The sequence below is a fragment of the Acidobacteriota bacterium genome (assembly GCA_029861955.1).
Classification (GTDB): Bacteria; Acidobacteriota; Polarisedimenticolia; order Polarisedimenticolales; family Polarisedimenticolaceae; genus JAOTYK01.
Map to the genome: position 1 here is coordinate 1 of JAOTYK010000018.1, position 57,671 is coordinate 57,671.

Below are 57,671 nucleotides of genomic sequence, written 5' to 3' on the forward strand. Positions count from 1 at the left end.
CACCCCCGAAACGACTCCACAGGAAGCACCGGTCGTCGAACCGAAGGTGGTTGAGCCGAAGGTCGTCGCCGAGGGGGAGCCCCCCGCCAAGGCGAATGCTCCGGTTGAGGCGCAAGCCCCGGCCGAGAAGGCCGCTCCGGCCAAGCCGAAGGTGTCGGCGGCCCAGGCGTCACTCTACCGCGCATTGCGCTCCTCTCGTCCGATGCGAGGTCAGGTCGAGAAGGTCATCAAGGGTGGCTTCGAGATTCGGATCGGCAAGACCCGCGGGTTCTGCCCCCGATCGCAGATGGACCTTCAACCGATCACCGATGCCGAGTCGTACGTCGGTAAGGATCTCCCGTTCCGCATTACTCAGGTGCGTCGAGGGGGAGACGACGTGGTGGTCTCCCGCAGGGCCATTCTTCAGGCGGAGCAAGTCGAGGAGGCCAAGGCCGTACGTGGCGCTCTACTGGACGGTCAGATCGTCCAGGGTCGTGTGATCTCGATCGCCGCGTTCGGTGCGTTCGTTGATCTGGGTGCCGGTGTGCAGGGGCTGATCCATCTGTCCGAACTCAGCCATCAGCGAGTCTCGCGAGTCGAAGATGCAACCAAGGTGGGGGAGACCGTCTCCGTGAAGATCCTCAAGATCGAGGAGTCGGGGAAACGCATATCTCTCAGTATGCGTCAGGCTGTGGCCGACCCGTGGGATAGTGTCGGCGAGCGGTTTCCCGCAGGAACTCGGCATTCCGGTACGGTTCGTCGTGTAGCCGACTTCGGCGCGTTCGTCGAACTGGCCGACGGAGTCGAGGCGTTGGCACCGGCCAGCGAATTCCCACCCTCGCGTCTGGCCTGGGAAACCCAAGCCCCGGTCGGAGAGGCGAAGGACTGGTGGGTTCTCTCTGTCGATCCCGGTCGTCGGCGAATCTCCGTAACACTGGCAACCGACGAAGGTCAGGTCCACGAGAAACTCGAGGTCGGTCAGGAGATCAGCGGGAAGGTGCAGCGTCTCGAGCGTTTTGGCGTATTCGTCTGGCTCGGACCCGGTCGCGTGGCGTTGATGCCGTCGATGTGGACCGGGACCGCAAGGGGCGCCGACCTCAGCCGCAACTTCACCGGCGGGGATTCCATCGATGTGACGGTTGTCGAGATTGCCGATGATGGGAAACGGATCCGCGTCGCCCGCAAGGGTGTCTCGACCGAAACGCCTCAGCACGAGCCCCGTACCAAACGACGTGAACGACGCGAGCCGCGGTCCCAGGAACGTGTCGAGATGCCGCCGCCTTCGCCGGACGACGGTTCGTTCGGATCCCTTCTGGCGGACAAGCTAAAGGCTGCGCTCGACAGCTAGCTTGAGGGCGTCGTCCACCAGTCGTTCTTGCTCTCTTGTGTGTCGCCGGTTGGAGCCGGTCGCCGTGCTGGCACTGGCGGCGCGGCCCACATAGCGCAAGCGGATACCGGCGTCTGCCAGCTCCGTGTCCAGCGCCTCCCGCAGGAAGCTCCAGGCACCCATGTTGCGCGGTTCCTCCTGAACCCAGATCCAGTCCGTCGCCGCAGGAAAACTCAGTAGCCAGTCGCGAATGCCGTCGATGTCGAGGGGGAAGAACTGTTCGAGACGGCCGACGGCGATCCCGTCCAGTCGGTCCGGATCGGACGTCAGGTCGTAGTAGACCTTTCCGCTGCAGAGAATCGCTCGATGGACGCCGGCAGGATCGACGTCGGGTCGCAGCAGCGGCTGGAACTCTCCGCTGACGAGATCGTCGGCCGTGGAGACACACGCGGGGAGCCGGAGAAGGCTCTTGGGCGTCATCACCACCAGCGGCCGGCGTTCGGTGTCGTGGGCCTGGCGTCGCAGGAGATGGAAGTACTGGGCGGGTGTGCTGGGGTAGGCGACGCGAATATTCCGGTCGGCCGCCAACTGCAGAAACCGTTCCAGACGCGCACTGGAGTGTTCCGGCCCCTGTCCCTCGTAACCGTGGGGCAAGAGCAGCGTCACCGCGCTCTCCTGACCCCACTTGTCATGGGCCGATGAAACGAACTGGTCGATCACGACCTGGGCGCCGTTGGCGAAGTCGCCGAACTGCGCCTCCCACATCACGAGGGCGTTCGGTCGATCGACGCTGTAGCCATACTCGAATCCGAGGACCGCGAATTCCGACAACAGGCTGTCGAATACCTGGAACGTCGCCTGATCCGGAGAGATGTGTGACAGCGGCGAGTAAGGCCTGGATGTCGAGTGGTCGTAGAGGATCGCGTGTCGTTGGCTGAACGTCCCTCGACCGCAGTCCTCGCCACTCAGGCGGACGTTGATCCCCTGCAGCACCAGAGAGCCGAAGGCCAACGACTCGGCCTGTCCCCAGTCGATGGTCCCGTTCTCGTAGCGCTGTCGTCGCTGCTGGAGTTGGCGTTCCAGTTTGGGGTGCAGATCGAAGTCGGCCGGAACCCGACTCAGGGCGTCGAGACTCTTCTCGAGACTTTCGCGAAGATCGACCTCTGCGATCTCCCGCCGTTCCTCTGCCACAGGGCAGTCGGCGACGGGTGAGTCGTCGTCAGGGGATCCCAGGACCTCGTCGTGCACCTCGCGCAAACGCTTGCGGAAATCCTCCAGCGCCTTCTCGGTGGTCTCGGGGTCGAAGTCGCCACTCCGCAGGAGCATCTCGGTGTAGAGTTTCCTCACCGAGCGATGTGTCTTGATCTTGCCGTAGAGACGCGGGTGGGTATAGGACGGCTCGTCGCCCTCGTTGTGACCCCAACGTCGGTAACAGACCATGTTGACGACGACGTCTCTCTGGAATTCATGCCGGAAGGCAAGGGCATGGCGAATGACCCGAACCGCCTGTTCGGGATGGTCGCCGTTCACGTGAAAGATCGGTGCGCCGACCATCTTCGCGACATCCGTCGGGTAGAGCGACGACTTCTGATCCTGTGGGCCGGTCGTGAATCCAATCTGGTTATTCACCACGATGTGAATCGTGCCGCCGGTACGATAGCCGCGGAGCTTCGAGAGGTGAAGCGTCTCGGCAACGACCCCCTGACCGGAAAACGCGGCGTCGCCATGGATCAAGACGGGCAGCACACGGTTGCGCTCTTGGTCGCCGATGCGATCCTGGCGCGCCCGGGTCATTCCCTCGACAACCGGGTTGACCGCCTCCAGATGACTGGGGTTTGACGACACGACGATGTCCAGTGACCCGACTTCCGGTTCCTCGAACTTGCCGCAGGCCCCCAGGTGATACTTGACGTCGCCCGAGCCAAGGGCCGAATCCGGATCGGTGCCCTCGAATTCCTTGAACACCTGTCGGTAGGATTTGCCGACGAGGTTGGCAAGAACGTTCAGGCGTCCGCGATGGGCCATCCCCACGACAACCTGTTCGACGCCGACGCCGACGGCTCCCGCCATCAGAGTGTCGAGTACCGGGATGAGTGTCTCCGCGCCCTCGAGCGAGAAGCGTTTCTGCCCCACGTAGTTCGTGTGCAGGAACGTCTCGAACGCCTCGGCGGCGTTGAGCTTCTTCATGATGCGGATCTTCGTCTCTCGTGGGAGAGGAACCTCGTTCGCCCCATCTTCGAGCCGACGCTGCAGCCAGTGACGTAGGTCGGGATCGGCGATGTGCATGTACTCGACACCGATTCGGCGACAATAGGTCCGTTGAAGCGTCTCGAGAATGTCTCGCAGCTTCATCGGTCGGCCATCGGTGTTCAACGTCCCGGCAAGGAACTGTCGATCGAGGTCCCAGACACCAAGACCGTAGGTGGCCAACTCGAGTTCGCTGTTGGGCTGAGGTTGGTAACCCAGTGGATCGAGATCCGCCCACAGATGTCCCCGAACCCTGAACGCACGGATCAGTTGCGAGACGCCGGCCTGTCGGGCGAGATCGTCCCGGCCGCCGGTTGTGTTCACCTCGTCGGAGGCGGAATCCGCACTCCATTCGATCGGTTCACGCGGGACGCCAAGTTCGCTGAAGACGTCCTTGTAGAACCCTTCCGCCCCCTGGAGAAGACGATCGACCGTGGCGAGGAATCCGCCGGACTCCGCACCCTGGATCACACGATGGTCGTAGGTGCTGGTGATCGTCATGGTCTTCGAGAGACCGAGGTCCCCGATCATTCGTGGGCTCATCCCGGAGTAAACGGGGGGGTAGCCGATGCGACCGACCCCGATGATCGTTCCCTGTCCCTGCATCAAGCGCGGAACCGACATGCTTGTGCCGATCATGCCGGGATTGGTCAGCGTGACGGTCGTCCCGGCAAACTCGTCGACCTGCAGCTGGTTGTCACGAGCACGCACGACGAGGTCGTTGTACGCCGCCACGAATTCGGGGAAGTTCAGCGTTTGCGCCGACGGGATTCCGGGAACGAGCAGCACGCGTTCGCCCTTGCGCTCGACGTCGATCGCGAGTCCGAGCTTTACCTCGGGGTCGTCGACAAGATGTGGCTTTCCATCGACGTCGACGAAGTGCGCGTTCATCTGAGGGTGTGTGACCAACGCGCGGACGATCGCCCAGCCGATCAAATGCGTGAACGACAGTCTTGCACCCATGACGGTTGACTGGTGCTGGTTCAGGATGCGTCGATTCTCCTCGAGAAGCTTGACGGCGATGTCGCGGCTGGATGTCGCCGTGGGGACCGCGAGGCTGGCTTCCATGTTCGAGACGATGCGTGCGGCAATGCCGCGGATCGGTTTGGCGTCGGTTTCCGTCGGTGTCGGTGTCGGCGGCGGTGGGACCGCGGCGGCGGACATCGGCGCACTCGGCGGGGCGACCGTGTCGTCTCGATAATCGCGAAAGAACTCCTGCCACGCCTCGCTGACGGACGCGGGGTTCTCGCGGTAGGCGTTGTACAACTCGTCGATGTACCCGCGGTTGTGTCCGAATCGACTCATCGAGGCCTATCGTAGTGTCCCGGAGGGGCTGCGGCAATTGCCAACCCGGGCCCACGGGGTTCCGGTAGAATCGGAGTCGGAGGTGGTGTCGGGTGTTTACGGCGAGGCAGTCAACGCATCGCAGGACCGCGCTCTCGCTGTGCGTGGGTCTGGCGCTACTGTCGGTGGCCTGCGGGGGATCCGTTCCCATCGAGCGGAGCGCGACGGTTGACGGGGCCGAGTTCTCCGTTCAGGCCTGGGTCTACTCCCCCGAGGTCGGTGATGCCCTGTTCGAGGAGATGCTCGATCGGGTGACCCGTTTTAGCAAGATGACGGCCACCGCAAGTCCTAGTGATCTAGCCGAGATCAACCGCGGCGCGCGCAGTGGATTCCACACCATCGACGATCCCGATCTTTATCGCTGCATCCTCTTGGCCTACGACTGGGCCAAGGCCAGCCGCGGAGCCTCCGACCCGACGCTCGGCCCGCTGCACGACGCCTATCGGTTCGCCGTCGAACGCGGTCGAATCCCGGGGCGGGCAGAGATCGACTCTCGTCTGGACGTCATCGGCTGGCGCCGGATGACGGTGGCACACGAAGCCAAGGCCATCCGACTCGATAACCTCGAGGCCTATCTCGACCTCGCCGGAGTCCGTCGAGGGTTCGCCCTGGACCTCGCGGCGCGTGCGCTGGCGACCTCCGGTGTGCACGGCGGGCTTCTGCGGTTCGGTTCGACGACCTATGCCTGGGTGCCGCCTCCGGACCAGGAGGACTGGCCCGTGCCGATCCTCGACCCCTCGGATCGGGGGAGTACGCTCATGACGCTCCGGACTTCCGAGCGCGCGATCAGCGTCACCGGTAGCCCCGCTGATAGCACGGCGATTGACGACCGGTATCTCTACGAGCGGTTGGACGGTCGGACGGGACTGCCTGCCGTGACGCAGATCCTGGCTGCGGTCGCCCTGGCGGACTCGGCCGCCGAGGCCGACGCCATCGCCGATGCCTTCTACGTGGGGGGGTACCGACCCGCGGCGGCACTCCTCGAACGCTCGCGTCGTGTCGAGGCCGTCCTGTACCTGAGGACCGACGAGGGGCCAACGCTCCTGGCGTCGGCGTCGTTGCGTGGACGAATCGAGCCGCACGAGAAGCTCGCCGCAGCCGTGGGGGATCGAATCCGTTACATTCTTCCCCCGCAGTCCATCGCCGTCCTGCCTGACGTCCGCTAAGGCGTCTGATAGACTGCGTTTCTCGCGGTTAAATCAACCCCACTACATGTTTTTTGGAGTACGGGCATGAAGCAGGAACTGCTCAGGGAACTTGGTATTGATGCCGTCAGCCACGGCGCTGCGACCGGTCAGTGGATCGCTACGAGTGGTGAAAAGGTGCAGTCGATCTGTCCCGGCGACGGAGAGCCGATCGCCGCGGTGAGTCTTGCGAATCGACAGCAGTACGAACAGGTTCAACTGGCGGCCCACCAGCGCTTCGAGAGCTGGCGAATGTTGCCTGCACCCCAACGCGGTGAGATCGTCCGACAGTTGGGCGATGAATTGCGCGCCTCCAAGGACCCGTTGGGACGACTCGTCTCGCTCGAGATGGGGAAGATCCTCTCGGAGGGTCTCGGCGAGGTTCAGGAGATGATTGACATCTGCGACTTCGCCGTCGGTCTTTCGCGCCAGCTCTACGGATTGACGATGCACTCCGAACGTGCCACCCATCGGATGTACGAGCAATGGCACCCCCTGGGAACCATCGGCATCATCAGCGCTTTCAATTTCCCCGTCGCCGTCTGGGCCTGGAACGCCGCGCTCGCAGCGGTGTGTGGCAACACGATGATCTGGAAGCCCTCGCTGAAGACGCCGCTCACCGCCGTCGCCGTGCAGAAGATCTGTGACCGGGTCATGAAACGTAACGACCTGGAAGGGCTCTTCAATCTCGTGATCGGTTCCGACCAGGAAGTGGGGGAGGCGCTGATCGCGGATCACCGCTGTCCGCTCATTTCCGCCACCGGTTCGTCGCGGATGGGCAAGCGCGTCTCGACCGTTGTCGGCGAGCGCCTGGGTCGATCTCTGCTTGAGCTCGGTGGAAACAACGCGTTGATCGTCATGGACGACGCAGACCAGGAACTGGCACTGCGGGCCGTCCTGTTCGGGGCGGTCGGAACCGCGGGACAGCGATGCACGTCCACGCGGCGTCTCTTCCTGCAGAAGGGGATAGCCGAATCGTTCACCCGAAAACTCGTCGCGGCCTACGGCCAGGTCCGCATTGGAGACCCGCTGGACGAAGGTACGCTGATGGGTCCCCTGATCGATGACGATGCCGTGACCCAGATGCTCGCAGCCATCGACACGATCAAGGAGCAGGGTGGAGAGATCCTCTGCGGCGGTGGACGTGCCGATCGCCCGGGACATTACGTCGCACCGACCCTGGTCAAGGCCAGCCACTCGATGCCGATCGTTCAGACCGAGACGTTCGCCCCGGTGCTCTACATCTTCGAATTCGACACGCTCGACGAGGCGATCCGCCTTCAGAACGACGTCCCGCAGGGGCTCTCTTCTGCGATCTTCACCGACAGCCTGTCCTCAGGCGAGATCTTCCTCTCCCACCGCGGAAGCGACTGCGGAATCGCCAATGTAAACGTCGGTACGTCCGGCGCGGAGATCGGCGGTGCGTTCGGCGGCGAGAAGGAGACGGGCGGTGGGCGCGAATCAGGATCCGATGCGTGGAAGTTCTACATGCGTCGGCAGACGAACACGATCAACTGGGGCGGCGAGATGCCGCTGGCCCAGGGCGTCAAGTTCGATCTCTGATCGACTGCAGAACGTCTCCGTCGATGTTGAAGTCCGCCGGTTCGATCTGAAGCGTCGTGTGATCGATGCCGAAGCGATCGCGAAGAATGACCGTTGCCTCACGCAGGACGCGATCGTTGCAGTCGGCAGTCTCGACCACCAGATGAGCCGAGAGTAGGGGCTCGGTTCCGCGAAGACTCCAGAGATGCATTTCGTGGACCTGGCAGACATCGGGCACGTCCATCAACGCACGCCCCACCTCGTCGATGTCGAGGTGTTTGGGTACGCCCTCGAGTAGGACGTGAACCGATGCCATGAGGAGGCGAATGGCCCCCACCAATATGATCAGCGAGATGATCACGCTGGCGGCGGGGTCCGCCCAGCGCCAACCGAATAAGCCGATGGCACCGGCGGCGACGAGCGCGCCGACACTGCCCAGTAGATCGCCCAACACATGGTAGTAGGCGGCACGGATATTCAATTGCTGGCGGTCGGAGTGAAGCAGGTAGGCTGCCACAAGGTTGACGATCAGACCCCCGAACGCGACGGTGGCCATCATCGGCACATCGATCTCCGGTGGATTGTCCCAACGCGTCCAGGCCTCGATCGCGATCAGCACCGCGATGACGAGGAGCGCCGTCCCGTTGAACAGGGCACCGAGAATTTCGACCCGTTTGTAGCCGAAGGTGTTGCGTCGGTCGGCCGGTCGTCGGCCCGTGATGGTCGCGAACAGGGCGACGCTGAGAGCGAAGATATCGGTCAGCATGTGGCCGGCGTCGGCCAACAGCGCCAGGGAGTTCGAGAGCAGGCCGCCGATCAGCTCGGCGGCGGCGTAGCCGGCGGTGAGCGCGAGGACGACGCCGATCCGGCGGGACGAGGACGTCTGGGCGTGTGAATGATGATGATCGTGGCTCACGGGCGCTCCTGGCGGGGCAGAGTATCCCAAAACCCGGTCCGAAAGATTTTCTGAAACCTGAGCGGCCTTCCATCCGTTCCTAGTAATGACGGCCCCCGAACGGGGCGATGGGGCGAATCGATGGAAATTCTCGCGCTGGGTCTGTTATTGCTGACCGCCGGGCTCGTCATGGCCGGGATGCTGGTTGTGGGCTTCTTCAAACTGCTCATCTTCCTGGTCGTTCTACCGTTTCGGCTGCTCGGTGCGCTGCTGAGCGGCGTTGGCTCCCTCGCCAGCGGTCTGGCCACGGTCCTGTTCTCCATCGTCGTGCTGGTGGCGCTCGTGGTCGCCGTGCCCCTCGTCCCGCTGCTTCTCCTGGCCGCGGCCGCGTACCTCATCTTCCGGCTGATGCGGCCTCGTCGAGCGGCGGCTGCGTAGCACGTTAGACTGGGCGAGATGCGCCCCGTCAAACTAGAGCCCGTGGCCCGTGGCGTCTCCTGCGAGGCGATCCGTCAGCACGATCGCATCGTCGACCGTCTCGAGGACGCGTCGGCGGCCCCACCGGGATCGTGTGAGCGCCTGTATCTCCCCGAGGACGAACGACAGGCGTCCCTTTGTCTTGCGGCTCTGCATCGTGAGGGACACCCGGTCCTGTTCCAGGCGGCAAGAACCTCCCTGACCGGTGGGGCGATCCCGCACGGCGAGGCCATCGTCTCCATCGAGCGGATGAACTCGATCGGCCCGATTAACGAGAACGGCGACGAGGCGACCGTTCGTGTCGGCCCCGGTGTGCGTCTCCGTGATCTGCAGCGGACCCTCGCGGCCCGTGGTTGGCAGTACCCCCCGACCCCCACCTATCTCGAGGCGATGGTCGGCGGGGTGGTTTCGACCAACGCCGGAGGTCCTGCGTCGTTCCGCTACGGGGTCACCCGCGATTGGGTCCTGGGACTGCACGTCGTCACGGCCGATGGGCGTCGACTGGAGGTCGAGCGAGGACAGTTCGTCGCGTCCACCGGAGAGTCCTTCCCCTGGGAGGGCACGGTTCGCCTTCCGCGACCGGAGCATCGTCTGCCGTCCCTCAAGAAGATCACCGCCGGCTATCACAGCGCGCCGCAGCTGGACCTGGTCGATCTCTTCGTCGGCGCCGAAGGCACGCTGGGATTGATCACCGAGGCGACGCTACGTCTCCAGCGGCTGCCTGCGGGCCGAATCGGCGGCTGGGTTTTCCTGGCCGACGATCGGACGGCCCTCGCCGCGACGGGTGAACTCCGTTGTCTTCCGGTGACGGCCGCGCTCTCGATTCGCAGCGTCGAATTCATCGATCGCGATTGCCTGCGGTTGCTGCGGGAGGACGGCATCGACCGAAAGTTGCGCATCGAGCTTCCCGCTGAGACCGGTGCCGCAATCTACGTGGTGGCAGAGACGGATCGGTCGTGGACCGATACGGAGTTGATGGATCTTCTTACCGACGGGACCGACGTCGGGCAGTTCCTCCAGCTTCTCGTTCGCTACGGTGACCTCGACAACGTCTACCTTGCGACCGATGCGGACCCCGGCCGATTTGAGGAGCTGGTGGCCCTCCGCGAATCTGTCCCACACGCTGTCTTCGAGCGGGTACGAAGGACTCGCCTGGAAGTGCCTGAAGTGCAAAAACTCGGTGGTGACACGATCGTTCCGTTCGAACGTCTGAACGAATTCATGGTCGGATGTCGCGAGGCGCTGGCGCGTCATGAGGTCGTCGGCGCGATCTGGGGGCACGTGTCTGACGGTAATCTCCATCCCAACGTGATCGCTCAATCTGCCGACGAGATGAAGCGGGGGGCAGACTTCCAACTCGAGATAGCGAGCCTGGCGCAGCGTCTCGGTGGCGCGCCATTGGCAGAGCACGGCGTTGGCCGTAACGTCTTGAAGCAGGAGTTGCTCCGACGATTCGTCGGACCCGAGGCGATCGACCGAATGTGGGAGATCAAGCGGGTTCTCGATCCGACGCTGCGAATCGCGCCGGGAGTGTTGTTGCCGCCGAACAACGATTGACCGGCACGTACGACGCCTGTTGTTATGATAGCGAACCTATCGGGGAGAGTACGTGGAAGCGATCGCTGTATGTACGATCGTCGTCGTGGCCACCGTGTTACTGGCGATGGAGAAGTGGCGCGCGGATGTCGTCGCGTTGCTGGTCCTGGCCAGCCTGATACTCCTGCGGGTGTTGGAGCCCGGTGAAGCGTGGGCCGGATTCGCAAGTCCTGCGACGATCACCGTGGCCAGCATGTTCATTCTTAGCGCCGGCTTGCAGGCGAGCGGTGTCGTTCAGGTCCTCGCCGATCGCTTCATCCGTCACGGGCCACGCAGCAACGGGGCCATGCTGGGGGTGACGGCGATGATCGTCGCTCCGATCTCGGCATTCATCAACAACACTGCGGCGGTCTCGGTCTTCCTTCCGATCATGTTGCGTGCCTGCCATGAACGACGCACCAGCCCCAGTCGCTTCATGCTTGCCCTATCGTTCCTGGCGATGCTGGGTGGTACGTGCACACTCATCGGCACCTCCACCAACCTGATCGTCAGTTCGATCGCCGAACAGCACGGTCAGACGCCGTTCGCCATGTTCGAGTTCAGCAAGCTGGGCCTCGTACTCCTGCTGGTCGGTGTGGTCTATCTGGTCACCATCGGTCAGCGATTGACCCCGGAGAGGGTCCAGGCCGACAGCTTGACCCAGGGGTTCCAGCTCAATCTCTACCTCAGTGAGGTCATCGTGTTGGCCGGGTCCCCCCTGGTCGGCAAGACGCTCCACGAGGCCAGCATCGGTGAGCGGTTCGATCTGGAGGTGCTGGGGCAGGTCCGAGACAAGAAGCTGTTCTCGATCTCGGCGGGGATCGGTGCCCTGCGCGAGGACGACATCCTCCTGGTCAAGGCCTCGGCCAACGCGTTGGTCAAGCTGCGCGATACCGCCGGTCTGGCGGTTCGACAGGGGAGACGACCGGGCGAGGCGGATCTTCGCTCCGGGGATTCGGCCCTGATCGAGGTCGTCGTCACTCCCAACTCTGAGCTCGAAGGCCGCAGCCTCAAGAGCATCAACTTCCGCAACCGCTACGGTGCGACGACCCTGGCGATCCGTCGTCACGGCGAAGAGATTCGCGAGAAGATCGGACACGTTCGTCTGCGCATCGGCGACGAGTTGCTGGTGGTGGCGCAGAGTCGCAACCTGGAACGGCTTCGTGCGGAGCCCAGCTTCGTCGTTCTGGAGGAGCTGGACGTCTCGATCGTCAAGCCCGTCGCGGCGTGGACCGCGACCCTGATCGTGGTGGCGGTGGTTGGCGTGGCGGCGTTCGGCCTCTACCCGATCGCCGATGTGGCGGTCGTCGGTGCCGTTGCCATGGTTCTACTCGGCTGCTTGCCGGTCGCGAAGATCTATTCCGTTGTCGATTGGAGAATCGTCTTTCTGTTGGCGGGATTGCTGCCGTTGGGGATGGCGCTCGAACATACAGGAGTCGCCGCTACCGCCGCGCAGTGGATCGTGACGGTGACCGGTCAGTGGGGACCGCAAGCGGCGTTGGGGGCGTTTGCGCTGATGGCGATGTTGTTGACGGGCGTGATGTCCAATGTGGCGACGGCCGCACTGCTGGCTCCGCTGGCCATCGCCTGCGCCGATGGTCTCGAGGTCGACCCTCGTCCCTTCCTGGTCGCCCTGACGTTTGCCGCGTCGGCGGCGTTCTACACGCCGATCGGCTATCAGACGAATCTATTGGTCTATGGACCGGGCGGCTATCGTTTCCGGGACTTCGTTCGGGTCGGCGGACCGTTGGCGGCCCTCCATCTAATCCTCACCGTCGCGCTGGTGCCGCTGTTCTTCCCGTTCTAACGGATCACTCAGGATGGGTCATGGCGAACGGGTCCAGCCCTTCGTCCAGCTGTTCGGGCGTCAGGTCCGTTAGCTCCTCGGCTACCTCACGCACCGTGCGCCCACTATCCGCCGCGACGTGCGCAATCTTCGCCGAGAGGTCGTAACCGATGACCGGAACCAGTCGGGTGACAATCGCCAGACCCCGCTCGACCATCTCTGGTCCCACGTTGGTGCACTCGAGACCTGCGACACATCGCTCGGAGAAATTCAGTGCGGCGGCACCGAGCCATTCGATCGATTGGATGAGATTGTCGGCGGCAAACGGCTGCATCGTATTCAGTTCGAAGTAGCTACCCTGGGCCGCCTGCACCAACGCCTGGTCATTGGCGATCACCTGGGCGGTTACCTGAATCAGTGACTCGGCGATCACGGGGTTGACCTTGCCGGGCATGATCGAGCTTCCCGGTTGGACCTCGGTCATCCGAAGTTCGCCGAGCCCCGTCCGCGGTCCCGAGGCCAGCAGCCGGATGTCGTTGGCGATTTTGTGGAGGCTGACCGCGACGGTCCGGAGATTTCCCGAGGCGGTCAGCGCGGCGTCCAGCGTCTGCTGCGCCTGGAAGTGGTTCTCTGTCTCACGTACCGGCAGTCCCGTACGGGTCGCGATCTGAGCGCAGAGTCGTTTGGAGAATTCCGGGTGAGTGTTGAGACCGGTTCCGACCGCCGTTCCCCCCTGGGCGACTTCGCTGAGTTCCTCGGTCGCCAACTGCGTGCGACGGAGGCCCCTCTCGACCTGACCGGCGAAACCACGGAAAACTTGCCCCATGCGGATCGGCGTCGCGTCCTGGAGATGGGTGCGACCGGTCTTGATCGTGTCCCAGAACTCGGTGGACTTGGCGTCCAGAGTTTGCTGGAGCGTCTCCAGCCCGGGACGTAGAACCTCTTCGATGGCAAGCATCGCAGACAGGTGCAGCATCGTCGGGATGACGTCGTTGCTCGACTGACCCATGTTCACGTGATCGTTGGGATGGACCAGGTCGCGAGAGCCCCGTGTGCCTCCCAGAAGTTCCGCGGCGCGATTGGCGATGACTTCGTTGGCGTTCATGTTGGAGGACGTGCCGGAGCCGGTCTGGAAGATGTCGACGACGAACTCGTCGTCCAGCTTGCCGTCGGCGACCTCGAGCGCAGCCTCGCCAATCGCGGCGGCGAGCTTGCCGTCCAGTCGCCCCAGTTCGGAGTTGGTGTCGGCCGCCGCCCACTTGATCAGGCCGAGCGCCTGGATCATTCGTCGGCTCAGCCGTCGCCCACTGATGGGAAAGTTAAGAACCGCCCGCTGGGTCGACGCGCCGTAGTAGGCGTCGACTGGGACTTCCATCTCGCCCATGGAATCTCGTTCCGTCCTTGTCCGAGTACCACTCATCCGCGTCTCCTGCGTTCATCCACCGGGCAGGGTATCGCAACGACTGGGCAGCCGCGACCGGCCCGTCGGTTCTGCTAGGATCCAAGCGGTTACAAAGTCCGCACCACGTAACGGGAGCGTCCGATGGCAGTCAACCCAGAGCAACACCTCGCGTGTTTCAAGGCATACGACATCCGAGGCAAGGTTCCAGACGAACTGGACATCGACCGGGTCACGAAGATCGCTCGTGCGTACGCGCAGTGGCTCAAGCCGTCCCGTGTCGTCGTCGGCTACGACATCCGACTTTCGAGTCCGGAGATTGCGGACGCGGTCGCCCGCGGCCTGAACGACGAGGGAGTCGATGTCGTCGAGCTCGGTCTCTGCGGAACCGAACATGTCTATTTCGCCACGTTCCACCACGAACTCGACGGAGGGATCATGGTGACCGCCAGTCATAACCCTGCGGAATACAACGGTCTCAAGCCCGTTCGTGAGCTCGCCCGTCCCCTCAGCAGTGTCAGCGGGTTGGGCGAGATCGAGCAGGAGGTCATCGCTGACTCGTTTGGGCCGGCACCGGGTGGAGGCGGACGTGAGCCGCTGAACGTCATGCAGGACTACATTCAGCACCTGTTGACCTATATCGATGTCGCCGCACTCCCGCCGATGAAGATCGTAACCAATCCGGGTAATGGCGGTGCAGGTAGGGTGATCGACGCACTGGATCCCCATCTACCGTTCACGTTCGAGCGCGTCCATCACGAGCCCGATGGCAAGTTTCCCAACGGCGTCCCGAACCCGCTGCTTCCGGACAACCGGCAGGTGACCCGTGATGCCGTCTTGCAATCCGGCGCCACGATGGGAGTTGCCTGGGATGGGGATTTCGATCGCTGCTTCCTGTTTGATGAGACAGGTGGATTCATCGAGGGGTACTACATCGTCGGACTACTGGCGGAGAGCATCCTCTCCAGGAACCCCGGCGGGAAGATCGTTCACGACCCGCGCCTGACCTGGAACACCCTCGAGACCGTCGAGGCGGCCGGAGGGATCGCCGTCCAGAGCAAGAGTGGTCACGCATTCGTCAAGGATGTGATGCGTCGCGAGGATGCCGTCTACGGTGGCGAGATGTCGGCCCATCACTTCTTTCGCGAATTTTCCTACTGCGACAGCGGGATGGTGCCGTGGATGCTGGTCGCGGCTCTGGTCGCGAGTCGAGGCAAACCATTGAGTGCTCTGGTGTCCGATCGAATGGAGCGCTTCCCTGCCAGCGGAGAGATCAATCGCCGGGTGGACGATGCCGATGTGGTCATCGAGCGGATCAAGGACGAATACGGCCCCGATGCCTTGAAGATCGACGAGACGGACGGCGTTGGAATCGACTTCGAGTCCTGGCGCTTCAACTTGAGGAAGTCCAACACCGAACCGCTCATCCGTCTGAATGTCGAGACTCGCGGTGACCGTGCGTTGATGGAGGCGCGGACCGAGGAGTTGCTGTCGCGGATCGTCTAGGCGTCAAAGTCGGCACGATCCGTGCTACCGTTGAAACGGACGGCCCGCGATGTGGGAACGGGAAGAGGCGCTCGTGGATTTGAACGGCAGCATCTCGTTATTTATCGGTTTCAAGATGGACACCTCCCTGCGTCGACATCTTGACTCGCTCGAGGGATCGGATCAGAAGTACGTTTCCCGTGAGACCTCGGATTTCCTGACGATTTGTCTCCACGGTGAAGATTCCTACGTGGGTAAGATCGTCATGGATCGCCTGACCACCGATCGGGTAGAGGATGTTCGCCGGAACGTCATCAGCATCCTGCAGCGACTCTGTCCGGATACGCGACTGCCCGATAAGTTGGAGATCTGGGCCTGCGAGATCGTGGGCGAACAGGTCGAACTGAGCCAGTCCGAGTCGATGCCGCCTGCCTAACCGGGCGAAGTTGGTAGCGCTACGGGGAATCGAACCCCGGTTTGATGGCTGAGAACCACCCGTCCTAACCCCTAGACGATAGCGCCACAAAGTTCCCTAATCGAGACGATTATAGGAGCGCGGAAGGGGCTGTCAAGAGACCCACCTGGCCCCCGCTTGCCCCTTACGACCTGGGATCTATATTCGCCAAGGTACAGAATTTCAGGGTTACGGGGGCGAACCGTGTCTCGTCGCAAGGCAAATCGCACGCACCCCAGTGCCGCCAATCCGTCGGCGCTCCGGCGGGTGCTGCACTGGCGTCTTCCCATGCTAGTGGCGGCGCTCTGCCTGGTCGTGTTCCGTGCCCAGGACTTGCGCCAGATGCTGATGCTGGGTCTCCCCCTGGTCGTGGCCACCTTTGCGGTCCACAGCTTCGCACCCAGACGACTCGACCTCTGGCTGAGCGCCGGCTGGCTCACGTTCGCCGACGCCACGCTGATCGGATTGATCCTCTTCGGTGTGCCTGGGGTGCCGCCCGCGGCAATCGCCGGGTTTTTCATCGTGGTCGCCGCGGCGGTCCTTCTTGCCGAGAGTACACGTACGATCCTCGTGTCCGCGGCCATCCTCATGGCGCTCCTGGCGATCGCGAGTATGGCGGGACTAACCACTCCGGGTTGGCCTCTGGTCGACCTCCTTTTCATCCCCGGGCTGGCGATGGCGGCAGTTGGATTCTCGTCGATCGCCGCGTGCATGACGGGTCACGAGCAGGCGATTCGTTCCGCACGACACGAAACCGACGAGTTGTGGGCCTTGCTGCGAATTCACGACGCGATCGGCAGTAGCCTCGATGCATCTCAGGTGATGCGTCAGATCGTCAAGCAAGTGGGTGATCTTGTTCAGACGGACAGTTGCTCCATCCTGGTGACCGACGAGAAACTGCGCAAGGCCTCCGTTGTAGCCTCGAAAGGGCATCCCGACGTCGACATGTTGGAGCTGGACCTCCAGAACTATCCGGAGATTCTGCACGCGTTGGAGACCCGAGAGCCGGTCGTCGTGGACGATGTCGAGACCCATCCTCTGGTCGAGTCCGTTCGTGACGTACTCCTGGCCAAGGGTTACCGCTCGCTGCTGGTGCTCCCGCTCGTATTCGGCCGAGAGATCCTGGGAACGCTGTTTCTCCGTGGTCGCGGCGAGCGCCCGTTCACCCAGGAAGAGCTGCACTTTTGTCGCGTCGCAGCCGGCGCCTCGGCGAACGCCCTGAAGAACGCCTTGCTGTTCGAGGAGGTCAAGGAACAGGGCCAACGACACGCAGATACCAGCGAGAAACTCCGACGTGTTCTCGATGGCACGCCGGATATGATCGTCGCCGCCGATGAAGTGGGGCGTGTCACCGAGTTCAATCGTGGCGCCGAGAGACTGACCGGCAAGGTCGTCGAGGCGGTCCTGTTCCGCCCGCTCGCCGATGTCTTCGGCGGCGAGGCGAACCTCTTCGAAAGCTCGAACTCCGAGAGCGAGGGCGCTCCCCGGGACGTCACCCTGAAACGACCCGATGGTGAAACGGTCCAACTCAGCCTGGTCAGCGCGGCCCTGACGGATGCAGCCGGAGAGCCGGTGGGCACCGTCTGGATCGGACGCGATGTGACACGGCTTCGACGGGTCGAGAACAGCCTGGTTCAGTCCGAGCGACTCTCGTCTCTGGGCGAGGTGGTCGCGGGTGTTGCACACGAACTGAACAATCCACTGACGAGTGTCATCGGTTATGGTCGCTTCGCGCACAACGCCAGTGCCGACTCCGACCAGCGTCAGGATCTCGAGCGAATGGTGGATTCGGCCGAACGTTGCAAGAAGATCGTGCAGAACCTGTTGTCATTCTCTCGACAGCACAACGCCGAAAAACAGAACGGCGATCTCAACGAATGCGTAGAGAAGGTGATCGAGATCAAGTCGTATCACCTGCGTTCTTCCCAGATCAATTTCAAACTTGAGCTCGATCGTTCGATTCCTCGAACTCGTTTCGACTTCCACCAGCTTGAGCAGGTCGTGCTGAACATGATCAACAACGCCGAACACGCCGTTGCTGGGATCAAGCAGGATGGTGGGAGGATCGTCATCGAGACGGGCGTTGTCGGCGACGAGATCTTCGTCGCTATCGATGACAACGGCTACGGCGTTCCCGACGCTGTCCGAGACCGGATCTTCGACCCGTTCTTTACGACGAAAGACGTCGGGCAAGGCACCGGTCTTGGTCTATCTGTCTCATTTGGGATCGTTCAGGAACATGGTGGACGCATCGATCTGGAGTGGGAGGGACGTTCTGGAAGCCGTTTCGTCGTCTATCTGCCGATCGTTGCCGCCACGGCGACCGACGAATCCGAGGAAGGCACATCTCCCATGGCCTCCGAAAAGTCACTGGCCGGTGTGCATGTTCTTCTGGCCGAAGACGACGAGGATGTTCGCGAAGTGTTCTCGCGGATGCTCGAGGAGGATGGCGCCCAGGTGACCTCTGCTCGTGACGGTGAGGAGGCCTGGAGTCACATCCAGGACAAAGAAGACAAGTACGATCTCATCGTCGCCGATCTTCGGATGCCCGGAATGAGCGGGAAGGAACTCTACGAGCGTGTCGGCGAGGAGTACCCCCAGCTGATCCGCCGATTCGTCTTCGCTACCGGCGACCTCGCCAGGGACGAGACGACGGCGTTCCTGGAGGGACTGCCGAACGGCATCCTCCACAAGCCCCTCGAGGCGGAGACCGTACGTCGCGTGCTCGGACAGGTGGTCGCGGCAGTGTAGAATGCGGTCATGGACCAGCGACCGCCAGGGGATCCCACCGTCGAAGACTCGTTCGAGTCCTATCCGCTCACGCGTCAGGAATACATCTCGGTCATGGTGCACTTCTACCGAGGTGAGGTGCATCGTTCGACCAGCTGGCGGCAACGTCTCGACCTGACGACCAACTGGGCGGTCGTGACGATGGCCGGCATGCTGTCGTTCTCGTTCGCGTCGGCCCAGAACCCGCATATCGTGCTATTGCTCTCGAATCTCGTGATCCTCTCGTTCCTTCTCATCGAGGGGCGACGCTACCGATACTTCGAGGTCTATCGAGCACGGGTACGCATGTTGGAAGAGAACTTCCTGATACCGGTGATTACGCGGCAACTCGAGTCGCCGATGGTGACCTGGCGGGAAATGGTGGCGATGGATCTCGACCTTCCGAAGTACAAGACCACGCTTCTGGAGGCGGTCGGTTTACGGCTTCGCAGGAACTACTTCAGCATCTTCCTGATCTTGCTCGGCGCATGGGTCGTCAAGCTGACGCTGCACCCGGACATCGCCCATTCGCTCTCGGAGATCCTTCCCCGAATGGCGGTCGGGCCGATTCCGGCGTGGATCGTCGCCGCCGGTGGGGGGGTGTTCTACGGTTCTCTCTTCATGGTGACTTATCTCAGTCGTCACATCCACGGAGCCGAGCCCGAAGACGAGATCGCGGGGATCGAACGGAACCTCGAGCACTGGAAGCTCTAGGCCCGGATCCGCTCTACGCTCCCGTCAGGCGGTAACGCTCGCGGAGCGCCGGCACCAGATAGTCTTCCAGTGCGCCGTGAAGGCCGTGCAGCGTCCGGTGCCCCCAGTCGGCGCGCGCGGCGGAGTCGTCCACATCCCTGGGCCATGAATCCACCAGCGACTGCCGACGGAGGTCCGAGGCGAAGCCGATCTGAGCGTCGGGGAAGTGACGCAGACACTCGTCACGAAGCTCCGCGGCCGAAGCGCTGAACGCTCCGATGTTGTAGATCCGTTGTGTCAGGGATGCCGGTTCGGCCGCCGCGATTCTCAGAAGGGCGTCCACGCCGTCAGGCATTGTCATGAAGGGGAGTCGCGTATCTGCATCGACGAAGCAGCTGTAGGGCTTCCCCGAAGCGGCGGCGTGAATCATCTCCGGTGCGTAGTCGGTCGTTCCACCGGATGGGAGCGTTGCGGCGCTGACGAGCCCTGGAAACCGTATCGCTCGGAAGTCGAGGAGCGGTGCGCCGTCCTGCGCACGCCGCGAGAGGTAGTTGCCGGTCGCCTCGCCGTAGAGCTTGTTGCACCCGTACATTCCGATCGGAAGCGTCCACTGGTGTTCGTGGACGCGGGCAACGCTCCGCTTGGCGAGTCGGGAGGGGAACCCGTAGACCGCGATAGAACTCGGGAACAGGAACCGAACGGGACGACCGTGGGTGCGACGGGATCGGGTGCAGAGGCGGAAGAGTTGGAATGTCCCGTCGACGTTTACCTGGTGAGCCAGGAGCGGATCCTTCTCTGCCTTGCTGGAAAGGATAGCCGCCAGGTGGAAGACCATCTGGGGATTCTCATCCCGGAACACCGTGTCGAGGACATCACCGTCGAGGACGCTGGCCTTCACCGTTCGAGCGGTGTGAGGCTTTAGAGCTGCGGGGATCTCGGAAAGATCCAGTGCGACGACACGATGGCCGGTCTCAGTCAGCCGGGGGATAAGCAGTTGCCCCATCTCGCCGGCGGCGCCTGTTACCAGTACCGTCTTGTCGCTCATGGGGCCTCCTGGAGAACGTCCTAGAGCATAGCAGGCACTGCGGGGGGACGCCGAAACGGGGCTAGCTGTTAAACTCTCCGCTCTTGGGCGGAGGAGCCGTGTCGCAACCCTCGGAAAAATCGACGACGATCACCCGAACCGTCGCCGGTTTTGTTCATTGGAAGGTCCACGACGATCGGCTTGACTTTCGTAGCGACGCCTACGGTGTCCCGACGCCTGCCGGCCTGTTATTGATCGACCCCTTGCCGCTGGCAGAGACTGCGCTGGCCAATCTGCCCGAGGTGGCCGGCATTCTCTTGACCGCAGGCTGCCATCAGCGAGCCGCCTGGCAGCTCCGAGATCGGCTGGAGGCACCGGTCATGGCACCCGAGGGGGCCGAACTCGACGAACTACCCGATGCATGGCTCGAAGACGGCAGTCGACCGGCGAACGATGTGACCAGTCGCGTTGTGACCGGCCCCTCGAATCCGCATCTCGTGATCCTCTGGGAATCCGATCCGCGGGTCCTGTTCGTCGGTGACCTGCTGATGCGGGATGGTGACGATTCTCCGTTTGCGCCGGTTCCGGCGACCCATCACGAAGACTACGGGGCGACGCGCCTGGCGGTCGCAGGACTGTTGGCGTGCGCGCCGGACTGGCTGTGTCCGGCCCACGGCGCCGCGTCGGCGAACGCACGGTCCACGGTGGAAGCCGCGCTGGCCGCCTGGCCGGAGTAAGTGCGTGTTGGCTGGGGCGCAGGGATTCGAACCCCGATCCTACGGTCCAGAGCCGCATGTCCTACCATTGGACGACGCCCCAGTTGGCGCAAAAGAGCCGGGATTATAGGTTCGGGGCCATGCGATTTCAAGCAACGCCTATTCCGACGGCCGACGCCTCGCATATTCCATCAGCTTCGTGAATCGGCGAAGGGTCGTCGTCTGCCCAAGTAGCTCCAGGACCTCGAAAATTCCGGGACTCTCGCCGCGACCGGTGACGGCCAGTCGGAGCGGGTGGATCAGTTTGGCCGCGGAGAGCTGCCGTTCCTCGGCCAGCGCTCGAACCGAACTCTCCAGCGCCTCCGCATCCCACTTGGTCATCGCATCGAGACCGTCGTTCAGCGCCGAGAGCCGATCCTCCAGGTCCTCACCCTTCAGGTGTTTTCGGGCGGGCTTTTCGTCGTAGTCCTCGGGGTCGTTGGGATCGAGGTACCACCTTCCGGCCTCGCCGACGGTCGCGAGCGTTCGAGTGCGGGGCTTGAGGAGCGCCAGAAACTGCCGGTACTCCACGGCCTCTTCGTCGACGAACTCGTCCCTCCAGAGTCCGTCGCGCTGGAGCCACGGTTTGACATGGATCGCAAACTCGTCGAGGGATAGCCGGTCGATGTACTGACCGTTCAGCCACTCCAGCTTGGTCATGTCGAAGACCGCACCGGATTTGCCGACCCCGTCCAACTCGAAAGTCTCGATCAGTGTCTCGCGGTCCAGTTGTTGTCGATCGTCGCCGGGAGACCAACCGAGGAGTGTCAGGTAGTTGAAGACCGCGTCCGGCAGCATTCCCGCGCCACGGTATTCGAGGACCGAGACAGCCGCGTGCCGTTTTGAAAGACGTTTCTTATCGGGCCCTAGAATCAGCGGGAGATGCGCAAACGCCGGCAGTGCTTCGCCGAGGGCCTCATAGAGCAGGATCTGTTTGGGTGTGTTGGACAGGTGGTCATCCCCACGAATCACGTGGGAGATCTTCATCGCGATGTCGTCGGATACGACCGAGAGCATGTAGGTCGGCGTGGCGTCGGTTCGCAGGATCACGAAGTCGTCGATGACCTTATTGTCGAACCGTGTCTTGCCGTGGATCAGATCGTTCCAGATGACCTCACCCTCGGGCACCTTGAAGCGAACCGTGAAGGGTTCGTCATTCTCGACCAGGGCGTCCGACTCGTCGCGAGGAATCTGACGGCAGGTACCGGGGTAGACGTAACCACCGCCCTTTTTCTCCATCATCTCGCGCTGGAGTTTCAGCGACTCGGCCGTACAGAAACAGCGATACGCGGCACCACTCTCGATCAGCGTGTGGGCATCTCGAACGTGTTGTTCCCGCGACTGCGATTGGAAGTGCGGCCCCTCGTCGGGGGCGATACCGAGCCAGGCCAACCCGTCGAGGATCGCCTGAACCATCTCGTCCGACGATCGCTGTGCGTCCGTGTCCTCGATCCGTAGGACGAACGTCCCGCCGTGACGGGTCGCGTAGAGCCAGTTAAAGATCGCCGTGCGTGCGCCGCCGACGTGGAGGAAGCCCGTTGGACTGGGAGCGAAACGGACACGCACCGACATGACAATTTTCCAGTGTGGCGGAGAGGGAGGGATTCGAACCCTCGGTAGGATTGCTCCTACGCAGGTTTAGCAAACCTGTGCCTTAAGCCACTCGGCCACCTCTCCTGGATGTGCGGGACCGCGAGATTGTAGCGCACCGCCACTGCCCGTCAACACCCGAGCGTCCAGGGGGCACAAGTGGCGGAGGGAGTGGGATTCGAACCCACGAACCTTGCGGTTTCCGGTTTTCAAGACCGGTGGTTTAAACCACTCACCCATCCCTCCGCGCCGGCTCACTTTAGCACCTGTCCGAGGGACCGCCGTTTCCACAACATGTAGATCGCGGGCTGAATCACCAGCGACAGAACGGCGACGCTGACCAGGCCGCCGACCATCGGTGCCGCTATCCGCTGCATGACCTGGGAGCCCGATTCGAACGGGCTACCGAGCATGACGGGAACCAGGGCGAGAATCGTCGTCAGCACCGTCATCAACTTGGGTCGCAGTCTGAGCAGCGCGCCCTCGACGATCGCGTCGTACAGGTCGGTGACGGTGTTCATCCGTCCGTCCGAGACGCGCCGGTCGTAGGCATGATCCAGGTAGACCAACATCAGGATGCCGGTCTCCACCGCGAGGCCCGCGAGCGCGATGAAGCCGACGGCGACGGCAACACTCAATCGGTAGTCCAGCGCGTAGAGTAGCCAGACGCCTCCCACAAGCGAGAAGGGGATCGTCAGCAGTACGATCGAGACCGGCGCCCAGCGTCTGAAGTGAAGATAGAGAAGTCCGACAATGAGCAGAAGCGTGGCGGGGATCACGATCGAAAGACGTTGGTTGGCCCGTTGCAGCTGCTCGTAGCGACCGCTCCAGCGCAACGAGTAGCCGGTCGGTAGGTCGATCGTCTCGTCGACTCGCTTGCGGGCTCGTTCCACGTACGTGCCGAGATCGATGACGCCGTCGTCAATGCTGATCTGCACCCAGGCGTTGGGGCGAGCGCCTTCGCTCTTGATCATCGGGGGGCCATCCGCGACGTAGATTCGTGCCAGTTGTTCCAGGGGGATCTGCTCTCCCCGTGGCGTGGCGATCAGGACCCTACCGAGTTTCGTCGGGTCGTCGCGGAGTTCCGATTGGTAACGCAGGTTAATCGGATACCGCTCGACGCCCTCGATCGTCTCTCCGATTTTTCGCCCACCGATGCCGGTCGCGATCACGTCCTGTACGTCACCGATCGCCAGTCCGTAACGTGCGATCGCGTCACGATCGAGTTCGATGTCGAGGTAATGTCCACCGACCGTGCGGTCCGCATAGACCGAGCGGGTTCCTTCCAGGTCTTGCAGGGCCGATTCGACCTGAAGGGCCAGCGATTCTAGGACCGCCAGGTCGGGGCCGGCGATCTTGACACCGACCGGTGCGCGCATACCGGTGGTCAGCATATCGAGGCGAACCTTGATCGGTCCCTCCATCGTTGCACCGGTGAGGCCGGGGAAGCGGGCCGACTCCTGCACCGCTCGGTCGAGGTCCTGAGGAGTCCGGCTCGGACGGCTCTCGGGCCACAGCTTTCCGAGGCCACGACGGACGATCGCCGGTAACGGCCAGCGGCTGTAGAAGCGCGAGACCTCCTCGCGCGGCCATTCGTCGGGTGGTTTCAGGCGCAGCGTCGTCTCGATCATGGAAAGGGGCGCGGGATCGGTGGCCGTCTCGGCCCGCCCGATCTTGCCGAACACGCTCTCGACTTCCGGATACTCCGCGAGCGCGCGATCGGTCTGCTGCAACAGCTCTCGTGCCTTGCCGATCGAGATTCCGGGATTGGTCGTCGGCATCCACAGGAAATCACCCTCATACAGCGGTGGGATGAACTCGCTCCCGAGTCTGGAGTAGGGCACCCATGAGATCGCGGTCGTGAGAAACGCGACCGCGAGGACCAGCACCGGAAAGCGAAGGGCGAATTCAAGGAATGGGCGATAGATCGCCGCGAAGATCCGGCTGATCGGGTTGGTTCGTTCGCTGCGGAACTTTCCACGCAGGACGAGCGCCATGAGCGCGGGGATCAACGTGATCGCAAGTAATGCCGCCGCCGCCATCGAAAATGTCTTGGTCGCGGCGAGAGGTCTGAATAGACGACCCTCTGCGGCCTGCAGGGAAAAGACCGGCAGGAAGGAGACGGTGATGATGATCAGACTGCCGAACAACGCCGGGCCTACCTCCTGGGCCGCCGAGATGATCAGCGTGGCGTGGTCGTAGGGTTCGCCGGCCTCGTGCGCCTGTTCAATCCGCTTGTGGGCGTTCTCGACCATCACGACGCTTGCGTCGACCATGACCCCCATCGCGATGGCGATGCCGCCGAGAGACATGACGTTGGCGCCGAGTCCCAGCAGGTGCATGATCGCGAACGATGCGAGGACGCCCGCCGGAAGGGCGACGACCGCCACCAGCGAACTTCGGAAACTCAGCAGGAACACGCCGCACGCGAGGATGACGATGATCAGCTCTTCGGTCAGTGTCTTGCGCAGGAGATCGATTGCGCGGCGGATGAGCGTCGAGCGGTCGTAGACGGTGACGATCTCGACATCCTCGGGAAGACCCGGTCTTAGCTCCTCGAGTCGTTGCTTGACCCCGGCGATGGTATCCATGACGTCGGCACCGGCTCGCATGACGACGATGCCACCGACGACTTCTCCGTCACCGTTCAGGTCCACGACACCGCGACGGAGTTCCGGGCCGATCTGCACCTCCGCAACATCACCGATCGTGATCGGCGTGTCGTCGCTCGATCGTCCGATCGCGAGTCCGCGGATGTCCTCCAGACTCTCGATCGCGCCGAGACCGCGGACCATGAACTCGGTCTCCGCCATCTCCAGGAGTCGTCCACCGACATCGCGGTTGCCGCTACGGATGGCCTGTTCGATCTGTTTCAGGGTTATGTCGTAGCCGCGAAGCCTTATCGGATCGACCGTCACCTGGTACTGCTTGACGAAACCACCGACGCTGGCGACCTCGGCGACGCCGTCGACTGCCAGGAGTTCGTAGCGCAGCAACCAGTCCTGGAGAGATCGCAACTCATGGAGTGGGACGGTCGAGGACCGCAACACATACTGGAAGACCCAACCCACTCCGGTGGCGTCGGGACCCAACTCGACACGGGCTTCGGGGGGGAGTTGCTCGCGCTGACCGGCGAGCGTCTCGAGGACCCGGCTCCGAGCCCAGTAGATGTCCGTTCCCTCCTCGAAGAGGACATAGACGAACGACAGACCGAAGTAGGAAAACCCACGCACGTCCGTGGATTGGGGTACCGACAACATGGCGCTGGAGAGCGGGTGGGTGACCTGGTCTTCGACGACCTGCGGCGATTGACCCGGGTAGTGGCTTAGAAGGATCACCTGCGTATCCGAGAGGTCGGGAATCGCATCGATGGAGAGTTGACCGGCCGACCAGATGCCGGCGACCGCCAGGGCGAAGACCGTCATCAGCACCAACCCACGATGACGAACCGAGATCGCGATCAATCGGTGGATCATGGTTTTGCCGTCTCTCGTCGACGAAAACGATCCAGGGCCTCACGGAGGCTCGTCTCGGAGTCCAGCATGAACTGCGCGTGGGTCACGACTCGTTCGCCGTCCTCGATTCCGCGGACGATTTGCGTCCGGCCATTCTCGCCGCGAACGCCGATCTGGACGTCTCGCGGTTCGAAGTGGCCGTCGCCAAGATCGACGAAGACGACATCGCGCTGGCCGCTCCGGAGGATCGCGGTGTCGGTGATGGTCACGGCGTCGCGGATCGAGGGACCCTCGATGGTGACCTCCGCGTACATCCCGGCTCGTAGAGAGCCGTCGGGGTTGTCGACCTCGACACAGGTCTTCAGTGTCCGTGTCTCGGCGCTCAGTTCCGGGTAGAGGAACAGGACGGTTCCACGGGCCGTCCGTCCCGGTCGATGGGAGAAGGCCACCGACGCGGACTGGCCTTCCTCGATCCAGCCGAGGTCAGCCTCGTGGATATCGGCGTGGACCCAGATCGACGTGAGGTCCGCGATCCGGTACAGGTTGTGTCCCGCGTTGACGAAGATGCCTTCCAGGGCCTGGTCCATCACCTCCGTGATGACCCCGCCGACGGGGGAGCGGACCGTCATCAGGCGCTGGACCTCCCCGCGGTCTCGCAACTGCCGGATCTGTTCTTCCGAGACATCCCAGTAGCGAAGCCGGTCGCCGCTCGAGCGCAGGAGGCTGGCAGCCTGTCGTCGCACGTCCGCGTTACGACCGGTTTGTAGAGACCGCTGGTATTCCAGTGCGCGGAGGTACTCCTCCTGTGTCGAGACGAGTTCGGGGCTGTAGATATCGAACAGCGGTTCGCCCATTTCGACGGTCTGCCCCACGTACGAGACATGAACGTTCTCGATCCAACCGGAGAACTTGGTGTTGATCCAGCTGATGCGGTCCGCGTTAAAATCGAGGACGCCGAGTGTCCTGAGGTTTCGGCCGACGGTCTCACGTCGTGCCGGTTCGCTTGTGACGCCGACGCGTTGGGCTTGAGCGGAGTCGATGAAGATCGCTCGATCAGACTCGGTTCCTTGTGAGTCTTGTACGCTCGTGACCGGCACCAGATCCATCCCGCAGATCGGGCACGACCCCGGGCCTTCCTGGACAACCTGCGGATGCATCGGGCAGATATGCATGGGTAGTGTCGCCGTCGCCGATCCCCCGGGCGGTCCGTCGCCGCGGTAGTTGGGCAGGAAACCGAGTTGGAGCGGGTTCCCGAAGATGAACCCTGCGAGGACGACGCCAAGCAGGAAGAACATGGCGATGGCGAATCGTCGAAATATCGGTCCCATCGGGGGCAGCTTTCCGCGTCTGGTCATCGTTGGTCCTCCGCGATCGACCGCCCCATGGCTGGGAGATCGCCGGTGGCCTCCTGCAGATCGACCACGGCCAGCCAGTAGTCCGTCAGCAGTGTGAGGCGTTGACGCCGGATGTTGAACAGGACCCGCTGGGCATCCAGCAGGTCGATCGACCCGAGTCGGTTCGATCGGTAGGCGGCCTCCGACGCGGACAGCGCTTGCCGGGCCTGCGGCAGCAGGACCTCGTCATAGAACGTCATCCGTTCCGCATAGGTCTCGATCCGAGTCGAGGCATCGCGTACCGCAGACAGAAGTCGGTTCCTTAGACGCGCAAGCTTATGAGATCGAGTCGCGCGTCGGGCCTCGACGCCGGCGACCGCAGACCGGGTCTTGCTGCGATCGAGTGGGATGCGTACGCCCACATTGAGCGAGACGCCGTCGTCGCCGTTATCTGCCGGGGGAGTCAAGCGCCCGATGCGGTCACGTCGATCGCCGACGACGACGTAGTCGACACCCACCGTGTAATCGGGGCGACCGGACAGGCGGGTGCGATCCGTCTCCAGGTCGTGGGCCCTCAAGTCCAACTGGAGCGCTCGCACGGCGGGGTGCAGGTTGTCGGCCATCTCGAGTAGAGGCGCGAGGCTCGGGGGCCGTCCCGGCTTGCGTGTCGGAAGGGCAGCGTCGTCGAGTGTGAGGGGGGAGCCGTCGAGAAGGGCCGCGATCTCTGATGCAAACGACCGGGATTCCATGGCGAGACGCGATCGCTCATCCGCCAGTCGGTTGATATCGGTCTGAAGTTTGATCACCGCGACCTGGGTGCCCTCGCCGGTGGCATAGCGCGTGAGGGCAACCTCCTCGAATCGACTGAGGAGTTCCATCTCCTGTTTCAAGAGTGTGGACCGTTCCGTGCGACCGGCCGCCTGCAGGTAGTACCGCTGAAGTTGGCTGACCTCGGCGACCGCTACGCTTCTCGATTCCCACGTCTCTACCGAGGCGCGCAGCTCGTGACGCTGACTCTCGACACGACGCTTGCCCCGCCCCGGGATGGGCTGTCGCCAGCCGAATGCGTGACGAGTCGGACCGACACGGGTCTCGGTGGGTGCCGCGAACCAGCGATAGCTCAACAGCGGGTCGGGGTAGGCGAGGGCCACCTCTTGTTGGCTCCGGATCGCCTGGACCCGGTCGTCGCGTCCGATCCAGTCGGGGTTGCGATCGAAGTAGGCACGGACGAGACGGTCCAGTTCCGGTTCGCGCACCTGGAGCGTGCGCGTCGATCCGGCACTGCGGACATCCGAGACCACGAGCATGAGCAAGACAAAAGAGACAGTTTCCAACGATCTCCGGATAGAGAGAGACATAGACCACTCCGCATGCCGATTCGCAGAATCTCCGGTGACCTCGCGCACGAGGACCACCGGGTCGTCGACGTATCAGGCTGCGGGCGGTCCGCGGGCGGGGAGGGTGTCGGCGTGATCGCCGCCGGGGGGTGGGTCACTCGAACGAGCGTCAAGCAGGTCGTGCTCGTCCAACGAGACGGCGACCGTGTCGTCGTTCAGGGAGATGACGAAGTCGAAGTCGTGTGCGTGACGCTGGCCGAATAGAGCCACGTCGGCATGGTCGTCGGCGAGGGCCGGCTCGCAATCGCAGGCCGCCGGCACGAGACGATGGGTCGACGTCGTCCCACTCTTGGGACAACAGGAATGATCGGCTGCCATGTTGTCGGCAGGCTTGGGCGCCTCGTCGCCACAGCAACAGGGGCCGGCGAGCGCAGGCAGCACGATGGCCAGCATCGCGGCCAGAACCAGGAGTCGGCGACCGAGGCCGACCGATGGGACGAAATAACGCATCTATCTGAAAATAGACGTCCGTTCACCGGATTGTCAATTCTAACGGGGCTAGCGAGGCCCGATCTTCTCCATTCCATGCATATAAGGCTGCAGGGCGGGAGGAATCGTCACCGAGCCGTCTTTGTTCTGGTAGTTCTCCAGGATCGCCACGAGGGTGCGCCCGACGGCCAGACCGGACCCGTTGAGGGTGTGGAGCAGCCGGGCCTTGGCACCCGCTTCCGGTCGATAACGGATTCGAGCGCGACGAGCCTGGAAGTCCCCGCAGTTGGAACAGGACGAGATCTCGCGGAAGACTCCCTGGGACGGGAGCCAGACCTCGAGGTCGTAGGTCTTCGACGCACCGAATCCGAGATCTCCGGTGCAGAGTTCCATGACTCGATAGTGGAGCCCCAACCGACGGAGGATCTCTTCCGCGTTGGCGGTGAGAATCTCCAGCTGTTCGTAGCTCTCCTCAGGACGACTGAAGTGAACGAGCTCAACCTTGTTGAACTGATGCTGTCGGATGAGTCCACGCACGTCCTTGCCGTACGAGCCCGCCTCACTCCGAAAGCACGGAGTGTAGGCGCAATACGTGAGCGGCAAACGATCGTCGTCGAGGATCTCCTCACGATGAAGATTGGTCAGTGGAACCTCGGCGGTCGGAATCAGGTAGAACTCTCCGTCGTCGATCTTGAACAGATCCTTTTCGAATTTCGGAAGTTGCCCGGTACCGTAGAGCGCCCCGGGTTGGACCAGCAGCGGAGGGATAACCTCCGTGTAGCCACGCTCGCGGGTCTGGAAGTCCAGCATGAACTGGATCAACGCTCGCTCGAGTTGAGCCCCTTCGGCCAGATAGACCACGAATCGAGCACCGCTCATTCGGGCGGCCGCCTCGAAATCGAGGATTCCCAGGTCGACACCGACATCCCAGTGGGGTCGGGGTTCGAAGTCCAGTTCCGGGGCCTCTCCGTGGGTCCGCACGACGACGTTGTCGTTCTCGCTCTTCCCGATCGGAACGCTCTCGTGGGCGAGGTTGGGGAGCGTCGCGAGCAGTGCGGTGAGTTGGGTCTCCGATGCCTCGAGTTGGGTCTGCAGCGTTGCGACCTCGTCGCCGACGCGACGCACCTCTTCCTTCAACTCGGTCGCATCGCCACCGGACTTCAGGATGCCGCCGATCTCCTTCGAACGGGCATTTCGCTTGTGCTTGAGTTCGTCGATCCGCGTCTGGCCTTCCCGGCGTTTCCGATCGAGCTCGAGGATGACCTCCAGCCCCCCTTCGTGGCCAAGATCGGCGAGACGACGTGCGAAATCCTCAGGGTCTTCTCGGAGTCGTTGTATGTCCAGCATCGGTGCTCCCCATTCCGTCCGTACGGGTGCGCATTGTAGCAATCGTGCGTGATACGATGCGCGCTTCCATGGACAAGTTTCGCATCACGGGCGGGAACTCCCTCAGCGGCGCGGTGGCCATCGCGGGCGCCAAGAACGCCGCGTTGCCGGCGCTGGCGGCATGCCTGCTGACCGACCAGCCGGTGGTCTTACGGAACCTGCCTCTGGTCCGAGATGTCCGAACCATGATCCGAGTCCTCGAGACCCTCGGCGCATCGGTCGACGAGCTTGCTGCGGCCGAGCGGCGGGTCACGCTGTCGAAGGTCGCGTCGTTCGAGGCCCCGTACGATCTGGTCAAGACGATGCGGGCCTCGGTTCTGGTCCTGGGGCCCCTTCTGGCGCGGTATGGCCGGGCGCGGGTCTCGCTCCCCGGCGGATGCGCCATCGGCGAGCGCCCGATCAATTTCCACATCGAGGGTCTCTCGCGAATGGGTGCGGAGGTCGATCTCCAACACGGCTACGTCGAGGCACGGGTCGATCGCCTACACGGGACCGAGTATTCGTTTCCCGAGAAGAGCGTCACGGGCACCGAGAACCTGATGATGGCGGCGACCCTCGCAGAGGGGTCCACGATTCTCCGCAACTGTGCTCAGGAGCCGGAGATCATCGATCTGGCCGACATGCTCCGTGGGATGGGTGCCTCGATCCGTGGCGACGGGACGGATGAGATCGTGATCGAGGGGCGGAAGGCGCTCGGCGAGGTCGACCATCGTGTGATGGGGGATCGGATCGAGGCGGGCACCTATCTGGTAGCCGGCGCGCTGATGGGCGAGAACGTCCAGCTCCGTGGTGCCGACATCGAAAGCCTCGCGCCGGTCCTGGAGCAGCTGAGATCATGCGGCGTCACCATTGACGTATCGGAGGACGGGGAGACGCTTAACGTCTCGCGTCCGTCCCGCCTCGAGGCCCACGATCTCCGAACGTCCCCCCATCCGGGGTTTCCGACCGACATGCAGGCCCAGTACATGGCGCTGATGACTCAGGCCCACGGGACCTCGTTGATCACCGAGACGATCTTCGAACGACGATTCATGCATGTCGGGGAACTCCTCCGAATGGGCGCCGACATTCGTATCGAGGGACACAGTTGCGTCGTGGTCGGTCCCGCGGCGTTGACCGCAGCCCAGGTCATGGCAACGGACCTGCGCGCTTCGGCAAGCCTGGTTCTGGCTGCGCTGACCGCGGACGGTGTGACGCTCGTCCATCGGATCTATCATCTTGATCGCGGTTACGAGGAGATGGATCGCAAGCTGACGGCATTGGGGGCGGACGTAGAGCGAATCCGCTGATCGGAGGATGGTATGAGCGAGGTCGGCGATTGTCTGTTCTGCCGGATCGTGGCCGGCGAGATCCCCGCATCGATCGTCTACGAGGATGACCAGATTCTCGCGTTCCGCGACATCGCACCTCAGGCACCGACCCATCTGCTCGTCATCCCACGGAAGCATATCCCGCGCCTCGACGACACGACCGAGGACGATGGCGCCCTCCTGGGACGGGTGATGTTGGCGTGTGCCGAGATCGCACGGCGCGAGGGCGTCTCCGAGGCCTACCGCGTGGTCAATAACTGTGGCGCCGACGCCGGTCAATCGGTGTTTCATCTGCACTTCCACCTCCTGGCCGGACGAGATCTCGGCTGGCCCCCGGGCTGAGCGATCGAGCGCCGAACGCGCTAGAATCCTCGGACCGAACCTGAATTTCCAACAGACAGAAGCGCTAATTCGCGGAGGTCTTCGATGCAACAACCCGTCATCGTCGGTGCGGTTCGAACACCCATCGGTAAATTTCTAGGGACGCTCTCCGGTTTCCAGGCCACGGACCTGGGTGCCCGGGTGGTCGCCGAGGTGATCCGTCGCTCGGGTCTCGACGTCGAGCAGATCGACGAGGTGATCATGGGTAACGTCGTGGGCGCGGGCCTCGGGCAGAACCCGGCGCGCCAGGCGGCCCTCGGTGCCGATCTTCCCGACTCGATCGCCGCCGTCACGATCAACAAGGTTTGCGGTAGCAGTCTCAAGTCCGCGATGCTTGCCGCCCAGGCGATCAAGTGTGGCGACGCCGACATCATCGTGGCCGGCGGCATGGAGTCGATGTCCAACGCGCCGTACCTGCTCAAGGGCGGTCGGACCGGTCTCCGCATGGGGCACGGCAAGATGCTCGACTCGATGATCCACGACGGACTCTGGGACGTCTACAACGACTACCACATGGGGAACACCGGCGAGGTCGTGGCGGAGCGCTGGGAAGTCGGTAGAGAGCAACAGGATGCCTGGGCGCTCCAGAGCCACCAGCGTGCGCTTGCGGCCATCGATGACGGGAAGTTCAAGGCGGAGATCCTGCCGGTGGAAGTGCCACGTCGGAAACAGGATCCGATCCTGTTCGATACCGACGAGTCCCCACGACGGGACACCTCGCTCGAGTCGTTGGGTCGTCTCCGAGCCGCCTTCAAGAAGGGCGGCACCGTGACGGCCGGAAACGCGCCCGGCGTCAACGACGGCGCCAGTGCCGTCGCCATCACCTCAGCCGCCAAAGCGAAGGAGCTGGGGCTGAACGCCCGCGCGAGGATCGTGAGCTATGCCACGAGCGGCCTGGCACCGGAACTCGTGATGATGGCGCCGGAGAAGGCGGTCCGGATGGTCTGGGAGAAGACCGGCTGGACCGACGCCGACGTCGATCTCTACGAATTCAACGAGGCGTTCTCGGTTCAGCAGATCGCTCTCGGGAAAGAGCTCGGGATCAGTGCCGAGAAACACAACGTTCTTGGTGGGGCCGTCGCGCTGGGTCATCCGATCGGTGCTTCCGGTGCGCGAGTCTTGACCACACTGCTGCACGCGCTCGAGGATCGTAATCAGAAGCGCGGCATTGCGGCACTCTGTCTTGGTGGTGGCAACGCCGTCGCCATGGGTATCGAACGGGACTAGGGGTATGACGATGAAGATCGACACGATTGGCGTTGTGGGTGCCGGCCAGATGGGGAATGGCATTGCGCATGTGGCGGCGCAGGCCGGCTTGATGGTCATCATGCAGGACATCGAAACGGAGTTCGTCGATCGGGGCCTCGGCACGATCGATAAGAACCTGCAGCGAGGTGTGGACAAGGGCCGCATGACGGAACAGGAGAAGAGCGACGTGCTCTCTCGTGTCGAGGGTACGACCGACCTCGACGGGTTCTCTGCCTGTGACTTTGTCGTCGAGGCGATCGTCGAGGACCTCTCGGTCAAGGAGGCGTTGTTTGCGCGTCTCGACCGCATCGTTCCCGCAGGCGTGATTCTGGCTACCAACACCTCTTCGATTTCCATCACGAAGATCGCCGCCGCGACGGAACGACCGGAGTCGGTCATCGGCATGCACTTCATGAATCCTGTCCCCGTGATGAAGCTCGTCGAGGTGATCCGGGGTCTCGGCACCAGCGACGAGACGACACAGACGGTCCTGGGGCTCTCCGAGCGACTGGGCAAGACGGCCGTCGAGTGTCGCGACTTCCCCGGGTTCGTAAGCAATCGCGTGCTGATGCCGATGATCAACGAGGCGATCTATTGCCTCTACGAAGGGGTTGCCGAGCCGGCGGCCATCGACACGATCATGAAGCTGGGCATGAACCATCCGATGGGACCGCTGAGCCTGGCGGACTTCATCGGGCTCGATACCTGTCTCTCGATCCTCGAGGTGCTGCATGGCGGGCTCGGCGATCCGAAGTACCGACCATGCCCACTGCTTCGCAAGCACGTCGAGGCGGGTTGGCTGGGTCGTAAGACCGGGCGAGGCTTCTACGACTACCGAAAGTAGGGCCGTGGACCCGGTCGAGATCGCGCTCGCGGTGCCGATCCGTGATGGCCTCGTGCTCGTAACCCAGCGGGGTGCCGACCAGCGCCTTGCGGGACTCTGGGAGTTCCCCGGCGGCAAGATCGAGGACGGCGAGATCCCTTCGGAGGCGGCCGGCCGGGAGCTGCGTGAAGAGACGGGTCTTCAGGCGTCGACGCTGGATCCGCTCACGATCGTCGTTCACGACGATCCCGACACGCCGCTACGATTTCATGTCTTCCTGGCGCGGGATCCCGTCGGCGAAGTTTGTACCGACGGGGGGCGTCCGTGGGATTGGGTCGATCCGGCGGGCCTCGCTGATTTGAAGATGCCCGAGGCGAACCGGCAGATCCTCCGAGCGCTGCGCTGGCGGTCGTGAGCGAGCCGATCACACGGTACGTCGTCGGTCGTCGTGAAGACGGCAAGCGACTGGACCACTACCTCCACCAACGCATTCCCGGCCTGTCTCGCGCGCGCATCCAGCTCATGATCCGCGAGCGTGTCACCCTCTCGTGGCAGGAGCGGGTGAGGGTGGCCACGCCGGTGCGGGCGGAGGGTGTCATCGAGATCGGCTGGGTTCCCCTGAACGAGGAGCCGCTGGACATCACGATCCCGGTCCTCACCCGCGGCGACGGCTGGCTGGCCGTGGACAAGCCGGCGGGGATCCCGGTCCATCCCGTCAATCGTGTTCGCGAGAACACGCTGATCCGCATGCTCCGTCGTCAGGAACAGCAGCCGGACCTGAGGCTGGCCCATCGGCTCGATCGCGAGACCAGCGGGGCGCTGCTGGTCGCGGAGGATGCCGCCACTGCCCGACAGCTATCCCGTGCGTTCGCGAAGGGACAGATGCGGAAGGAATACCTTGCGTGGCTGCAAGGGGAGTTGGCCGACGACGAGGGTGTCGTCGATCAACCCATCGGAAACGACGAGGCCTCGCCAATCTACGTCAAACTGAAGACCGGCTGCGGGAAGCCGGCGCGGACCCGCTTCAGGGTCGAGCGTCGTGAGGTCGGACGCACGCTGGTCCGGATGTTCCCCGCCACGGGCCGACGGCACCAGTTGCGGCTCCACGCCCTGGCCCTCGGTCACCCGATCCTCGGGGACATCCTCTATGGCCGTGACGAGCAGGACTACCTTGCGATGGTGGCCGGCGACGATCCGCGACCCGGTCGAAACGAGCCGCTCCGGCAGCTGCTGCACTGTGCCCGGATGGCCCTGGCTGCCGACGATGGCCCCACGCTGGATGTCCACGCACCTCTGCCGTCGGACATGCGGTAGAGCCGCAGCGCCTCGCTGGGTCCACCGCCCCGTTAACGATATACTCAGGTTTCTGCGTCAACCGACAGCTTCACGGTAGCCAGGAATCCCAATGCCAAGACCATCATTCGTGTCCCGTTCGATCACGCCAACGCTTGGAATCTTCTTCTGGACGCTCGTCGGGATCGCGGGGTTTGTGAGCGCCGCGACCGCTGACGACGACGCCTGGTGGCAGAAAGTCCAGGCCGACATCGCCGACGGCGAGTATGCCGTCCGCCAGCAGGTCGACGAGCAGGGGAGCCGACTCCAGGCGCCCAATCGTGCCCAGGGGTTTCGCTCGACGTTCGACCGTCGTGGCGTGAGCCTCGAGCCCCGTGACGTCGTTCGATCGACGCTTGCCGACGATGCGTGGTCCTGGGGTCTGAGCCTGACGCGAATCTCTCGGGGCGGGATCGGCCGACAGGACGTCGAGGCGCTGGCGCCGATCGCCGATCGCAGGGCACCGAATCGCGTCCACTACCCACGTGCCGGTCACGACGAGTGGTTCGTCAACGACCCCGAGGGGCTTGAGCACGGCTTCACGTTCTACACACCGCCGAGACCCGGCGGCGAGAAGACCGGCGACCTCCGCCTGGAGTTGGAGCTGAGCGGAACTCTGTCCGCGCGACTGGACTCGGACCGGAGGGGAGCCGATTTTCTCGACGCCTCGGGGCAACGTCGCCTTCGCTATGCCGGACTACAAGTTAACGATGCGACCGGTGCCGAGCTGTCGGCCTGGATGGAAGCCTGGAACCGAGCCGGTCGGCGGGGACTGACGATCCGCGTCGACGATCGTGATGCGGTCTACCCCATCGTCGTGGATCCTCTGGCGACGGTGCCCGGTTGGACCAGCGACGGCGACCTCGCCGGCGCTGCTCACGGCGCCGCGGCGACCGGTGTGGGCGATGTCAACGACGACGGCTTCGATGACATCGTCGTTGCAGCACCCCGGTTTGACGGCGGACTCGTCGACGAGGGGCGGGTGCAGCTGTTCCTCGGCGCCGCTGGCGGCCCGGGCACGACCCCGGCATGGACCGTGGAAGGCGAGCAGGCGGGGGCCCTGTTCGGCTCCTCCGTCGCTGCGGCCGGCGATCTGAATGGAGATGGCATCGCGGATCTCGCGATCGGTGCCGAGGCCTATCTGACCGGCGGCGGGGGTCGTGACGGAGCCGCGTACGCCTATCTGGGATCCTCCTCCGGACCCGCATTGGTCGCCGACTGGATGGTCGAGAGCCCGCTCGGGATGACGCTCGGTGACGATCGTTTCGGTGCCAGCGTCGCCGCGGCCGGTGACATCGACGGAGACGGCTTCGGGGACCTGATCATCGGGGCGCCCGGCTACGGCCAACCGGAATCCGCGGAGGGCGCCGCGGCCCTGTTCCTCGGCTCCGCCGTCTTGCCGGCGACGACCCCTGCATGGCTTTTCGAGGGCGATCAGATCGACGCAGCGGTGGGAACATCCGTTGCCTGGGCCGGCGACATCAATGGTGACGGCTTCGCGGATGTGGTCGTGGGTGCCCCCGGGTACAACGACCTACCCGTCGGTGAGGGGACCGCGTTCGCCTTCTACGGTGGCGCAGGCGGCCTCGCGTCGACGCCCGACTGGAGCTTTGACTCCAACCAACCGGACGCCGGGCTCGGTGGTTCCGTCGCGTCTGCCGGTGACGTCAACGGCGACGGTTTCTCCGACGTCATTGTCGGCGCAGAAGGCTTCGATGCGGCGACGGTCGATAGCGGCCGGTCGTTCGTCTTTCACGGCTCGGCCGCCGGCCTGTCGGTCGGACCCGACTGGTTTCGCTCACCGTTCCAACCTCAGGGCAGTCTCGGTGGGCTGCGTTCCGGTCGTTCCGTCGCCTCCGCGGGGGACATCAACGGCGACGGTTACGCCGATGTGATCGTCGGCATCCCGTTTGGCAACGCCAACGATTCCGATGGGGCCGTCGAGGCGTTCTACGGTTCCTCCGACGGCCTCGCGCTGCAACGGGCGTGGATCGCCAGCGGTGGTCAGACCGGCTCCGAGTTCGGGGCGCAGGTGGCGACGGCCGGGGACGTCAACGGGGACGGGTTCTCCGATCTGCTCGTCGGTGCCCCGGCGTTCGACGATGTCGCGATCGACGAGGGCCGGACACACCTCTTCTTCGGCGGACCGGAGGGTCCAGCCACCGACGCGAGCTGGCAGGTCGACGGGATGGCCGACTTCGACCAGCTCGGTCGTTCGGTCTCGGGTGCCGGTGATGTGAACGGCGACGGGTTCGCCGACGTCATCGTCGGTGCATACCTGGTCGATGGCGTGGGTCCCCAGAGCGGTCGCGCCCTGGTCTATCACGGCAACCCGTCGGGGCTATCCGCCATGGCGGACTGGAGTGCCGATGGGGATCGAGCGGAAGGCCTGTTCGGATACTCGGTCAGCGGGCTGGGAGACATCAATGGCGACGGGTACGACGACGTGGCGGTCGGTGCGGCGTTTCACGACAACGGAGAATCGGACGAGGGTCGGGTGTTTGTCTATCACGGGTCGCCGACGGGACTCGCGGCGATACCGGCCTGGGATGCCGAGGGCGATCAAATCGATGCGCTCTTCGGTGCCGCAGTGGCCGGTGCCGGTGACGTCAACGGAGACGGCTATGCCGATCTCCTGATCGGCGCGGTCCTTCATGACGAGATGTTCGAGGACGAGGGCCGAGCGTTGGTCTACCACGGGAGTGCCGACGGGCTCTCTCTGGTTGCGGACTGGACCGCCGATGGAGCACAGGCCGAGGCCCTCCTTGGACGATCCGTCGCCGGCGCAGGCGACATCAACGGAGATGGCTACGATGACGTCGTCGTCGGATTGCCGCGTTACGACGACGGCCAGTTCGATGAGGGGCAGGCCCGCCTGTATCTCGGTTCTGCCGGCGGGCTCGATAGCTCTGCTGTGTGGACGTTCAGTGGAGATCAGACACAGGCCTTGCTAGGGAATTCCGTGACGGGCGTGGGCGATATCAACGGCGATGGATTTGCCGATGTGGTGATCGGCGCGCCCCTTCAGGAGAACGGCGAAATCGACGAGGGGTGTGCGTTCGCCTTTTACGGGTCCGCCGCCGGACTTCCCGTGGATCCGAACTGGATCGGGGAGTCGGATCAGGTGTCGGCCCAGTTTGGCTTCTCCGTCTCCGGTGCAGGAGATGTGAACGGTGACGGACACGCGGACCTGATCGTAGGATCCTATCGATTCGACGAGCTCGTGCCGGACGCCGGTCGGGCGTTCGTCTATCTGGGTACGGATACCGGATTTCCCACGACGCCTTCGTGGTCCGTCGGTTCGGACCAGGTGTTCGGTTCCTTCGGTTATTCGGTTTCCTCCGCCGGAGACGTCAACGGAGACGGCGTCGCCGACCTGATCATCGGCGCGTTGCAGTACGACGAGGCCGCTACCGATGGCGGTTCGGCGTTTCTGTACTTCGGCAACGACGGCGCCGGGACGACGATCGGGGCACAGCAACGCCGAGACGACGACCTGGCTCCGATCGGCTCCCCGGGTGTGAGCGACGTCGTGGATGGTTTCCGATTGGCGGCGATCGGGAGATCTCCGATGGGTCGCGGACGCGTGCGACTGGAGTCCGAGGTCAAGCCATCCGGCATGCAGTTCGACGGTAGTCAAACCGGCGGCGGAGCATGGCTCGACAGTGGCCTGGTCGGCGCGTCGTTCAGCGAGACGGTCACCGGACTGCCGGGCGACACGGCGTATCACTGGCGTGCCCGAATCCGGTACGAACCGCTGACGTCTCCATTTCAGAGGCATGGACGATGGGTCAACGTCCCCGATCGCGGTCAGGAAGAGCGCGACCTGGTGCTCCGCGATTGCGTCGACGTGGACGGCGATGGATACGGTGTTACTGGAAGCCCCGCCTGTCCCGCCGGCGGTTCGCGGGACTGTGACGACGATGACTCGGGCGTGTTCGCCGGCGCGACACAGGTTTGTGACGGGCTCAATACCGATTGTCTCGATCCTGCCTGGCCCGCACTTCAAGACTTCGATGACGACGGTGACGAAGATCTCTGCGACAACTGCACCGACCAGGATGACGATGGGTTCGGCGATCCGGGATTCGGCAACGGTTGTGCCGACGACAACTGTCCGCGGGTTTCTAATCTCACCCAGGCCGATGGCGACGCCGACGGCGCCGGCGATGCCTGCGATACCTGCCCCGGGATCTCGGATCCGGGCCAGGCGGATGCCGATTTCGACGGTCGTGGCGACGCCTGCGACATCTGTCCGGCCGTGGGCAACGCCGGACAGTTCGATGGCGACGGCGACGGGCTCGGCGATGCCTGTGATCTCTGTCCGTTCCTCAGCGGTGGGGCCAATCTGGACAGCGACGGGGACGGAGTGGGCGAGCCGTGCGATCTATGTCCGGCGACCGCGGATGCGTTTCAGGTCGACACCGATGGCGATCTCGCCGGTGACGAGTGCGATCTTGATGACGACGCCGACGGGCTCGACGATGATGTCGACAACTGTGTCGTCGCAGCCAACCCGCTTCAGGAAGATGTCGATGAGGACGGTGTCGGGGATCTCTGCGACAACTGCCCGATGACGGCCAATACCAACCAATTCGATTTCGATCTCGACGGTATCGGGGTCCTCTGCGACACCTGTGTCGATAGCGACGGCGACGGCTTTGGCGACTTCGGGTCTGTCACCACCGATTGCCCCGAAGAGGACGACCTGTGCGTTCAGGACCCGCTGAACGATATCGATGGCGATCTTGTCTGCGGCAATCTCGATAGCTGCCCGTTTGCCGCCAACGCGTTGCAAGACTGTGACATGGACGCGAACACCGCTGACATGCAGTGCGACGATGACTCGGACGATGTGGGTAACGTTTGCGATAACTGTCCCACGTTCGCAAACCCGGACCAGCGCGATACCGATCGTGACGGGGTAGGGGACCGCTGCGATCTCGACGACGACAACGACGGTGTCGATGACGTCGATGACCCGGATCCGGACGGCGACGGCGTATTGACCGACTTCGACGGTGACGGAGAGTACGAGCCCTGTGGGAGTGGCGGGCACCTGGGGTGTGACGACAATTGCGCGAGTGTGGCCAACGGGAATCAACGCGACGTCGATTCAGACCTCGTGGGCGATGCCTGTGACGATGACGACGGGCAGGTCGAGGGGCTGAACGTCGATACGATCGAGGTCGCGGGGCAGCGCATCGTGTACATGGACTGGCGGCCGGAGACGAGTGCGGCGTTCTACCTGGTCTATCGCGGGGATATCGCGAATGTCGCCGTGAACGCCGGCGATTGCTTCGGACCGCCGCTGCTCCTCGCCGAACGGATCCTGCAGGACACCCCTGCGCCCGGCGCCGGGTTCTTCTACCTGGTCGGAACCCGCGGGAACGCGGGGGACGGCTCGTTGGGTCTGGACGGCCGGCAGCGGGCACGTCGACCCGGAACGACCTGTTCGTTGGTCCCGAGTTAGCCGGGCGTCGTCTCGGCCATCAACAACATGGTGGTTGGGTCCAACGCCAGCTTCAATTCCGAGACATCCGTGTTCTCGTGATCCTTGTGTAGGCCGACATGGACGGCGTTTCCGTCGTGGGCCATGGTCAGGATCACGTCCACCGAACCCTCGAGCCGAGCAATCGGTTCCGGGACGCCTCGGGAGTTGCGCTCCGCACTGCGGGTCGTCACGGCAGACATCCACAGCTCGCAGTGGAATTCCGAGGCGATCTCTCGCAGTTTCGCGAGGTCCTCGTCGCTGCTGGATGCGAAGGGGAAGCCCTCGAGGATGATGGCCGTAGGCTCGAAATTGTCGGTCTCTTTCCAGAAGTTGACGATCTCCTTCAGCTTGGCGGGGCTGAAGTTCACGGCGCGCGAGCATTGGATGCGACGATTACGCTCGCAGTCGAGACGGGCCTGCCACACATCCTCGAGTTCCTGCGAATGCGCCAGGTCCTGGAAGATGTCGTCGTAGAACGCGACGACCTTCTCGAGTGGCTGGTCGAGGGTGACGTGCAGCACGTTCTTCCCGCGCATCAGGTCGTCGAGGGCCACGCCGACAAGAAAAGCCGTCTTGCCGACGCCGTGTCGGGCGATGACGACGCCGAGTTTGCCGAGCCCGAGCCCACCGTGCATGGACTGCTCGAGGACGCGCAACGGGCTTCGATCATTAGTTCTTTTCGGTGCATTTCAAATGACTCCAGGAAGCCGTCAGGCGTTGGCCTTTTCCTTGCGATATTTCTCGATGAGCTCTTCCGAGATCTCATTGGGAACGGGGGCGTACTTCGCGAACTCCATCGTGTACTCCGCCTTGCCCTGGGTCGCGGACCGCAGGTCGGTGGAGTATCCGAACATCTCGGAGAGCGGGACATCCGCGTCGACGCGAACGAAGCCCTCTTCCTCGGTTGTGCCGGCGATGACCGCGCGGCGTTGCATGACCGTCTTCACGAACACGCCCTGGAACTCTCCCGGGCCCTCGATGGAGACTCTCATGATCGGTTCCAGGATGACGGGCTTGGCCCTCATGTAGACCTCGCGGAAGGCACCACGACCGGCGGCCTGGAACGCGTTGTCCGACGAGTCCACTGCATGGGAGTTGCCGTCGTTGATGTCGACGCGAAGTCCCGTGACCGGGAAGCCGATGAGGAGACCGGTCTTCATCATCGACTTGAAGCCCTTGTCCACCGAGGGGATGTACTCGCCGGGGATCGCCCCACCGCGAATACTGTCGACAAACTCGTAGTCGCCGTTCTCCATCGGTTCGATGTAACCGGCGACACGGCCGTACTGGCCGGCACCACCGGTCTGCTTCTTGTGCGTGTAGTTGAACTCGGCCCGCCGACTGATCGCCTCGCGGTAGGCCACCTGCGGGGCGCCGACCTCGACCTCGGCCTTGTACTCGCGCTTCATCCGTTCGACGTAGACGTCGAGGTGAAGCTCGCCCATTCCGGAGATGATCGTCTCCAGCGACTCCTCATCCACCCGGCTGCGGAACGTCGGGTCTTCCTTCATGAATCGATTGAGCGCCTTGGCGAGGTTGGCCTCTGCCTTGCGATCTTTCGCCTTGATCGAGAGATGGATGACCGGCTCCGGCACATGCATCGACGTCATCGCGACCCGGCGGCCATTGGTGAAGGTGTCGCCCGATGCGCAATCGATGCCGAACAGGGCGACGATGTCACCGGCGCTGGCGTGAGTGATGTCTTCCATCTCGTCCGAATGCATGCGGACCAGACGACCGACACGGACACCCTTGCCCGTCCGCGTGTTGACGATCTCGTCTCCCTTCTTGAGGGAGCCCTCGTAGAGGCGGACGTAGGTCAACTGACCGAATCGACCCTCTTCAAGCTTGAACGCGAGAGAAACCAACGGCTTCGACGGATCGCTGTGCAGCGGAACGGGTTTCTCGTCGTCCTCGATGTCGATGGCGACGTTTTCGATCTCGTCGGGAGCAGGGAGGAACGCGTTGACCGCGTCGAGCAGCAGTTGGACACCCTTGTTCTTGTAGGCGGAGCCCATCAGCACCGGAGTGAGGCCGAGGGAGAGTACGCCACGACGGATGGCCGTCCGTAGCATCTCGTTGTCCACCTTCTCTTCCAGGATGGCCTCCATCAGTTCGTCGGAGTGCATCGAGGCTGCATCTAGAAGGATCTCACGATACTCGGTCGCACGCTCGACCATATCTTCCGGAACATCCTCGACCCGGATCGTTTCCCCTGCCTCGCCGTCGAAATAGGAGGCTTTCATCTCGATGAGGTCCACGACGCCGACGTGTTTGTCCTCGAGCCCGATCGGGAGCTGCAGGAGGACCGCGTTCAGCTTCAGCTTTTCGCGAAGCTCCCCGCAGACCTTGATCGGGTTGGCACCCGACCGATCGAGTTTGTTGACAAACGCCAGGCGCGGCACCTTGTAGCGACGCATCTGCCGATCGACGGTGATCGACTGGGACTGAACGCCGGCCACGGAGCAGAGCACCAGAACCGCGCCATCCAGCACACGCAGCGATCGTTCAACTTCGATGGTGAAGTCGACGTGACCGGGGGTGTCGATGATGTTGATGTGGTGGTCTTTCCACTCACAGTGGGTCGCGGCCGAGGCAATGGTGATGCCACGCTCACGCTCCAACTCCATCGAATCCATCTTTGCCCCGACGCCGTCTTTACCCTTGACGTCGTGAATCTTGCGGATTCGGTTTGTGTAGAACAGAACACGTTCGGTCAGCGTCGTCTTGCCCGAGTCGATATGGGCGCTGATGCCGATGTTCCTGAGCTTGCTGAGATCCTGGCTCACGGTACTACCTTTCGTCGAGTTTCCGTTTCCACACGCCTCGACGGATCGATGCGAGGTGTCGGTCGGGAATACCTGACTCTTGGTTTGGGAAGGCCCGCCTTCGCACACCGATGCGTCGCGGTGCCGGTCTCTCCGATTACATGGAATGGCGACCCACGGGGGACGGCCATCCGACCGGGCGGCATTCTAGCGAATACCGACGTTTTCCGCACGGGGTCCGATCAACCGTCCTCGGTTCGGGCCAGGCTGGCGCGGACCAGGTCCCGATTGAGCCTGGCGATGAACTCGACCCCGATCTCCTTGGGGCAGGCGTTCTGGCAGGCGCCATGGTTGGTGCAGCTGCCGAAACCCTCCTCGTCCATCTGGGCCACCATCCCCCGAACCCGGTCGGTCCGTTCGGGGCGGCCCTGGGGCAGGAGGTTCAGATGGCCCGATTTTGCCGCGGTGAACAGCATCGCCGAGGCGTTGGGGCAGGCGGCGACGCAGGCCCCACAGCCGATGCAGGACGAGGCATCGAGCGCCTTCTCGGTGACCTCCTTGGCGATGGGGAGGGCATTGGCGTCGGGGGCGTTTCCGGTGTTGACCGACACAAAGCCCCCGGACTGGACGATCCGATCGAAGGCCGACCGATCGACGACAAGATCTCGCTGGACCGGGAAGGCCTGGGCCCGCCATGGCTCGACCCACACCTCCTGCCCGTCCGTGAAGCTACGCATGTGCAGCTGGCAGGTGGTCGTCGCGCGTCGAGGCCCGTGGGGTGCGCCGTTGATCACCATGCCGCAGGAGCCGCAGATGCCCTCGCGGCAGTCGTGATCGAAGGCGACGGGGTCCTGGCCCTCGCCGGCGAGTCGCTCGTTGAGAACGTCCAGCATCTCCAGGAACGATGCGTGCTCGCTGATCTCCTGGACTTCATAGCGCACGAAGCGACCGGCGTCGTCCCGCCCCGATTGACGCCACACGTGGAGGATCAGGTTCATTTGTAACTCCGCTGCGCCAGTGCCACGTTCTCGAAGACCAGAGGCTCGCGATGGTGGCTGGGGGTCGCACCCTCACCTTCGTGGGCCCAGACGGAGGCGTAGGCGTAGTCCTCGTCGTTCCGGAGCGCCTCCCCCTCTTCCGTCTGGTATTCCTCGCGGAAGTGGGCGCCGCAAGACTCGTTTCGACCGAGTGCGTCGCGACACATCAGCTCTGCCAGCTCGAAGAAGTCGGCGACGCGACCCGCGTTCTCCAGCTGTTGGTTCAGCTCCGCCCCGTTCCCCGGAACCGTGATGTCGGCCCAGAACTGCTGACGCAGTTGAGCGATCTTGCCGATGGCATCCTCGAGGCCGGCGCGATTGCGGGACATCCCGCAGTGATTCCAGACGATGCGCCCGAGCTCCCGGTGGAACGAGTCGGCGGTGCGCGAGCCCTTGTTCTCGATGAAATGCTTGATCCGGGCACCGACCTCTGTCTCGACCTGCTTGCACACGCCGTCCTCGGGATCGACACCGTGTCGCGGTTTCCGGGCGAGGTAGTCGCCGATGGTGTAGGGCAGGATGAAGTAGCCGTCCGCCAGACCCTGCATCAGTGCGCTGGCACCGAGCCGATTGGCACCGTGATCGGAGAAGTTGGCCTCGCCGATCGTAAACAGACCCGGAACGGTGGTCATCAGGTTGTAGTCGACCCACAGACCGCCCATCGAGTAGTGGGGCGCCGGATAGATCCGCATCGGGGTCTCGACCGGACTCTCGCCGGTGATTCGCTGATACATGTCGAACAGGTTGCCGTAACGCTCGCGTACCACCGATTCGCCCAGGCGGGAGATGGCATCCGCGAAATCGAGGTAGACGCCGTTCTTGAGCTCGCCGACGCCGTGACCCCGATCGACCATCTCCTTGGCACGCCGTGACGAGATGTCTCTTGGGCTCAGGTTGCCGAAGCTGGGGTAGATCCGCTCCAGGTAGTAGTCCCGTTCCGCATCCGGAATCTCGGCAGGCGTCCGCCGATCCTCGCCGGTCCGCGGAACCCAGATGCGGCCATCGTTACGCAACGACTCGCTCATCAGCGTCAGCTTCGACTGGTACTCGCCGCTGGCCGGAATACAGGTGGGGTGGATCTGGGTGAAGCAGGGGTTGGCGAAGCCGGCGCCACGTCGATGGGCACGCCACCCGGCTGTGACGTTGCAGGCCATCGCATTCGTCGAGAGGTAGAAGACGTTGCAGTACCCGCCGGTCGCAAGCACGACGGCATCGGCCGTAAAGGAACGGATCGACCCGGTGGTCAGGTTTCGCGTGACGATGCCGCAGGCGCGCCCCTCATGGACGATCACGTCGAGCATCTCGGTGCGGGTATGCATCTGGACTCTACCGGCGGCGATCTGCCGAGAGAGGGCCTGGTAGGCACCGAGGAGCAGTTGCTGACCCGTCTGCCCGCGGGCGTAGAACGTGCGGGAGACCTGTGCGCCGCCGAAGCTGCGATTCGCCAGGAGCCCACCGTAGTCACGCGCAAACGGAACACCCTGTGCGACGCATTGATCGATGATGTTGACGCTGACCTGCGCCAGGCGGTGCACGTTGGCCTCGCGCGACCGAAAGTCGCCACCCTTGACCGTGTCGTAGAACAACCGAAACACGCTGTCGCCGTCGTTCTGGTAGTTCTTGGCTGCGTTGATGCCCCCCTGCGCCGCGATGCTGTGGGCACGTCTCGGGCTGTCATGAAACGTGAAGCACTGAACCCCGTAGCCCAGTTCGGCCATCGTGGCCGATGCGGAGGCGCCGGCGAGACCGGAGCCGACGACGATGACATTGAAACGACGCTTGTTGGCAGGATTGACGAGTTTTAGATCGAAGCGGTGGCGATCCCACTTGTCGGCGATCGGACCACCCGGGACGCGTGCGTTCAATTCCATATCAAATCTCGATGATTCGCGGCTGGCCCATTAGCGAACCAGTCCGGTCAGCACGGCAAGCGGGATAGAAATGTTTCCGGTCGCGACGATGATGGCGAAGCCGGCGGCGACAGGGCGTCGACATCGAACCACCCATGGCGTCTCGATGCCCAGCGTCTGGGTCATGCTCCAGACGCCGTGATACAGGTGGAGCGATAGCGGGATCATCGCGAAAACGTAGGCCAGCGCGATGGGCCACTGGCGGAATCCGAAGACGACCCGGGCATAGACGGAATGTTCATCATCGGCAGGCATGTGTACGACGCCGAGCGTCAGGTGCAGCAAGTGATAGACGATGAACGCCAGGACGATCAGCCCTCCCCATCGCATCGTTCGCGAGGCGTAGCTGAATGCCAGGTCGTTGTCCTTGCGATAGTTCACCGGTCTGGCGCCGCGGCTCAGTCGGGTCAGTGAGGCCGCGCAGCGGATATGAACGGCGACCGCAATCAGCAGAGCCAGGCGCGCCAACCAGAGAGCCTGGTGCGAGCCGAGTATCGGGGCCCCCATCACCTCCAGGAACTCCGCGTAGGCATCGTACTTGTCGGCCCCCTGATAGATCTTCAGGTTGCCCAGCATGTGGAAGAAGACGAAGCCGAGAAGGGCGAACCCTGACAGGGCCATCAGGAGCTTCTTTCCCACCGTGCTGTCGAGGAGTTTCAGTGCGCGACGCATTGCGTGCCGGATGATAAGGCAATCCCTCAAGGAGGTGCAAGAATCGCGTGCGATAATGGACAGTACGGGAGTCCGATGCAGCGAGTCGTTGACCGATTGTGTGAGCATGAGACGTTGGGTCGAATGGTGTCCCATGTTCGGCGACTGGAAGGTGTTGAGGCACGCTACGCCAAGCCGAACGAGCCCCTCCCTTCCAATCTTCAGGAGGCTCTTGGCGAATTAGGGATCTCCCGGCTCTACAGTCATCAGGCGCGCGGCCTGGACCACGTTCGCGACCAACGCAACGTTCTGCTGGCCACACCCACCGCTTCGGGGAAGACGCTCCTGTTTGCGACCTCGGTGCTCGAGCAGATTCAGCGATCGCCGGGTTCCCGGGCGTTGATCGTCTACCCGACCAAGGCGCTGGCCCAGGACCAGTTGACGGCGTTTCGGCGCATGACCGGGGCGCTGGGGGCACTTCGGCCTCCAAGATTCGAGATCTACGACGGCGATACGCCCCAGTCGACTCGGCGTCGGATGCGTGCGGATCCCCCCGATGTCCTCTTGACGAATCCTGACATGCTGCACTACGGGCTCCTGGCCCATCACGAGTCCTGGTCGGAGTTCCTGTCCCGGCTGACGTTCATCGTGTTCGACGAATTGCACGTCTATCGCGGGATATTCGGAGCCCATGTCCACCACATCGTTCGTCGGCTCAAGCGTCTTGCCCGGCAGTACGGGGCGACGCCACGGCTGATCGCGGCCTCTGCGACCGTTGCAAGACCGGGCGAGTTTGCGCAGACCCTCCTTGGCGAACCGTTCGAGGTGGTCACCGAATCGGGGGCCCCGACGGCAGCGCGGACCGTGATGTTCGTCAACCCGGTGACGGTCTCGCCGTACACCACGGCGGTCCGTGTGCTCGGAGAGGTGATCGACGCCGGACTCAAGACCATCGCATTCACCCGTGCCCGGCGAGTGACGGAACTCCTCCACAGCTGGGTGGTTCGGCAGAATCCGGAGTTGGCGGATCGCGTCGCACCGTACCGTGCGGGATACCTGCCCGAGGAGCGGCGGGCTCTGGAGCGACGGTTGTTCAGCGGTCAACTCGCGGCCGTGTTCTCGACGAGTGCCCTGGAGCTCGGGATCGACGTCGGCGCGCTGGACTGCTGTCTGCTGGTCGGCTATCCCGGGTCTCTCATCTCGTCGTGGCAGCGGATCGGTCGTGTCGGGCGTTCGGGCCGAGAAGGACTGGTCGTGCAGGTGGCGATGCCCGACGCGCTGGATCAATACATGATCCGGCACCCCGATCGATTCTTCGACGGCGAGTTCGAGGAGGCGGTACTCGATCCGCATAACCCCATGATCGCGGGACCGCACCTTGTCTGTGCGGCGGCCGAGAGCCCCCTGCAGCGTCACGAGGTGCAGGACGGGTCCGCACGCACGGAGTCCATGGTCGCCGAGATGACCCGTGACGGTCGTCTCGTGCAGGACGCGGGCGGCGAGCAGCTGTTCTCTCCGGGGCGTCGACCGCACCGCGACGTGCGACCGCGGGGTGCGGCGGCACCGTTCACGATCCTGGATGCAGAATCGGGTAAGGCGATCGGCTCCGTGGATGGCGCTCGCGTCTATCAGGAATGTCACGCCGGCGCGGTCTATCTCCACGGCGGCCAGTCGTTCCATGTCGAGCGGCTCGATGTCGATCGTCACGAGGTGCATGCCCGCCGCCGACGGGTCGACTACTTCACGGTCGTCCAGGGTGAGAAAGAGACCGAGATCCTGGAGGAGCTGGAAACCGGCCGGGTCGGTCCATTTCCGGTCTCGCTGGGACGTCTCAAGGTGACCGTTCGCGTTCGCGGTTACCAGAAGAAGCGACTCTTCGATGGCGAGACGATCTCCCAGCATTCACTCGAGGCCCCGCCCAGGATCTTCGAGACGGTCGGACTCTGGGTCGCTCTGCCCACCGAGCTGCCGGCCGCCTTCACCGCAGAGGAACACCACTTCATGGGTTCGATCCACGCGACGGAGCATGCGGCCATCGGGTTGTTTCCGTTGATGGCCATCTCCGACCGAGGCGATATCGGCGGGATCTCGTATACGGGGCATCCGCAGCTCGGTCGTCCGGCCATCTTCATCTACGACGGTGTTCCAGGTGGCGTCGGGCTGGCCGAGAGGGCGTTCCACGATCTGCCACGCCTTCTGGAGCGGACCCATGGGTTGATCGCCGCCTGCGAGTGCGAGGACGGTTGTCCCGGTTGCATCCAGTCGCCGCGCTGTGGCAATGGGAACAAGCCACTGGACAAGTCGGGGGCGCTGAGGGTCCTCGAGCTTCTCACGGGACAGGTCGCTGCGGAACGCTACGGTCTGGACTCCGCCGCGATCGAAGCGGAGCAGCCCGAGGTCCAACCCTATCGAGCGCCGGCGGAAGAGGATGCCGCGGGTTCTCGTCATGGGGTGCGGCGATCCGGGAACATCGACCCCGTCGCGAGGGTCGGTGGGCGTACCCTGATCTTCGATCTGGAAACGCAGCGGTCGGCAGAGGAGGTCGGTGGGTGGAATCGGGCGGATCGAATGGGGTTGGCGTTGGCCGTCGTCTACGACGTCGAACGCAGCGCATTCCGAACCTACCACGAGCACGATATTGACGCGTTGCTCCTGGATCTCGTGATGGCCGATCGGGTCGTCGGGTTCAATATCGACCGATTCGACATGCTGGTTCTGAAGGGTTGTACCGATCGCGACTTGAATCGCATCCGAACGTTTGACATGTTGGCCGACATCCACGATCGACTTCACTTTCGATTGTCGTTGGCCCACCTGAGCGAGGCGAACCTCGGTGAGTCCAAGGGTGGCGACGGTCTGCAGAGTCTTGTCTGGTGGAAGGAAGGACGTATCGATCTGATTGAGCAATACTGTAAGAAGGATGTTGATCTGACCCATCGGCTCTACCGACTGGGCTGCGAACAGGGATTTCTGCTCTACCGCAATCGGGACGAGCAACTCCTCCGGTTACCGGTGGACTGGGGACGAAGCGGGGTGGAAGCGTGATGTTCAGAAGATGCGTGTTCGGCGTTATGGCCCTGTCTCTCGCGGTCGTGGGGTGCGATCGGTCGGCTCCGACCACCCGGATGGTTTCGGTGGCTCCACCGCCCGACTGGTCGCACCAGATCGAGCATGGCCGTCAGCAGCGCGAGGCCAACTTTCGCACGGAGGCGTGGAGTCCAATCCCGGCTGCTTCTCGTGCGACCTTCGAGGGGCTTCAGTTCTTCCCGGCGGATTCTCGTTTCTACTTCATCGGTTCCGTGACGCGGTACGCCGAACCCGAACGTCTTCCGATGGTGACCACCACCGGTCAGACCCGGGAAGCGGAGCGAGTGGGCTGGCTGGAGTTCGAACTGGACGGCAACCTGCACCGGCTGCAGGTCTATCGCATGCTCGATACCGATCATGGCGAGTCCGAGGGTCTGTTCCTGCCGTTCGCCGACGGCACCACCGGATCCGAGACCTATCCCGCCGGACGCTACCTCGAGCTGCGGGGACCGGACCATGGACCGTATGTTCTCGACTTCAACGGTGCGTACAACCCGTACTGTGCCTACGGCGAACCGGAGCGTTACGCCTGCCCACGTACCCCCGAGGAGAATCGACTGTCGGTGTCGGTCGAGGCTGGCGAGCGAGGCTTTGAGGTCGATGGCGACCCGTCCTGACATCCTCCGTCCGATCTTCCTTCTGGGTTTCATGGGGGCGGGCAAGAGCACCGTCGGTCCCATCGTCGCCCGACATCTGGGGCTCCCGTTCGTCGACACCGACGCATTGATCGAATCGCGGGAGGGACGATCGATCCGACAGATCTTCGCCGAGGACGGCGAGGCCGTTTTTCGCCGGCTGGAGTCCGATCGACTCGAGGAGCTCCTGGGTGCCGGACCGGCGGTGGTCGCCACCGGGGGAGGGGTTTACCAAAGTTTTTCCGTGCGTCGATCCCTCCACCGCCACGGAACGACGGTCTGGCTGGATGTTCCCTGGCAGGTCGTCGGTCAGCGGGTTCCTCGCGGGGACGATCGCCCGCTCTTCAAATCGGATTATTCGCCGGAATTCAGGGCTTTTTTCGAAAAACGGCGAGCCTGCTACGCCCTGGCGGCGGTCCGGGTTGACGCGGGGTCGGGGAGTGCCGAGGAGGTGGCCCGACGGATCGTCGTCGGGCTGGGTCTCAGCAAGCAATACCCGTAGTTTCCTGAGATTTTTGTTGATTCGGGCAACGGATCAGAGATACTAGCCGCGTCGGTGACCTTAGTTTTGGAGGAAAAAGATGACCCGCACGCAAGTAATCGACTCTCTGGCCGAACGATCTGGGATGGAAAAGCGCGACGTAAAGGCGTTTCTCGACCATCTGACCGGGCTCATCGAGCAGGAGATGCGCAATGGCGGCGAGGTGCCGCTGAAGGGCCTTGGCAAGTTCAAGGTTTCCCATCGAAAAGCGCGCATCGGGCGGAATCCGTTGACCGGAGAGCCGATCAACATCGCCGCCAAGACGGTCGCGAAATTCACGATGGCCAAGGCCCTCAAGGATCTCGTCCCTTCGACCTAGACCGTCGAGTTTTTGCCTTCGAGCGGCTCCGGTACCTGGAGAGATCCTGGGGCCGGGGTCGCCCATGACGGATGACCGACCCAGCGCGCCGTGGCCCCTTCCTCGTTAGCGCTCGTCAGCTCGACGTCGACCAGTCCCACCGCCGATCTCCGACAGGTCCCGCCGGGGGCCTGTAGCTTCACATCGATGAAGTTCCCGGTCAGCGCCCGTTCGCCTTCGCTTCCCAGCGCCACCGCGTCCAGTCGTCGACCGACAAAGCGTCGGCGAAACTGAAGAGCCTTCTGCGCCGCGAGCTCCCGCAGGCGACGACTTCGTTCGACAATCACCCGGGAGTGAACCCGCCCGTCGAGTTCGGAGGCCGGGGTTCCCTGTCGTGGCGACCACGAGAAGACGTGTAGATAGCAGAGGGGCGAGTCCCGAACGAAGCGAAACGTCTCCTCGAACTGGGCGTCCGTCTCACCGGGAAAGCCGACGATCACATCGGCTCCGAGTGCGATGTCCGGGACACGCGTGGCCAGCGTTTCCAGACGTTCGCTATAGGTCTCCAGTCGGTAGTTGCGTCGCATCGCCCGCAGCACCGCAGGAGATCCTGACTGCAGCGGCATCTGCAGATGCGACGCCAGGCGCGGATGGTCGGCGAGCAGTTCGATCACCTCGTCGGTGACCGTCAGCGGCTCCAGTGAGTTGAGGCGGATGCGGTTGGATCCGGCGACCGAGAGTAACGTCCGCAGCAACGTGGCCAGCGTCGAACCGTCCTCGAGATCGCGGCCGTAGTCGCCGGTGTTGATGCCGGTCAAGACGACTTCCCGATAGCCCCTGCGGAGAAGGCCGGTGAACGCGTCGACCACGACCGGCGTCGGCACCGAACGACTTGCGCCCCGCACCGTCGGGATGACGCAGTACGAACAGGCCAGGCGGCAGCCGTCCTGAACCTTCAGAAAGGCGCGTGTCCGCGAGCCGAAGTAGAGCCCGGCGGCGTTGGGCATCCCGTCACAGCCGCGATCGGGCTGAACACGATTCGAGTCGGTCGCCGTCGGGAGTCCGAGGCCGTCGAGGATCTCCGGCCACTGCTGTTTCTCGTCGTTTCCGAAGACACCGTCGACTTCCGGCATGGCCCGAAGAATCTCGGGGTCGAGCTGGGCGTAGCAACCGGTCACCATCAAGGTGCATGCCGGGTTCGCGCGCCGTACGGCGCGGATCAACCGCCGGGCGTCTGCGTCGGCACGATGGGTCACGGTGCAGGTGTTGACGACGACAACGTCCGCATCGCGGTAATGCTCGCGTCGGTCGAACCCCCGCCGGACCAATTCTCCGTCGATCGCGGCGCTATCGAACTGATTCGCCTTGCAGCCAAGAGTAATCGTATGAAAGCCGCCGGACACAAGGGGCTCAGGAACCGAGCAGCTCGGCCAGTCGCTTCTGGGCGGCATGACTCTTCTCGGCGACCTTGCCCGCCATCGCATCTCGCGCTTCGCGGAGCCGCTGTGCCAGCCCCTCGTCGCCGATGGCGAGGATCGCGGCGGCTAGCCAGGCGGCGTTGGCGGCACCCGCCTTGCCGATCGCCAGGGTTCCGACGGGGATGCCGGCCGGCATCTGGGCGGTCGCCAGCAGGGCATCGAGACCGTTGAGGTCCGACGCCGCCAGCGGAACGCCGAGCACCGGCAACGTGGTGTGGGCGGCGACCACTCCGGCCAGATGGGCGGCGCTACCGGCGCCGGCAATGAAGACCTGGACGCCACGACCGGGGGCGCCGCCGACGATCTCCGCGGTGCGTTCCGGCGAACGATGCGCCGAGGTCACGTGGACCTCACAACCGACCGCCAGCTTATTCAAGACCTTGACCGCCTCCGCCATCACCGGAAGGTCGGAGTCGCTTCCCATCAAGATCGCTACCCGGACTGTTTGTGACTCGCTCATCCGTCTCGCCTTTCAATCGCATCCGCAGCGATATCGCCGCGATGCTGTTCATCCTGCCACTGGATCTTTCGAGTTGCAGAGTAAGCACGTTCCCGTGCGTCGTTTAGGTTCTCACCGAGTGCGGTGACGCCGAGGACACGGCCGCCACTTGTGACGACCTGTTGCGTTTCGTCGAACGCGGTTCCCGCGTGGAAGACATGGACGTCGTGCATTTCTCCGGCGGCGTCCAGACCCTCGATCGGGAACCCTTTACCGTATGCCCCCGGGTAGCCACCGGCCGCCATCACGACGCAGACGGCCGATCGAGGGTCCCAGCGGACCGAGGCCTCCGCCAGCGATCCGCGTGCGCAGCGATCGAGGAGATCGAGCCAGTCGCCATCGAGGCGGGGGATCAGCACCTGCGTCTCCGGGTCACCGAAGCGCACGTTGTATTCAAGAACCTGTGGCCCCCGATCGGTGAGCATCACGCCGATGAACAGCACGCCCTTGAACGGAAACTCTTCCTGTTTCATTCCGGCGAGGGTCGGTTCTACGATGGTCCGTCGGATTGTCTGCTTGAGCGCGTCGTCCAGATAGACCGACGGTGAGTAGGTTCCCATCCCGCCGGTGTTGGGCCCGCGATCGCCGTCGTGGGCCCGCTTGTAGTCCTGGCAGGTGGCCAACTCGACTGCGGTGTGACCATCCGCCAGCACGAAGAACGACGCCTCTCGTCCGGTCAAGAACTCCTCGATCAGGACCCGTCGTCCCGCATCGCCGAAGCCCTCTCCGCTGAGCATCGACTCTGCGGCTTCGACGGCCTGCTCGGGGCTCTCCGCGATAATGACGCCCTTGCCGGCCGCGAGTCCGTCGGCCTTGACCACCAACGGGTAACGTCGATCGGTCGCCTCCAGATACGCACGGGCGGTGGCGAAATCTTCGACGGCCTCGAACTCGCCGGTGGGGATGCCATGGCGTTGCATGAATCGTTTGGAAAAAATCTTGCTGCCTTCCATGCGGGCGGCGGCAGCCGAGGGACCAAAGGCGGCGATGTCGTGTTCGCGTAACCGGTCCACGAGTCCGTCGACAAGCGGCGCCTCCGGCCCGACAACGACGAGATCGTAGCGAACCTCGATGGCATGCCGGACGAGCGCGTCGACATCGGTCGCCGAGAGGTCTAGACAGTTGGCGTGACGCGCGATCCCGGCGTTCCCGGGTGCGCAGTCGAGTTGTGAGAGTCTCCCGCTCTGTGAGAGCGCCCAGGCCAACGCAGCCTCGCGCCCGCCACCACCGATGAGAAGCACCTTCATGACGACGAGGACCCTTTGTCCTTCTTCGTCGTCTTCTTCGCCGGCTTCTCCGTCGGCTTCTCCGCCGGCTTCTTACTCTCGCCGCCGGTCTTACCCGAGGAGCCGTAGCCCTCCGAGTACCAGCCGCCACCCTTCAGTTGGAAGGAGGTTCGCGAGACCATTTTCTCGAGTTTTCCGCCACACTTCTCGCAGGTCCGTTTTTGACGCTCGTTGACGCCTTGCAAGACCTCGAAGGCCTCATCACAGCCGGTGCAGCGATATTCATAAATCGGCATGGATCGAACTCCGTGATTCAGACGAACGCCTATCCATAGGACCATGTCCCGGGTGTGTCAAGGTGCCGAGGTCCGGGTCGCCTGCGCCCGCAAGGCGCTGTCGCCGTAGTAGCCCAACAATGCATCGTACAGCGCGGTTGCAAGCGTCTGCCGCTTCTTCGCCGAGGCCAGGATCCGAGCGTCCTTCTTGTTGCTCAGGTTGACCATCTCGACGAGGACCTTGTGGGGGACCGAGTTGCCCCGCAGAACCGCCGGAACGTAACGCTGCTTGCCGCGGATGATCCGATGGCGAACCGGTTCGTGGGCGTGAACCGGAAGGCCGTTCTTCCGAAACGCGTTGACCACCTCGTCTGCGAATTTTCGAGAGACCGCTTCAGAGCGAATACGATCGCTCTTCGAGAAGCGGATCGTCGGTTTCTCTTTGACCTCGGCGCGTTTGGTGTAGACCGGCGCCGACTGCCCGTAGCTTCGCGTTCGGTAGGCAGAGCCGGGGACGTAGACCATCACGCCGGACAGAGAGGCGTGACGGGCATCGGCGTGGATCGAGACGAAGATGATCTTGTCGGGGTCCGTGCCCTTCGCTATTTCCCGACGATAGATCGAGTTGGCCAGGTACCAACGGAGATTGACCGCGATCCGCGCCTCGCCTCTCTCCTTCGCCATGTAGGGGGGATTCGTCTGGATGGTGCCCTGCTGGTTGGCGACGAGTTTGTCGCGCCGGGAGGGGACGCAACCGGTCTTTTCGTCGATCAGGGTCATCTCGATCCGTGCCGAGGTCCGCGTCTCGAGCATTTTCTTGAGTCGACACGTGACGTCATAGACGTAGTCATGCTCCCAGATGCCGTTGTTCATGGTGCCCAGGTCGCGGCCTCCGTGGCCCGGGTCGAGGATGACGACGACGTCCGAGAGGCCGCGTGGCGTTTCTGTCGGTGGGTGGGCCGCCAGCTCGGCCTCGAGCTCGCGGGCCAATCTTTCCGCCTCCTTGCGGCGTGGGTGGGATGCCGGCAAGAACTGCGGCTCGAGATAGTCCAGAGGAATCTTGACCAGAAAGCCGACGGGAATGTCACGCAGGTCGTCGATGCCGCTCCGCTCACAGAGGAGGCTCGAGAGTGTGTTGACGTCCTCCGAGTCGGTCCGGCCGCTGAATCGCTGGACCACCGCGGAGTAGAGCGCCTCTCCCGATCGCAGACGGTAGCCACCGTAGGGGCCGCCGTCGTCTGCACCGAATTCGAGCAGCCCGTCGTCGGAGGTCAGGCGTGGCTGGAAAGCCACATGAAGCTGCGTATGCGGGATGCGGATCTCTTGACCGGCGCGAAGCTCCGGAGACGAGAGTCCGTTGGCCGTCATCAACTCCGTGAACGAGGAACCCTCCCCGACGAACCACTCCGCGACCTGCCAGAGACCCTCGCCGAACGTCGGGAGGCGGCCCCGTCGCACGACATGGAGCCACGCCCCCTCGACGTGACGATCCTCGGGGAACATTGTCCGGAGCACCAGACTCCGCATCTCATCCCCGAGCGACCGCAGGGGGATCCTTATCCGCTCTTCGGGTTCCCCGGTCTCGGCATGGGTCGTCTGGACACGCCAGGCCGGATCGACCCGTTGATTCGCTGCGAGAAGCCGAGACGCAACATGGGCGTCGTCGCGGTAGGCCGATGGGTCCACCTCGAGGGCCAACTCGCGACCGTTCTGCAGGTGGACACCAAGCGACGCGCTGATACTCAGCCGTTCGGCCTCCGCGCTCGCCGGGAACGCCGTGAGCGCAAGGAGACCCCACACGACCGCGAGAGTGAACAGCGCTGTTGGTATCCGTCGCATCTTCAGCTCAGAACTGTGGAGTGACCATGAAACGATATCCGGCGGGCGGTGTGCCCTCGGCGATGGTCAGCGATGACGCGACGCCACGGGACGCAACCCACGTCTCGCGAGTGCCGATCAGTCTAAGTTGGCCGTCGACGGGGAGCTTGCCGTTGGCGTCCACGACGATCTCGACGATCTCCCCGATGACGCGCGTCGGGCGAAAGGTCAGCCGCAATGCCGGAGAGTCCGGCTGCCCACCGAGGTCAAACGAGTAGCTGACCGGTTGTCCGACGAAGGTCTGCATGCGGTTGGTTTCCAGGCGGGTACTCGA

43 protein-coding genes and 4 tRNA genes (1 of these 47 running past the window's edge) are annotated in these 57,671 nt (G+C 63.5%); 22 read left to right on the forward strand and 25 right to left on the reverse strand.

Annotated elements, in window-relative coordinates:
* Positions 1 to 1,327: S1 RNA-binding domain-containing protein (locus OES25_10400; GenBank protein ID MDH3628052.1), on the forward strand; the 1,327-nt coding region annotated here is incomplete at its 5' end.
* Here the strand turns inward: OES25_10400 and OES25_10405 are convergent.
* Positions 1,304 to 4,858 (reverse strand): multifunctional oxoglutarate decarboxylase/oxoglutarate dehydrogenase thiamine pyrophosphate-binding subunit/dihydrolipoyllysine-residue succinyltransferase subunit, encoded by a 3,555-nt coding sequence (locus OES25_10405; protein MDH3628053.1) that lies wholly within the window; start codon positions 4,856 to 4,858, stop codon positions 1,304 to 1,306. The two genes, OES25_10400 and OES25_10405, sit on opposite strands and share 24 nt — an antisense overlap.
* Positions 4,859 to 4,950: 92 nt before the next feature.
* Between OES25_10405 and OES25_10410 the strand changes: the two genes are divergently transcribed.
* Positions 4,951 to 6,063, forward strand: a complete 1,113-nt coding sequence (locus OES25_10410) for an FAD:protein FMN transferase (GenBank protein ID MDH3628054.1) — start codon at positions 4,951 to 4,953, stop codon at positions 6,061 to 6,063.
* 66 nt (positions 6,064 to 6,129) lie between these two features.
* Positions 6,130 to 7,644 (forward strand): aldehyde dehydrogenase family protein, encoded by a 1,515-nt coding sequence (locus OES25_10415; GenBank protein MDH3628055.1) that lies wholly within the window; start codon positions 6,130 to 6,132, stop codon positions 7,642 to 7,644.
* Here the strand turns inward: OES25_10415 and OES25_10420 are convergent.
* A complete protein-coding gene (locus tag OES25_10420) occupies positions 7,628 to 8,539 on the reverse strand; it encodes a cation diffusion facilitator family transporter (GenBank protein ID MDH3628056.1) in 912 nt (303 codons plus the stop codon). The two genes, OES25_10415 and OES25_10420, sit on opposite strands and share 17 nt — an antisense overlap.
* Before the next feature lie 120 nt (positions 8,540 to 8,659).
* Between OES25_10420 and OES25_10425 the strand changes: the two genes are divergently transcribed.
* The 3 genes from OES25_10425 to OES25_10435 are packed head-to-tail and all read left to right on the forward strand — an operon-like array spanning position 8,660 to position 12,377.
* Positions 8,660 to 8,956: a hypothetical protein gene (locus OES25_10425; protein ID MDH3628057.1), complete on the forward strand. Its 297-nt coding sequence runs from the start codon at positions 8,660 to 8,662 to the stop codon at positions 8,954 to 8,956.
* An 18-nt stretch (positions 8,957 to 8,974) separates the two neighbouring features.
* Complete coding sequence (locus tag OES25_10430; protein ID MDH3628058.1) at positions 8,975 to 10,552, forward strand: FAD-binding oxidoreductase; 1,578 nt, start codon at positions 8,975 to 8,977, stop codon at positions 10,550 to 10,552.
* A gap of 52 nt (positions 10,553 to 10,604) precedes the next feature.
* Positions 10,605 to 12,377, forward strand: coding sequence for an SLC13 family permease (locus tag OES25_10435; GenBank protein ID MDH3628059.1), 1,773 nt, complete (start codon positions 10,605 to 10,607; stop codon positions 12,375 to 12,377).
* Between the two features lie 4 nt (positions 12,378 to 12,381).
* On the opposite strand, the gene OES25_10440 is transcribed toward OES25_10435, so the two are convergent.
* Positions 12,382 to 13,776, reverse strand: coding sequence for a class II fumarate hydratase (locus tag OES25_10440; GenBank protein ID MDH3628060.1), 1,395 nt, complete (start codon positions 13,774 to 13,776; stop codon positions 12,382 to 12,384).
* A 123-nt stretch (positions 13,777 to 13,899) separates the two neighbouring features.
* On the opposite strand from OES25_10440, the gene OES25_10445 reads away from it, so the two are divergent.
* The gene (locus tag OES25_10445; protein MDH3628061.1) at positions 13,900 to 15,261 is read left to right on the forward strand and encodes a phosphomannomutase; all 1,362 of its coding nucleotides are present in this window, start codon (positions 13,900 to 13,902) and stop codon (positions 15,259 to 15,261) included.
* A 49-nt stretch (positions 15,262 to 15,310) separates the two neighbouring features.
* Positions 15,311 to 15,676, forward strand: a complete 366-nt coding sequence (locus tag OES25_10450; protein ID MDH3628062.1) for a hypothetical protein — start codon at positions 15,311 to 15,313, stop codon at positions 15,674 to 15,676.
* 11 nt (positions 15,677 to 15,687) lie between these two features.
* Here OES25_10450 and OES25_10455 read toward each other — a convergent pair.
* Positions 15,688 to 15,762 (reverse strand) — tRNA-Glu (locus OES25_10455).
* A gap of 136 nt (positions 15,763 to 15,898) precedes the next feature.
* Between OES25_10455 and OES25_10460 the strand changes: the two genes are divergently transcribed.
* Positions 15,899 to 18,445, forward strand: a complete 2,547-nt coding sequence (locus tag OES25_10460) for a response regulator (protein MDH3628063.1) — start codon at positions 15,899 to 15,901, stop codon at positions 18,443 to 18,445.
* A gap of 9 nt (positions 18,446 to 18,454) precedes the next feature.
* Complete coding sequence (locus OES25_10465) at positions 18,455 to 19,177, forward strand: DUF2270 domain-containing protein (GenBank protein ID MDH3628064.1); 723 nt, start codon at positions 18,455 to 18,457, stop codon at positions 19,175 to 19,177.
* A 13-nt stretch (positions 19,178 to 19,190) separates the two neighbouring features.
* Here OES25_10465 and OES25_10470 read toward each other — a convergent pair whose 3' ends face one another.
* A complete protein-coding gene (locus OES25_10470; GenBank protein ID MDH3628065.1) occupies positions 19,191 to 20,201 on the reverse strand; it encodes an NAD-dependent epimerase/dehydratase family protein in 1,011 nt (336 codons plus the stop codon).
* Positions 20,202 to 20,299: 98 nt separating this feature from the next.
* Between OES25_10470 and OES25_10475 the strand changes: the two genes are divergently transcribed.
* Complete coding sequence (locus tag OES25_10475) at positions 20,300 to 20,917, forward strand: MBL fold metallo-hydrolase (GenBank protein MDH3628066.1); 618 nt, start codon at positions 20,300 to 20,302, stop codon at positions 20,915 to 20,917.
* 8 nt (positions 20,918 to 20,925) lie between these two features.
* Here the strand turns inward: OES25_10475 and OES25_10480 are convergent.
* The 9 genes from OES25_10480 to serS form a co-directional block, all read right to left on the reverse strand.
* Positions 20,926 to 20,999, reverse strand: a tRNA-Gln gene (locus OES25_10480).
* 56 nt (positions 21,000 to 21,055) lie between these two features.
* Positions 21,056 to 22,507 (reverse strand): glutamate--tRNA ligase, encoded by a 1,452-nt coding sequence (gene gltX, locus OES25_10485; GenBank protein MDH3628067.1) that lies wholly within the window; start codon positions 22,505 to 22,507, stop codon positions 21,056 to 21,058.
* Between the two features lie 15 nt (positions 22,508 to 22,522).
* Positions 22,523 to 22,612, reverse strand: a tRNA-Ser gene (locus tag OES25_10490).
* Positions 22,613 to 22,685: 73 nt separating this feature from the next.
* Positions 22,686 to 22,771, reverse strand: a tRNA-Ser gene (locus tag OES25_10495).
* 8 nt (positions 22,772 to 22,779) lie between these two features.
* The gene (locus OES25_10500) at positions 22,780 to 26,001 is read right to left on the reverse strand and encodes an efflux RND transporter permease subunit (protein ID MDH3628068.1); all 3,222 of its coding nucleotides are present in this window, start codon (positions 25,999 to 26,001) and stop codon (positions 22,780 to 22,782) included.
* A complete protein-coding gene (locus tag OES25_10505) occupies positions 25,998 to 27,335 on the reverse strand; it encodes an efflux RND transporter periplasmic adaptor subunit (protein ID MDH3628069.1) in 1,338 nt (445 codons plus the stop codon). The genes OES25_10500 and OES25_10505 overlap by 4 nt, the downstream gene beginning before the upstream one ends.
* On the reverse strand, positions 27,332 to 28,648 hold the full coding sequence (locus OES25_10510; protein ID MDH3628070.1) for a TolC family protein: 1,317 nt from the start codon (positions 28,646 to 28,648) through the stop codon (positions 27,332 to 27,334). The genes OES25_10505 and OES25_10510 overlap by 4 nt, the downstream gene beginning before the upstream one ends.
* A 96-nt stretch (positions 28,649 to 28,744) precedes the next feature.
* The gene (locus tag OES25_10515; GenBank protein ID MDH3628071.1) at positions 28,745 to 29,161 is read right to left on the reverse strand and encodes a hypothetical protein; all 417 of its coding nucleotides are present in this window, start codon (positions 29,159 to 29,161) and stop codon (positions 28,745 to 28,747) included.
* Between the two features lie 48 nt (positions 29,162 to 29,209).
* On the reverse strand, positions 29,210 to 30,487 hold the full coding sequence (gene serS, locus OES25_10520; GenBank protein ID MDH3628072.1) for a serine--tRNA ligase: 1,278 nt from the start codon (positions 30,485 to 30,487) through the stop codon (positions 29,210 to 29,212).
* Between the two features lie 68 nt (positions 30,488 to 30,555).
* Here serS and murA point away from each other — a divergent pair, with 68 nt between their 5' ends.
* From murA to OES25_10555, 7 genes are all read left to right on the forward strand, one after another.
* Entirely contained in the window at positions 30,556 to 31,815 is a 1,260-nt protein-coding gene (gene murA / locus OES25_10525) for a UDP-N-acetylglucosamine 1-carboxyvinyltransferase (GenBank protein MDH3628073.1), read from the forward strand.
* Positions 31,816 to 31,827: 12 nt separating this feature from the next.
* The gene (locus tag OES25_10530) at positions 31,828 to 32,178 is read left to right on the forward strand and encodes a histidine triad nucleotide-binding protein (protein ID MDH3628074.1); all 351 of its coding nucleotides are present in this window, start codon (positions 31,828 to 31,830) and stop codon (positions 32,176 to 32,178) included.
* Positions 32,179 to 32,262: 84 nt separating this feature from the next.
* A complete protein-coding gene (locus OES25_10535) occupies positions 32,263 to 33,444 on the forward strand; it encodes an acetyl-CoA C-acetyltransferase (GenBank protein ID MDH3628075.1) in 1,182 nt (393 codons plus the stop codon).
* Positions 33,445 to 33,454: 10 nt separating this feature from the next.
* The gene (locus tag OES25_10540; protein ID MDH3628076.1) at positions 33,455 to 34,309 is read left to right on the forward strand and encodes a 3-hydroxybutyryl-CoA dehydrogenase; all 855 of its coding nucleotides are present in this window, start codon (positions 33,455 to 33,457) and stop codon (positions 34,307 to 34,309) included.
* Complete coding sequence (locus tag OES25_10545) at positions 34,197 to 34,703, forward strand: (deoxy)nucleoside triphosphate pyrophosphohydrolase (protein ID MDH3628077.1); 507 nt, start codon at positions 34,197 to 34,199, stop codon at positions 34,701 to 34,703. The genes OES25_10540 and OES25_10545 overlap by 113 nt, the downstream gene beginning before the upstream one ends.
* Positions 34,700 to 35,602 (forward strand): RluA family pseudouridine synthase, encoded by a 903-nt coding sequence (locus OES25_10550; protein MDH3628078.1) that lies wholly within the window; start codon positions 34,700 to 34,702, stop codon positions 35,600 to 35,602. Before OES25_10545 ends, OES25_10550 begins: the two co-directional genes overlap by 4 nt.
* A 91-nt stretch (positions 35,603 to 35,693) precedes the next feature.
* Entirely contained in the window at positions 35,694 to 41,093 is a 5,400-nt protein-coding gene (locus OES25_10555) for a VCBS repeat-containing protein (protein ID MDH3628079.1), read from the forward strand.
* Here OES25_10555 and OES25_10560 read toward each other — a convergent pair.
* The 5 genes from OES25_10560 to OES25_10580 all read right to left on the reverse strand — a co-directional run bounded on the left by OES25_10560 (position 41,090) and on the right by OES25_10580 (position 47,501).
* Positions 41,090 to 41,770 (reverse strand): hypothetical protein, encoded by a 681-nt coding sequence (locus OES25_10560; GenBank protein MDH3628080.1) that lies wholly within the window; start codon positions 41,768 to 41,770, stop codon positions 41,090 to 41,092. The two genes, OES25_10555 and OES25_10560, sit on opposite strands and share 4 nt — an antisense overlap.
* A 54-nt stretch (positions 41,771 to 41,824) precedes the next feature.
* Entirely contained in the window at positions 41,825 to 43,903 is a 2,079-nt protein-coding gene (gene fusA, locus OES25_10565; protein MDH3628081.1) for an elongation factor G, read from the reverse strand.
* A gap of 221 nt (positions 43,904 to 44,124) precedes the next feature.
* Entirely contained in the window at positions 44,125 to 44,880 is a 756-nt protein-coding gene (locus tag OES25_10570; protein MDH3628082.1) for a succinate dehydrogenase/fumarate reductase iron-sulfur subunit, read from the reverse strand.
* Positions 44,877 to 46,790, reverse strand: a complete 1,914-nt coding sequence (locus OES25_10575; GenBank protein MDH3628083.1) for a fumarate reductase/succinate dehydrogenase flavoprotein subunit — start codon at positions 46,788 to 46,790, stop codon at positions 44,877 to 44,879. The genes OES25_10570 and OES25_10575 overlap by 4 nt, the downstream gene beginning before the upstream one ends.
* A 30-nt stretch (positions 46,791 to 46,820) precedes the next feature.
* Positions 46,821 to 47,501: a succinate dehydrogenase cytochrome b subunit gene (locus OES25_10580; GenBank protein ID MDH3628084.1), complete on the reverse strand. Its 681-nt coding sequence runs from the start codon at positions 47,499 to 47,501 to the stop codon at positions 46,821 to 46,823.
* A gap of 75 nt (positions 47,502 to 47,576) precedes the next feature.
* Between OES25_10580 and OES25_10585 the strand changes: the two genes are divergently transcribed.
* From OES25_10585 to OES25_10600, 4 genes are all read left to right on the forward strand, one after another.
* Positions 47,577 to 50,525, forward strand: coding sequence for a DEAD/DEAH box helicase (locus OES25_10585; GenBank protein ID MDH3628085.1), 2,949 nt, complete (start codon positions 47,577 to 47,579; stop codon positions 50,523 to 50,525).
* An 89-nt stretch (positions 50,526 to 50,614) separates the two neighbouring features.
* A complete protein-coding gene (locus tag OES25_10590; protein MDH3628086.1) occupies positions 50,615 to 51,184 on the forward strand; it encodes a DUF1684 domain-containing protein in 570 nt (189 codons plus the stop codon).
* Positions 51,168 to 51,704 carry a shikimate kinase gene (locus OES25_10595; protein MDH3628087.1) on the forward strand — a complete coding sequence of 179 codons (537 nt, stop codon included), beginning with the start codon at positions 51,168 to 51,170 and terminating at the stop codon, positions 51,702 to 51,704. Before OES25_10590 ends, OES25_10595 begins: the two co-directional genes overlap by 17 nt.
* A 79-nt stretch (positions 51,705 to 51,783) precedes the next feature.
* Positions 51,784 to 52,062, forward strand: a complete 279-nt coding sequence (locus OES25_10600) for an HU family DNA-binding protein (GenBank protein MDH3628088.1) — start codon at positions 51,784 to 51,786, stop codon at positions 52,060 to 52,062.
* Here the strand turns inward: OES25_10600 and mtaB are convergent.
* The 6 genes in view from mtaB to OES25_10630 are tightly spaced (at most 57 nt apart) and all read right to left on the reverse strand, a layout consistent with a single transcriptional unit that may run on beyond the window.
* Entirely contained in the window at positions 52,059 to 53,492 is a 1,434-nt protein-coding gene (gene mtaB / locus OES25_10605) for a tRNA (N(6)-L-threonylcarbamoyladenosine(37)-C(2))-methylthiotransferase MtaB (GenBank protein ID MDH3628089.1), read from the reverse strand. The two genes, OES25_10600 and mtaB, sit on opposite strands and share 4 nt — an antisense overlap.
* Entirely contained in the window at positions 53,452 to 53,979 is a 528-nt protein-coding gene (gene purE, locus OES25_10610) for a 5-(carboxyamino)imidazole ribonucleotide mutase (protein ID MDH3628090.1), read from the reverse strand. Before purE ends, mtaB begins: the two co-directional genes overlap by 41 nt.
* A complete protein-coding gene (gene purD / locus OES25_10615) occupies positions 53,976 to 55,265 on the reverse strand; it encodes a phosphoribosylamine--glycine ligase (GenBank protein ID MDH3628091.1) in 1,290 nt (429 codons plus the stop codon). The genes purE and purD overlap by 4 nt, the downstream gene beginning before the upstream one ends.
* Positions 55,262 to 55,540 carry a zinc ribbon domain-containing protein gene (locus OES25_10620; GenBank protein MDH3628092.1) on the reverse strand — a complete coding sequence of 93 codons (279 nt, stop codon included), beginning with the start codon at positions 55,538 to 55,540 and terminating at the stop codon, positions 55,262 to 55,264. Before OES25_10620 ends, purD begins: the two co-directional genes overlap by 4 nt.
* Before the next feature lie 57 nt (positions 55,541 to 55,597).
* Entirely contained in the window at positions 55,598 to 57,358 is a 1,761-nt protein-coding gene (locus tag OES25_10625; protein ID MDH3628093.1) for an N-acetylmuramoyl-L-alanine amidase, read from the reverse strand.
* A gap of 7 nt (positions 57,359 to 57,365) precedes the next feature.
* Positions 57,366 to 57,671: the end of a hypothetical protein gene (locus OES25_10630; protein ID MDH3628094.1), read on the reverse strand. It continues 546 nt past the right edge of the window; the window shows 306 of its 852 coding nt (coding positions 547-852); the start codon falls outside the window, past its right edge; the stop codon is at positions 57,366 to 57,368.

Bases quoted from the DNA above. Each gene is read 5' to 3' on its own strand.
- OES25_10405 (MDH3628053.1), bottom strand. From the start codon at position 4,858: ATGAGTCGATTCGGACACAACCGCGGGTACATCGACGAGTTGTACAAC.
- OES25_10415 (MDH3628055.1), top strand. From the start codon at position 6,130: ATGAAGCAGGAACTGCTCAGGGAACTTGGTATTGATGCCGTCAGCCAC.
- OES25_10425 (MDH3628057.1), top strand. From the start codon at position 8,660: ATGGAAATTCTCGCGCTGGGTCTGTTATTGCTGACCGCCGGGCTCGTC.
- OES25_10430 (MDH3628058.1), top strand. From the start codon at position 8,975: ATGCGCCCCGTCAAACTAGAGCCCGTGGCCCGTGGCGTCTCCTGCGAG.
- OES25_10440 (MDH3628060.1), bottom strand. From the start codon at position 13,776: ATGAGTGGTACTCGGACAAGGACGGAACGAGATTCCATGGGCGAGATG.
- OES25_10445 (MDH3628061.1), top strand. From the start codon at position 13,900: ATGGCAGTCAACCCAGAGCAACACCTCGCGTGTTTCAAGGCATACGAC.
- OES25_10450 (MDH3628062.1), top strand. From the start codon at position 15,311: ATGTGGGAACGGGAAGAGGCGCTCGTGGATTTGAACGGCAGCATCTCG.
- OES25_10465 (MDH3628064.1), top strand. From the start codon at position 18,455: ATGGACCAGCGACCGCCAGGGGATCCCACCGTCGAAGACTCGTTCGAG.
- OES25_10470 (MDH3628065.1), bottom strand. From the start codon at position 20,201: ATGAGCGACAAGACGGTACTGGTAACAGGCGCCGCCGGCGAGATGGGG.
- gltX (MDH3628067.1), bottom strand. From the start codon at position 22,507: ATGTCGGTGCGTGTCCGTTTCGCTCCCAGTCCAACGGGCTTCCTCCAC.
- OES25_10500 (MDH3628068.1), bottom strand. From the start codon at position 26,001: ATGATCCACCGATTGATCGCGATCTCGGTTCGTCATCGTGGGTTGGTG.
- OES25_10505 (MDH3628069.1), bottom strand. From the start codon at position 27,335: ATGACCAGACGCGGAAAGCTGCCCCCGATGGGACCGATATTTCGACGA.
- OES25_10515 (MDH3628071.1), bottom strand. From the start codon at position 29,161: ATGCGTTATTTCGTCCCATCGGTCGGCCTCGGTCGCCGACTCCTGGTT.
- serS (MDH3628072.1), bottom strand. From the start codon at position 30,487: ATGCTGGACATACAACGACTCCGAGAAGACCCTGAGGATTTCGCACGT.
- murA (MDH3628073.1), top strand. From the start codon at position 30,556: ATGGACAAGTTTCGCATCACGGGCGGGAACTCCCTCAGCGGCGCGGTG.
- OES25_10530 (MDH3628074.1), top strand. From the start codon at position 31,828: ATGAGCGAGGTCGGCGATTGTCTGTTCTGCCGGATCGTGGCCGGCGAG.
- OES25_10535 (MDH3628075.1), top strand. From the start codon at position 32,263: ATGCAACAACCCGTCATCGTCGGTGCGGTTCGAACACCCATCGGTAAA.
- OES25_10540 (MDH3628076.1), top strand. From the start codon at position 33,455: ATGAAGATCGACACGATTGGCGTTGTGGGTGCCGGCCAGATGGGGAAT.
- OES25_10545 (MDH3628077.1), top strand. From the start codon at position 34,197: ATGGCGGGCTCGGCGATCCGAAGTACCGACCATGCCCACTGCTTCGCA.
- OES25_10555 (MDH3628079.1), top strand. From the start codon at position 35,694: ATGCCAAGACCATCATTCGTGTCCCGTTCGATCACGCCAACGCTTGGA.
- OES25_10570 (MDH3628082.1), bottom strand. From the start codon at position 44,880: ATGAACCTGATCCTCCACGTGTGGCGTCAATCGGGGCGGGACGACGCC.
- OES25_10575 (MDH3628083.1), bottom strand. From the start codon at position 46,790: ATGGAATTGAACGCACGCGTCCCGGGTGGTCCGATCGCCGACAAGTGG.
- OES25_10580 (MDH3628084.1), bottom strand. From the start codon at position 47,501: ATGCGTCGCGCACTGAAACTCCTCGACAGCACGGTGGGAAAGAAGCTC.
- OES25_10585 (MDH3628085.1), top strand. From the start codon at position 47,577: ATGCAGCGAGTCGTTGACCGATTGTGTGAGCATGAGACGTTGGGTCGA.
- OES25_10595 (MDH3628087.1), top strand. From the start codon at position 51,168: ATGGCGACCCGTCCTGACATCCTCCGTCCGATCTTCCTTCTGGGTTTC.
- OES25_10600 (MDH3628088.1), top strand. From the start codon at position 51,784: ATGACCCGCACGCAAGTAATCGACTCTCTGGCCGAACGATCTGGGATG.
- mtaB (MDH3628089.1), bottom strand. From the start codon at position 53,492: ATGCCGCCCAGAAGCGACTGGCCGAGCTGCTCGGTTCCTGAGCCCCTT.
- purE (MDH3628090.1), bottom strand. From the start codon at position 53,979: ATGAGCGAGTCACAAACAGTCCGGGTAGCGATCTTGATGGGAAGCGAC.
- purD (MDH3628091.1), bottom strand. From the start codon at position 55,265: ATGAAGGTGCTTCTCATCGGTGGTGGCGGGCGCGAGGCTGCGTTGGCC.
- OES25_10620 (MDH3628092.1), bottom strand. From the start codon at position 55,540: ATGCCGATTTATGAATATCGCTGCACCGGCTGTGATGAGGCCTTCGAG.
- OES25_10625 (MDH3628093.1), bottom strand. From the start codon at position 57,358: ATGCGACGGATACCAACAGCGCTGTTCACTCTCGCGGTCGTGTGGGGT.